This is a genomic window from Pseudomonas sp. FSL R10-0056, assembly GCF_009600105.1.
Lineage (GTDB): Bacteria > Pseudomonadota > Gammaproteobacteria > Pseudomonadales > Pseudomonadaceae > Aquipseudomonas > Aquipseudomonas bubulae.
The window spans coordinates 1-49,531 of sequence record NZ_WIWL01000186.1 but is presented as its reverse complement, the minus strand read 5'-3'; the positions used below and the strand labels follow the sequence as shown (position 1 = coordinate 49,531).

Genomic DNA, 49,531 nt, shown 5'->3' with positions numbered 1-49,531 from the left:
GCCAGAATCAGCGGGTGTTTGGCCTGGGCCAGAAGCTGGCCCATCTGTTCAATGGCAGCAGGCGCGGCGCCGGGGCGGGCAATGCTCACCGGTTGGCTGGCGAGCAGGGCGTCGGCATTCTCCACCAGCACGTCCAGAGGTATTTCAATATGCACCGGCCGCGGTCGGCCGGCCTGAAACAGGGCAAAGGCCCGGGCCAGTACGCCTGGTAGTTCCGTCGCCGACATCAGCGTATGGGAAAACGCCGCCACCCCGGCCACCAGCGCGCTCTGGTTCGGTAGCTCGTGCAGCTTGCCGCGCCCGCCGCCCAGTTGGCTGCGCGACTGCACACTGGAAATCACCAGCATCGGGATCGAGTCGCCATAGGCCTGGCCCATTGCGGTGGTGATATTGGTCATTCCCGGCCCGGTGATGATAAAACACACCCCCGGTTTGCCGCTGGTGCGGGCATAGCCGTCGGCCATAAAGCCAGCACCCTGCTCATGACGCGGGGTGATGTGGTTGATCGTCGAACCGGCCAGCCCTCGATACAGCTCAACGGTATGCACTCCCGGAATGCCGAACACCTGTTCGACCCCGTACGCCTCCAGCAACTTGACCAATACTTCGCCGCACGTCGCCATGTGTCCTGTTCCTTTTTTGTTCTGGAAAAGACCATTGAAACGGCCGGCTGTGGTACGCACAACGCAAACGTGCTCATACTAGCCATGTCCTGGACTCATGGCTGACCATTGATGAAACGCCTTCCACCACTTCCTGCGCTGCATACGTTTTTGATCACGGCCCAGTGCTGCAACTTCACCCGTGCCGGCGAACAGTTGCATATCACCCAAGGGGCGGTGAGCCGACAAATTGCCGGGCTGGAAGAGCATCTGGGTTACCCGCTGTTCCACCGCCAGGCCCGTGGCCTGAGCCTGACCGAGCAGGGCCAGGCGCTGTACCCGCGTATCGAACAGGTATTCGACCTGATTGGCGAGGCCGTGGAGTACGCCAGCATTCGCCGTACCCCGCTGCAGATCAAGGCACCCACCTGCATGCTGCGCTGGCTGCTACCCAAATTGCTGCATTGGCAAACATTGCGCCCGGATGTGCCGGTGGAACTGACCAGTAGTGTGCAGCACGGGGTGGATTTTCGCCGTGAGGCGTTTGATGCGGCAGTGGTGTACAGCCCGCAGCCAGGGCCCAAGCGACAGGGCAGGCACCTGTTTGACGAACAACTGACCCCGGTGTGTGCCCCGCAGCTGCTGGAGGGTCGCGATGCCATCAACCAGCTGGGCGATCTGACGCAGCACACCCTGCTACATCCCAGCCGAGACCAGCAGGACTGGACCCAGTGGCTGAATGCGGCGGGGGGCGATGTGTCGGCGATCCGCAAGAGCCAGTACTTCGACACCCTGGACCTGGCCATGACCGTTGCCGCCCAGGGCAACGGTGTTGCGATAGGCGACTGGTCATTGATTGGCGACGACCTCAAGGCAGGCCGACTGGCCATGCCTTTCGATTTCAAAGTGCGTACCGGCGCCGCCTACCTGCTGGTGTGCTCACCACGCCACGAGGCGTCTGCGCCGTTGCGCGAGTTGCTGGACTGGCTGGTGGAGCAGACGCGCTGCACGGATTAACCCTGTATCGATACAGCCCATTCTCCTGGTGCGGAAAAAATCGCTGTAACAGTTTAAAGGGGGTATTTCTTGAGTAAATGGGGTAAAAACAGTCAATAAAGCCCCATTTAATCCTTTGGATTACCCTATTTAAGGACGTTTATGCACTCGCTCACCGTCGAACATCTGACCTAACTTCGCTTTGACGGCCTGCAGCTTTCAACCCTGAGGGCGCTGGGCGAGTACAGGGGCAAGCAAAAGCTGTTTGTCGCCCAATCGGCAGAAGCGCTCGCAGATCTCAAGCAGCAGGCAGTAATTGAGTCCGCAGAATCATCCAGCCGTCTGGAGGGCGTAATCGTTTCGCCCGCCGCCTGAAATCCTTGATGATCAAAAATGCCCAGCCTAAAAGTCGCTCCGAGCAGGAAGTTGCCGGCTATCGGGATGCGCTGTCGCTGATACACGAAGCCTGCGATGCCATGCCTTTCTCGGAAGGCACGGTACGCCAGTTACATACGATTCTTTATCGATACTTGCCACAAGAGGGAGGCAGCTGGAAATCAACCAACAACGACATCATCGAGCGTCATCCTGATGGCAGTCTCAGGGTGAGATTCACACCCACTCCCGCTCATCTGACGCCGATGGCCATGAGTGATCTGCTAAGCCGCTATTACAGCGCAAATCAGCAAAAACTTGCCGATCCACTGGTTTTGGTTCCGTTGTGTGTTTTGGACTTTTTGTGTATCCACCCCTTTGCAGATGGCAACGGTCGCGTTGCACGCCTGCTGACTCTCTTGCTGCTCTATCAGTTTGATTACGTCGTAGGCCGTTTCATCAGCCTTGAGCGGATTTTTGAAGACAGCAAGGAGAGCTATTACGAAACCCTGGAGGCCAGCTCTGTTAATTGGCATTTAGGCACTCACGATGCAGGGCCTTGGCTCAATTACTTTTGGGGCGCGCTGATCAAAGCCTATAAAGAGTTTGAAGCGCGGGTTGGAACCATCGAGAAAAAGTACGGTAACAAGAGCAGCCGCGTTCGCATAGCCGTACTGAACCGTTCACTGCCTTTTTCAATCAGCGAGATTGAGCAGGCATGCCCCGGTACGAGCCGAGACACGGTGCGCCTGGTGTTACGCGCTTTGAAATCCGAAGGTTTGATTGAGTCCACCGGCAAGGGGCGAAGCGCGAAATGGCGCAATCGCCCCGTACCCTGAAACTTAATACCCCACCGTAAAGCGCTGGCGGGAATGCTTGGGCTGTTCGACCTCATCGAGCATGGCGATGGCAAAGTCGGCGAAGCTGATCCAGCTTTTGCCTTCGCTGTTGATCAGCAGGCGGTCGGTGCCCAGACGGAACTTGCCCGTGCGTTCGCCTTCGACAAATTCGGCCGAGGGTGACAGGAAGCTCCAGTCCAGGTCTTTTTCGGCGCGCAAGGTGTCGAGGTAGACGCCGCCCGCCGTGGCTTCAGGCCGGTATTCGTCGGGGAAGCCCGGGCTGTCGATGACTTTGGTGTCACCCGGCAGCAACAGTGAGCCTGCACCGCCCACAAACAGCAGGCGTTTGACCCCGGCTTTTTTTACCGGCTCGATAATGGCCGAGGCCGGCAGGGTCGAGAAATGCGCGGCGCTGAGCACCACATCATGGCCAGCAACGGCGTCCTGCAAGGCCTGGGCGTTGTTGACATCGACATCCTTGACCACCACTCCCGTACGCTCACCCAGTTTTTTCGAGGCATTGCGGGCAATGGCCGTGACGCTGTGACCACGACGCAGGGCTTCTTCCAGCAGTTGGCTGCCGGCACGACCGGTAGCCCCGATGATTGCGATTTTGCTCATGATATTCTCCAGTGAGTAGGTAGTAGCGTTCACCACTTCATTTCGCCTTTGGCCACCTTGGCACTCAGTTCCAGCGAAGATTCTTCGCCCAGGTCCGGGTAGCGTTTTTTCATGGCCGCTATCAATTCGCCCGAGTTGCGGGCCTTGAGCGCCTCTTCGTCAAACGCCTTGATGTAGTCGCGGGTGAAGTACACCGCTTTCAACGAGCGGTCGCTGTCACCCAGGTAATGGCCCGGTACCACGATTTTCGGTTGCAGGCTGTCGATACGTTTAAGGGTGGCCAGCCATTGCTTGTGCGATTGCGGTGTCTGGGTGTCGGCCATCCATACGTGCAGGTTGTCGGCCACTACCACTCCGCCCACCACCGCCTTGATGGAAGGGATCCACACAAAGGTGCGGTCCGGTTGACGTCCGCTCAGGCCGACGATATCCAGTTCACGCCCTTCAAGGTCCAGGGTGTTGCCCTTGAGCACCTGCGGCACGATCAACTGTTGCGGCATATCGGCCCCCATCTGCGGGCCCCAGAACGCCAGCTTGGCGTCTTTGGTCTGGTTGATATGCTCAACCACCGGCCCCGGGGCCACCACCTTGGCGTCAGGGAACGCCTGGGTCAGGGTCTCCAGGCCGAAGTAGTAGTCCGGGTCGCCGTGGCTGATATAGATGGTGGTCAGGTGTTTGCCGCTGGCGCGAATCTTGTCGACCACCTGGCGGGCCTGGGCCTTGCCAAACTGGGCATCGACCAGGATGGCGTCCTTGTCACCACTGATCAGCACCGAAGAAACCGGGAAAATCGCCGCTGCACCGGGGTTGTACACGTCAAGGGTCAAAGGCGCCGGGGCCGCCGCCGCATGGGCTGCAAAACCCAGCATTGCAGCGCTGAGGGCAAAACGGCGAAGGGTGGAAAATCCGTTCATGGGTGATTCCTGAATCAGTGGCCAGGGTTGGCGATGGACAGAGCTTAGTTGCCCGATCGCGAACTAAAAATGCGATGCTTGAACATAGTTTGTTTCAGATATCGGGCAGATCATGGATCGTCTTATTGCAATGCGGGTGTTTGTCACCGTCGTCGACCTCGGTAGCCAGTCTGCGGCAGCCGACCACCTGGATCTGTCGCGCCCCGTGGTGTCGCGTTACCTGGCCGAACTGGAAGAGTGGGTGGGCGCACGCCTGATGCACCGCACCACGCGCAAGCTGAGTCTGACGGCAGCGGGCAATGAAACCCTGCCGCGCTGCCGGCAGTTGCTGGAACTGGCCGACGACATGCAGGCCGCGGTGGAGGTGCCCAGTGATGCGCCGCGGGGGCTGTTGCGGATCAGCGTCAGCACCTCGTTCGGCCAGGCGCAATTGGCGGCGGCAGTCACCGACTACGTACGGCTTTACCCCCAGGTCAGCATCGACCTGCAGATGCTCGATCGTACCGTGAACCTGGTGGATGAACGCATCGACCTGGCAATTCGTACCAGCAATGACCTGGATCCGAGCCTGATTGCCCGCAAGCTGACCGTTTGTCGCTCGGTGCTGTGCGCATCCCCGGCCTATTTACGCCAACACTCGGCGCCGCAGCAGGTCGATGACCTTAGTGGGCACAACTGCCTGACCCATTCCTACTACGGCAAGAGCATGTGGCATTTCACCTGCGAGGGTGAGGAGGTGTCGGTACCGGTGCAGGGCAATATCAGCGCCAATGAAGCCAGCACCCTGTTGAGTGCCACACTGGCTGGCGCGGGAATTTCGCTGCTGCCCAGCTATCAGGCCGGGGTGTTTGTACAGCGCGGTGAGCTGGTGCGCCTGTTGCCCGAAGCAGAACCGCGCCTGATGAACATCTACGCGGTGTACGCCTCACGTAAACATATGCCGGCCACGCTGCGCAGCATGCTCGACTTCCTCGCCGAGCGCTTTACCGACGAACCGGTGTGGGATAAATATCTATAGATACGCTGTTGCAGATCAAGCCCTATTGTGGGAGCGAGCCTGCTCGCTCCCACAAGTGCAGTTTTCCCTCGCTGCAGCGGCTACAGGAATCACATGTCTAGTCCATTTGAAGGATGAAATCGGGCACGACCACTCGTACAACTGGCATGGCAAGAACCTGTGTCTGAACTAGCCTCAAAGCTGTGACGTCAAGGGAGCCAATGCCATGACTACCAAAACAAAAACAACATGTATGACTGTTTTTATCGTTTTCGCTGCCGCTGTCCTGTTTGCTAGCGCTTGCTACCGCGCCGAGCAAACCCGCCAGGCAGCCGGATTGATCGCCAGTTGCAATGGCGCGCACTGCAATGCCATGTTCAGCGCTCTGAGGTAGGATGCCCCGGAGTGTCAGGGCGGGCTGATTATGTCAGTCCGCCCGGTTCGAAAAGTACTGGGTGATGTCCCACTCAGGCGTCGGAAAAACCGCGCAAAGTACGCCGGATCTGCAAAACCCAGGCTATCAGCCACTTCGCTGATGGTCATCGGTGTATAAATCAAATGACGCTTGGCCTCCAATAACAACCGCTGGTGAATGATCTGCAACGCCGACTGTCCCGCCAGCTCGCGGCAGATGCTGTTCAAGTGCGCCACTGAAATCCCCACCTGATGTGCCAACTGCTCAACACTGGGCTGCTGGCGAAACTGCGCCTCGACCCGTTGATTGAACAGGCCCAGATACTCGTGCCCCCGTGGTAGCAACTGTCGCGCCTCACGCCGCTGGAGCACCTGGCGTGCCACCCACACCAACAGCACGCTGACCAGCGACTGCAGCAGCATTTCGCGGGCAGGGCGTACGCTGTCGTATTCGCTTTGCAGCTCACTGAACAGGTTGTTGAGGTAATCACTGTCCTTGCCTGCGGGGTAACTGGCGACCCGCTGCAACAGACTGATGTTGTCGCCCAGCTGGGCTTGCAACTGCGCCACCAACGGCGCGGCCAGGGTCAGGACAAAGCCTTCTACGTTGGGCGAAAACTCAAACCCGTGTACGCACAAAGGCGGGATAACCTGAACCGCCGATTGCTCCAGGATATGGCGCTGCCCCTCGACCTCAACCTGCGCCCGACCCTGGTGGACATAGAGCAACTGGCACAGGTCGGCGTGCCTGTGCGGGCGGATCTCCCAATCGTGGACGCGGCTGCGCAGCGATATGGTTTCGCAGTGCAGCAGATCGGGGCCGAGCCGGTCTTGCTGCTCGCCATAAAGCTTGAACACCGGGACTGAAGGAATCATTGGCGTCGTACCTGTTGTTGTATCGTCGGCCGATAATCGCACTGATTGGCGAAAAGTACCGGTAATCCCAGGGTTAACACCTTCAATTGCTGCTCTCGCAAGCGAAAAATACAGGCACTAACCTATAAGAATCTACTCACCCCTTGGGGTCGAGTCTGCGAGAGACAACAATAATGAGAACTCAAGTCGCTATTATCGGTGCCGGTCCTTCAGGGCTGCTGCTTGGCCAACTGCTGCACAACGCCGGGATTGATAACGTCATCATCGAGCGCCAGACCGGCGAATATGTCCTCGGGCGGATTCGCGCCGGGGTGCTGGAGCAGGGCATGGTCGACCTGTTGCGCCAGGCCGGTGTCAGCCAGCGCATGGACGCCGAAGGGTTGGTGCATGCGGGCTTTGAGCTGGCGCTGGATGATCGCCAGGTGCATATCGACCTCAAGGGCCTGACCGGCGGCAAGACCGTGATGGTCTATGGCCAGACCGAAGTCACCCGCGACCTGATGGACGCTCGCGAGGCCGTCGGCGCACAAACCCATTACAGCGCCAGCAACGTCCAGCCCCACGATATGAAAACCGATACACCTTATGTCACCTTCGATAAAGAGGGCGAAAGCTGGCGCCTGGACTGCGATTACATTGCGGGCTGCGATGGTTTTCACGGGGTGGCGCGCCAGTCGATTCCGAGTGATGTACTGAAAATTTTCGAACGGGTGTATCCCTTCGGCTGGCTCGGTGTATTGGCCGACACTCCACCGGTCAATGACGAACTGGTGTATGCCCGCCACGAGCGCGGTTTTGCCCTGTGCAGTCAGCGCTCGGCCAGCCGTAGCCGTTATTACCTGCAGGTTCCTGCTGGGGAGAAGGTCGAGGACTGGTCCGACCAGCGCTTCTGGGACGAGCTGAAAACCCGCCTGCCCACGGCTCTGGCCGAACGCCTGGTGACCGGGCCTTCCCTCGAGAAAAGTATCGCGCCGCTACGCAGTTTTGTCGTTGAGCCGATGCAGTACGGGCGCCTGTTTCTGCTGGGGGATGCCGCTCATATCGTGCCGCCGACCGGGGCCAAGGGTTTGAACCTGGCGGCCAGCGATGTCAGCACCCTGTTCACTATGTTGTGCAAGGTCTACACCGAGGGCCGCACCGACTTGCTGGAGCGCTATTCCGAGGTGTGCCTGCGGCGTATCTGGAAGGCCGAGCGCTTCTCGTGGTGGATGACCTCGATGTTGCACCGTTTTCCGGACAGCGACGGCTTCAGCCAGCGCATTACTGACAGCGAGCTGGCGTATTTCGTCGACTCCGAGGCAGGCCGCACCACCATTGCAGAAAATTACGTCGGGCTCCCTTACGAAGCTATCGAATAGGATCCTATCGAGTACACTGAGGGCCATCCGATACAAGCTTCGCCTACAGGTGTTCACGTGACCAGTCTGAACCAGCCTCCCCAGGCCAAACCGGCCATTCGCAGCATTTTGATTGCCCTGATGCTGGCGATTTTTCTGGGGGCGCTGGATCAGACCATCGTCGCCGTCTCCATGCCCGCCATTTCCGCCCAGTTCAAGGATGTCAGCCAGCTGGCGTGGGTGATTTCCGGCTATATGGTGGCCATGACCGTGGCGGTGCCGATCTACGGCAAGCTCGGTGACCTGTACGGGCGCCGCCGCCTGATGCTGTTCGGCATGGGCCTGTTTACCCTGGCTTCGCTGTTTTGCGGGCTGGCACAGAACATGGAGCAGTTGGTGCTGGCGCGGATCATTCAGGGCATTGGCGCCGGCGGGATGATTTCTGTCAGCCAGGCGATCATCGGCGATATCGTCCCGCCCCGTGAACGCGGCCGCTACCAGGGGTACTTCAGCAGCATGTATGCCCTGGCCAGCGTTGCCGGGCCGGTGCTGGGCGGTTATATGACCGAGTACCTGTCATGGCGCTGGGTATTCCTGATCAACCTGCCGCTGGGGCTGGCGGCCTGGTGGATCTCCCACCGTACCCTGGTCGGCCTGCCGGTGCCGCAGCGCAAACCCGTGATTGACTACCTGGGCACTATGTTGATGATCCTGGGCCTGACTTCACTGCTGCTGAGCATCACCTTTATCGGTCAGGGCCAAAGCTGGCATGACCAACAGGTCGCAGGCTTTCTGGTGGTGGCGCTGATCGCCCTGGCGCTGTTTGTCTGGCATGAACGGCGCACGCCAGAGCCGTTGCTGCCCATGCACCTGTTTGCCAACCGCCATGCGGTGCTGTGCTGGTGCACGGTATTTTTCACCAGTTTTCAGGCTATTTCGCTGATTGTGTTGATGCCGCTGCGCTATCAGAGCATCACTGGCGCCGGTGCCGACGGCGCGGCCCTGCACCTGTTGCCGCTGGCCATCGGGTTGCCGATGGGGGCTTATTTTGCCGGTCGCATGACTTCGGTAACCGGGCGCTACAAACCGATGATCTTGAGCGGGGCGGCGCTGATGCCCCTGTCCATTTTGGGCATGGCATTCAGCCCGCCCGGCGCCGAGTTGTTGAGCGGGGTGTTTATGCTGTTCAGCGGGATAGCTTCCGGCATGCAGTTCCCGACGTCGCTGGTGGGCGCGCAGAACTCGGTGCAACAGCATGATATTGGCGTGGCGACCAGCACCACCAACCTGTTTCGTGCCCTGGGCGGGGCGATGGGGGTGGCCTTGATGTCGGCCCTGCTGCTGGCATTGCTGCATGACTCGTTACCGGTACCGGTCATGGGCCAGCCGCTGATTGGCGAAGGCAGCTCGGGCAATGTACTGCTCGACAGTCTGAGCGCGGTTCAGGGGCCGGCGCTGCAAAGCCTTAGAGCAGAGCTGCTGCTGACCTTCCGTCATCTGTTGAGCATCAGTGCGGCAGTGTCATTGCTGGGGCTGGCGGCGGCGCTGGCGATGCCCGACCAGGTACTGCGCGGGCGTGAGGACAAGGCGCGCTAGGGCTGAACAAAAGCCCCGCGGCCCTCTCCCGAAAGGCCAGGGGGGTGTGGTTTATTCGGCACTTAAAAATGCCTCACGCGCCAACCCGTGGCGTTGCATTTTCTCATTCAGGGTACGTCGCGGCAGCTGCAGCTCATTGAGCACTGCCTTGATATCACCTTTATGCCGGGTCAGCGCCGCGCGCAGGCACTGCGCCTCGAAGGCTTCCTGTTGCGCCACCAGTGATTGCCCCGCGTCGGTGTCGGGCAATTGCGGCTCGCCCAAACCCAGCACATCCCGCTCGGCTACGTTGGCCAGCTCGCGCACATTGCCTGGCCAGGCATGGCTGAGCAGACGTGACAGCTGCGGGCCGCTCAGCACTTGTGCGCTGCGCCCCAGGCGTTCAGCGGCATTGCGTGAAAAGGCGTCGTACAACAAGGGAATATCCTCGCGCCGCTCACGCAGCGGCGCCAGGCGTAATTCGGCCACGGTCAGGCGATAGGCCAGGTCTTCACGAAAGCGTCCGGCGCGGGCTTCGTCGAGCAGGTCGGGTTTGGTGGCGGCAACCACCCGCAAGTTCACGTTGATGCTCTGGTTGGAGCCCAGACGCTCGAGTTTTTGCTCCTGCAGCACTCGCAGCAGTTTGGCTTGCTGGGCCAGTGGCATGCTTTCGATTTCATCCAGAAACAAGGTGCCACCATCGGCGTACTCCAGCTTGCCGATACGCTTGCCCTGGGCGCCGGTAAAGGCGCCGCTTTCATGGCCGAACAATTCGGCTTCAAACAGTTGCTCGGGGATTGCCGAGCAGTTGAGGGCCACAAAGGGCTTGTCGGCACGTGGGCCAAAATCATGCAGGCAGCGGGCGACCAGCTCCTTGCCGCTGCCGGTCTCGCCGCGAATCAACACATTGACGGGCAGAGGCGCCAGTTCCAGGACCTGACGGCGCAAGGTCTGCAAGCTGCGCGATACCCCAAGCAGGCGCCCGTCGATCTGCTCACGCAGGCCCGCCTGCTCATGCAAGCGGCGGTTTTCCAGTACCAGTTGGCGCTTTTCCAGCGCGCGGCGCAGGCTGCTGAGCAGGGCTTCGGGGCTGAAGGGCTTTTCCAGAAAGTCGTAGGCACCATCACGCATGGCTTCTACTGCCATGGGTACATCGCCATGGCCGGTCAGCAAGATCACCGGCAAATCCGCGTCCAGTTGCTGCAACCGGGTCAGCAGGGCCAGGCCGCCCATGCCCGGCATGCGCACATCGCTGACAATCACTCCGGCAAAATGCGCAGGCAACCGGTGCAGACAGTCTTCGGCGTTGTTGAAAAGCTGCACGTCAAAGCCGCTCAAGCTCAGCCACTGTTCGACGGCATTGCGAATACTGGCCTCATCATCGACCACGATCACCGAGTTGAGCATGTCTCAAGATTCCTGTGCGATGGGCAGTGTCAGCGTGAATTGCGCGCCATCAACGTGATTGCAAGCAGTCAGGCGACCACCGATTTCATGAACAATGGCGTATGACACCGCCAGGCCCAAGCCTAATCCATCGCCCACGGGTTTGGTGGTGAAGAACGGGTCGAAAATTTTACCCAAATATTCATCGGCAATTCCGCCGCCGCTGTCAGTGACGGTCAGGCGCCACAGTTGCTGGTCGGCTTCGATACGGATCTCAAGGTGTTTACGCGGTTTGTCGCCCATGGCGTCCAGGGCATTGCGCAGCAGGTTGATCAGTACCTGCTCCAGGCGAATTGCGTCGCCACGCACCCAGGCCGGACGCTGCAGATTGACGTGCAAGTCGATCTGTTCGTCCTTCAGGCGTGGCTCCAGCAGTTGCAGGGACTGATCCACCACATTAGCCAGATCCAGTTTTTCACGCAGGCCGCTGGGGCTTTGCCTGGCGTAGGTTTTCAGGTGGCCGGTGAGGGCGGCCATACGTGTGAGCATCTGCTCCAGGGGTTCCAGGGCTTTGTAGGCGTCATCGATACGACCGTGATCGAGCAACAGGCGCAAGGTCGCCAGCTGCATGCGCTGGGCGGTGAGGGGCTGGTTGATTTCATGGGCCAGCGCCGCTGACATTTGCCCCAGCGCCGCCAGTTTGGCGGATTGCACCAGGCCATCCTGGGCGGTGCGCAGATCCCGGGTACGGGCCTCGACCAGTTGTTCAAGTTCTGCCCGATTGCGCTGGCGCAAACGGGCGAGCCGCCAGCGCTGGAGTAAAAACAGCCCCAGAAATACCAGCGTCAGCCACAGGCCGATTGCCGCCAGGGCGGCATTGCGGCTGTCTTCGGCCGGTATTGCCGGGCGACGCAGCAAGTGCAGCGTCCAGCCCTCGATGTTCAGGGGTTGCGAGCCCCACAGGTAGTCAGCCTGGCCCTGCGGGCCATTGACGCGGCTCAGGTAGCTGTTGTCACCAAAACTGTGCAAGGTCTGCGAGGTCATCAGCGTTAGCGGTTGCTTGTCGTATTGTCGCGTCACGCTGATGGCGCTGCGGTCGCGGTCGTTCAGCTCGCGCAGGTGGCGATAGCGCCAGCCGGGCTGATTGGCAATAAATACAATGCCCCGGTTGTCACTGACCAGCAGCGTGTCGCTGCCGTGGCTCCACTCGCGCTCCAGTTCCGGAAACTCCAGTTTGACCACCATGGCGCCCAGAAACCGGCCGTCGGCACCCTGTACCGCGCTGGACATAAAGTAACCCGGTATGCCGCTGGTTACGCCCACGGCATAAAAGCTGCCGGTACCCTGGCTGCGTGTCTGGCTGAAATACGGGCGGAACGCGTAGTTGTGACCGACGTAACTATTGGACGTGTTCCAGTTGCTGGCGGCTACTGCCAGGCCGGTGCTGTCGAGCAACTCCAGTGTCGAAGATTGTGCTGCACCGTTGATACGTTCCAGCTTGCGGTTGAGCAGCGCCTGCACCTGCGGCGTCATGGGGTGCGCCAGTGCGTCCGACAACTCCGGGTCCAGTGCCAGTACGGCTGGCAGGGCGCGATAGCGTTCGATCACCGTGTACAGCGAATTGGCATACAGGCTCAATTGTTCAGGCCCGCGCCTGGCGCTCTCTTCCAGTGCGTGCTGTTTGGCCTGACGCATCGCCCAGCCGCCAGCCAGAATGGCTCCGGCCAGGATCAACAGGCAATACAGCGCCAGACGCAGGGCGCGAGACGTCACAGGCATGGTGGCAAACCGTTCGAACAGGGGCGCGCACGATAGCATGGCGGGCGTATCCCGCGGCCACAGGGCAACTGGGTCAGGCTTTTATCGCCACCACGCTGAGCAGTTGCCCGTCCAGCAGGCAAAACTGCGCATCCAGCTCACTGCCATGTTGCCACTCAGGTGACAAGTCGGTGAGCAGGCGCAGGCGTACATGCCCTTGGGGGGTCCAGTTCAACACTTCGGCGTGTTCAAAGTAGAAGCGTTTTTGCACCAGCGGGTATAGCGCCTTGAACAGGCTTTCCTTGACCGAAAACGTCAAGGTGACCAGCAGCGCAATCTGATCTGCAGGCCCGGCGGCCATACGCACAAGCTCATCGGGAGTAAGGATTTCCTTGGCCAGGCGCCTGGCGCGTTCGAGACTGAGCAGGGTTTCCAGGTCGATGCCCAGGGCCTGCCAGTCACGTTTAAAGGCTACCAGTGCCCCGGCGCGGCCGTTACTGTGGGTGATGGCGCCGCAGATATGGTCTGGCCACACGGGCGCGCGGTCTTCACCCAGGCCGGGAGCCACGCAAGTGCCATCCAGTTGCCGCAGCGCTGCGCGGGCGCACAGGCGCCCGGCCAGAAATTCGGCTTGGCGTTTGGCCACTGAGCGTTGAATACTCGCAGGCATATCGATTGCACTGCGGGCAAAGTCGTCGTCTTCAAGCTGTGCCGGGATAAAGTCTGTGCTCAGCCACACACTGGCGGGCAGGACCTCTGGCAAGGGCCAGTCGTCACGCAATGGCGTGCAGCAGGCAGGCAGGGCGGGGAGTCGGTTCATGCCGGGCATTGTGCCGGGGCTTGGCCCGGCTGTGCAATTGTTCAGAGTATGTTCAGGGCACACAACTTACTGTGTGGCTAGGCTGTATGGGACACACGTCCTTCGAGACGCGGATTGGCTTGGGAGAGCGCGATGAAATTGCTGGTGGTTGAAGATGAGGCGTTGCTGCGCCATCACTTGCAAACCCGTCTGACAGAAAGTGGCCATGTGGTCGAAGCGGTGGCCAATGCCGAAGAGGCGCTGTACCAGACCGAACAGTTCAATCATGACCTGGCGATGATTGACCTGGGTTTGCCGGGGCTCGGTGGCCTGGAACTGATTCGCCAGTTGCGTGCCCGGGGCAAGACGTTTCCGATCCTGATTCTCACCGCCCGTGGCAATTGGCAGGACAAGGTCGAAGGGCTGGCAGCGGGCGCTGACGACTATGTGGTCAAGCCCTTTCAGTTCGAAGAGCTGGATGCGCGGCTCAATGCCTTGCTGCGCCGCTCCAGTGGCTTTACCCAGCCGACGATAGTGGCGGGGGCGCTGGTGCTGGACATCAACCGCAAGCAGGCGGTGCTCGACGGCGAGCCGCTGGCGCTGACCGCTTATGAATACCGGATTCTTGAATACCTTATGCGCCATCACCAGCAAGTGGTGGCCAAGGACCGACTGATGGAACAGCTGTACCCGGATGACGAGGAGCGTGATCCGAATGTGATCGAGGTGCTGGTCGGGCGCCTGCGACGCAAGCTGGAGGGGGCAAACGGCTTTAAGCCAATCGATACGGTGCGCGGCCTGGGGTACTTGTTTACTGAGCGCTGCCGATGATTCGTTCGCTTCGCGTTCGATTGATGCTGGCGGCAACCCTGTTGGCCGTGTTGTTTATGCTGGCGCTGTTGCCGGCGATGCAGGGAGCGTTCAGTCTGGCGCTCAAGGACGCCATAGAGCAGCGCCTGGCGTCAGATGTCACCACGCTGATTTCAGCGGCAAAGATGGAAAAGAACCGCCTCAAGATGCCGGCGTTGCTGCCCGATGAGCAGTTCGATCTGCCGGACAGTCGCCTGCTGGGTTATATCTATGACCGCGACGGGCACCTGGTGTGGCGCTCGCGGGCCACTCAGGAAGAAACCATCAATTACCGGCCGCGCTATGACGGGCGCGGCAACGAGTTTGCAAGTATTCGCGAAGATAACGGCGAAGAGTTTTTTGTCTACGACGTAGAGGTCAAGTTGCTCGGTGGCAAAAGTGCTGCCTTCAGCTTTGTCGCCCTGCAACCGATGCGCGAATACAACCGCACACTGGAAGGCCTGCGGGAAAATCTTTATCTGGGGTTCGGCGCAGCTTTGATTGTGCTGCTGGCATTGCTATGGATTGGTCTGACGTGGGGGTTACGTGCCTTGCGACGTTTGAGTCAGGAACTGGATGAAATCGAAACCGGCGAGCGCGACAGCCTCAGCGAGCAGCACCCGCGTGAGCTGCTGCGCCTGACCGGCTCGTTGAACCGCTTGCTGCAAAGCGAGCGCGAACAGCGCTCACGTTATCGCGATTCTCTTGATGACCTGGCCCACAGCCTGAAAACCCCGCTGGCGGTATTGCAGGGCGTGAGCGAAAGCATGGCCCAGCGCCCGGCTGACCGTGAACAGGCCTGGGTCCTGCAAAGCCAGATCGAGCGCATGAACCAGCAAATCGGCTATCAGTTGCAGCGTGCCAGCTTGCGCAAGAGTGGTCTGGTACGTCACCAGGTCGAGCTGCTGCCGGTGGTACAGAGCTTGTGCAATACGCTGGACAAGGTCTATCGCGACAAGGGGGTCAAGGTCAGCTACGACATCCCTGAGCTGAGCCATGTGCCGATCGAGCAGAATGCCTTGTTGGAATTACTGGGCAACTTGCTGGAAAACGCCTACAGGCTGTGCTTGAGCCAGGTACGTATCAGCCTGCACCGTAACGTTCACGGCATTGAGGTCTGCGTCGAAGATGACGGTCCTGGAGTGCCGCCGGATCAGCGTGCGCGCATCCTGCAGCGCGGCGAACGGCTTGACCGCCAGCATCCGGGGCAGGGCATTGGCCTGGCGGTGGTCAAGGACATCATTGAAAGCTATGACGCCACCTTGACCCTGGAAGATTCCTCGTTGGGCGGCGCGGCGTTCAGGATTTATTTCCCGGCGGGGTAATCGACGAACCCTGGCAGCTGCTACGGGAGTACGTGGGGTTCAGGCGGATATCCGCCACCTTCTGCGTTTCAACACGCCCAATGGGCGGAATCCCGCCAAACCCTGACCTGCAAAATATATAAGAATTTTCCTTCAAACTCAGGCGCCATGGGCTATTGCGCGGCATTTGCGCAATGTGGCCCACGGCTTGCAATAAGTGCGAGAGGGCTGCCGTAAGAGCAGCCCCAAAAACAAATCCCTCCAAGTACAGGAGGGTTCGCGCTTTAGGTGTCACCAGTCTCAGACGGAATGATGATTGAGTGATGCACTTGAGGAACTTTGCAATGACGACTCGTCAGCCACTGTACAAATCCCTGTATGTGCAAGTAATCGTAGCGATCGCTATCGGTATCTTGTTGGGCCATTACTACCCGGAAACCGGTGTTGCCCTCAAGCCGTTGGGTGATGGCTTTATCAAACTGATCAAGATGGTCATCGCGCCCATTATTTTCTGTACGGTGGTGAGCGGTATTGCCGGCATGCAGAGCATGAAATCGGTCGGCAAAACCGGCGGCTATGCCTTGCTCTACTTCGAAGTCGTGTCGACTATCGCGCTGCTGATCGGCCTGGTTGTGGTTAACGTGGTTCAGCCTGGCGCAGGCATGCATATTGACGTGTCGACCCTGGATGCCAGCAAAATTGCCGGTTACGTGTCGGCAGGTGCAGACCAGAGCATCGTAGGCTTTATCCTCAACGTGATCCCGTCGACCATTGTTGGCGCCTTCGCCAATGGCGATATCCTGCAAGTGCTGATGTTCTCGGTGATTTTCGGTTTCGCCCTGCATCGCCTGGGTGCCTACGGCAAGCCGGTACTGGACTTTATCGATCGCTTCGCTCACGTGATGTTCAATATCATCAACATGATCATGAAGCTGGCACCCCTCGGTGCGCTGGGCGCGATGGCCTTCACCATCGGCGCTTACGGCGTAGGCTCGCTGGTTCAGCTGGGTCAGTTGATGATCTGCTTCTACATCACTTGCGTGCTGTTCGTGCTGATCGTGCTGGGCGGGATTGCCCGCGCTCACGGTTTCAGCGTTTTGAAGCTGATCCGCTACATCCGTGAAGAGCTGCTGATCGTACTGGGTACGTCCTCGTCGGAATCGGCCCTGCCACGCATGCTGGTGAAAATGGAGCGCCTGGGCGCGAAGAAATCGGTAGTGGGTCTGGTGATCCCGACCGGTTACTCGTTCAACCTCGACGGTACTTCGATCTACCTGACCATGGCGGCCGTGTTTATCGCCCAGGCGACTGACACCCATATGGATATCACCCATCAGATCACTCTGTTGCTGGTGCTGTTGCTGTCGTCCAAAGGTGCTGCTGGCGTCACCGGTAGTGGTTTTATCGTACTGGCGGCAACCCTGTCGGCTGTAGGGCACTTGCCGGTAGCCGGTCTGGCGCTGATCCTGGGTATCGACCGCTTCATGTCCGAAGCCCGCGCCCTGACCAACCTGATCGGTAACGCGGTAGCAACCCTGGTGGTGGCCAAGTGGGTCAAGGAACTGGACACCGACACCCTGCAAACCGAGCTGAACTCTGGCGGCCGTCCGCTGGAGGATACCCGTCCGCAAGATGATCTGGGTGTGGCTGAAGGCCCGGCCCCGGTGTTGCTCAAGTAAGTTTGAGTGCATAAAAAAACCCGTCTTCGGACGGGTTTTTTTATGCCTGCTCATTCGACCCGGGTCAGGCCGCTGAACACCAGGGGGTTACGGCAGCGTCGACACAGGTAGCCGCGGCCTTGTTTGACCAAAGCGTGACGCTGGGCCGAGAACGGGAAGTCGCTGTCAGGGCAGGGGCAACGGTAGATATAGCGGGTGGCGCTGCGACGCTTGATGGCGTAGGTATGACAGCGATTGGGCGGCAGTTCGTACACCCCGCGCATGATCAGTTGCCATTCTTCGCCGTGGGGCGAGATGCGCTCGCCAAACAGTTGATGGGCAACCAGGTGCGCCACTTCATGGGGGACGGTCTGCTTGAGGAAGTCTTCGCTGTTTTCACGGTACAGCTGCGGGTTGAAGCGCAGCAGGTTTTCATGCAAATGGGCGACCCCGGCTTTTTGCCCGCGCAGTTTGAAACTGACGACGGGGCGTTTGAAGGGGCGTTTGAAAAACACTTCGGCCTGTTGGAAACAGTCTTCGACGCGGGTATTGAGCAGCTCGGGCATGCGGTTCGGTTCTCCAGAGCCGGCGATTATGCCGCAAGCGCTGGGGTTGCGAACCTGTTGGCGCCCAATGGTCTTCATGAGCCCGTGGAAGCGAGCCTGATCGCGAACAGCAATCACGAGCAGGTTCGCTTCCACGGGTTGTGGCCTAGTTGGTGTAGATCGGCCCGACGCCCAGGCCCCAGACGATCACGGTGAAGGCCATGATCGCCACCAGCACCACCAGGCCCACCGCCAGCACCGAGCTGGAAAACAGGAAGCCTTCGTCCGGGTCGATGCTCATAAAGGTAGGCAGGCCCACGTACAGCAGGTACACCGTGTAGCAAATGGCAGCGGTGCCCACCATCATGCCCAGCCACATATGCGGATACAGCGCCGCCAGCCCGCCGATAAACAACGGTGTGGCCGTGTAGGTGGCAAAGGCCACGCATCGCGGCAGGCTGGGTTGTGCATCGTAGGTACGGGCCATCCAGTGAATGAATGCGCCCATCACGGCCACGCCTACCAGCATGGCGGCGTAGGACAGCAGGGTCATCCACAGGGCGCTGTCCAGAGTCAGCATCACCGGCGCGCGGTTACCGATTACCCAGCCCACCTGGGTAGTGCCAATAAATGCAGAAATGGCCGGAATCGCTGCCAGAATTAACGTGTGCGTGAAATACATATGGCCGATGCTTTCTTCGGCATCACCACGGATTTCGCGCCACTCTTTATCGGGGTGGGTGAAAAGGCCCACAACGTGATGGATCATGGCTGTCGCTCCTGTATAAGACGCATCGCCCCCAGTGGGACGCGTGCCGGTCGCGCAGCCAGAACGTATTGAGAAGCAGACAGGCGTGCGGCCTTGATGACAAGTATAGGAAACCTGCCGCCCCATAACCTCGGCTCCTTAGAGCTTATTGTGCTGTCAGAGGCGGTCTTATCGCATTGGCGTCTTTAGGCAGGCAAGGGGTTCGTTGACCGGGTATTTTTCGGTAAAATCCCCGGCTTTTGGTCTTAACTCGCGGAATTGAAGCGCTATGGGCACTCACTCGGTCTCTCAAATCAAACTCCAGAAACGCCTGCGTCGATTGACCGGTGAGGCAATTGCCGATTTCAACATGATCGAGCATGGCGACAAGGTGATGGTCTGCCTGTCGGGCGGCAAGGACAGCTACACCCTGCTTGATGTGTTGCTGCACCTGCAGAAAGTCGCGCCGATCCAGTTCGAGATCGTGGCCGTGAACATGGACCAGAAGCAGCCGGGTTTCCCCGAGGACGTGCTGCCGGCTTATCTAAAGTCGCTGGGTGTGGAATACCACATTGTTGAAAAAGACACTTATTCGGTGGTCAAGGAGCTGATCCCCGAAGGCAAGACCACCTGCTCGCTGTGTTCGCGCCTGCGTCGCGGCACCCTGTACACCTTTGCCGATGAAATCGGTGCGACCAAGATGGCACTTGGGCATCATCGCGATGATATCGTCGAAACCTTCTTCCTCAACATGTTCTTCAATGGCAGCCTCAAGGCGATGCCGCCCAAGCTGCGCTCCGATGACGGGCGCAATGTGGTGATTCGTCCGCTGGCGTACTGCAACGAGAAGGATATCCAGGCCTATTCCGACTGGCAGCAGTTCCCGATCATCCCGTGCAACCTCTGTGGCTCCCAGGAGAACCTGCAGCGCCAGGTGGTCAAGGACATGCTCCAAGAGTGGGACCGCAAGACGCCGGGCCGCACCGAGAGTATCTTTCGCAGCCTGCAGAACGTGATCCCGTCGCAGTTGGCGGACCGTAACCTGTTTGATTTCGCGAGCCTGAAGATCGACGAAAGCGCAACGCCGCGTTTCGTCAACCTGCTCAATCTGTAAATTGCCGAGAGGAGAGGGCATGCGCGACTACAAATGGCTGCACGAATACTGTCTGAACCGCTTTGGTTCGTCAGCCGCACTTGAAGCCCAATTGCCTGTCCCGAGAACTGCGGAACAGTTGCGCCATATCAGCGATGATCGCTACCTGTCGACCCTGGCCCTGCGGGTGTTCCGTGCCGGGCTCAAACACAGTGTGGTTGATGCCAAGTGGCCGGTATTTGAAGAGGTTTTTTTCGGTTTCGACCCGGAGAAAGTCGTGCTGATGGGCGCCGAGCATCTGGAGCGGTTGATGCAGGATGCGCGGATCATTCGCCATCTGGGCAAGCTTAAAAGCGTGCCACGCAATGCCCAGATGGTGCTCGACATTGCCCACGAGCACGGCAGTTTTGGCGCGTTTATCGCCCAGTGGCCAGTGACTGATATCGTCGGTTTGTGGAAGTACCTGGCCAAGCATGGGCATCAGTTGGGTGGTTTGTCGGCTCCACGCTTTTTACGCATGGTTGGCAAGGACACCTTTGTGCCAAGTTATGACGTGGTGGCCGCGTTGAACGCGCAGAAGCTGGTGGACAAGGCACCCACCAGCCTGCGTGACCTGGCGATTGTGCAGAACGCCTTCAACCAGTGGCACACCGAAAGTGGCCGGCCGATGTGCCAGCTGTCACAGATGCTGGCGTTTACGGTGAATCACTAAGCCGCCGAGCAACTTCAATTGTGGGAGCGAGCCTGCTCGCGAAGGCCGTTCGCGAGCAAGCCCGCTCCCACAACAGCTGCATCACTCGCCGCTCAGGCGTCGATCCAGCTGGTAGCGCCAGCGCACAAACAGCAATGCACTGACAAATACCGCCACGCTGGCGGCGATCTCCAGCAGGCCGAACACCTGGCGGTTCGGGTCGAATGCCGCCAGCGCGCCCTTGATCAGGTACAGGTTGACCACATAGCAGGTGAACGAGTGCCCACGGGGGCTGCCCATCAGCATGCCGGGTACCACAAACATCAAGGGCACCAGCTCGATCAGCAGGATCACCCACGGGCGCGCGCCGTGCAGGTTGGCAAACATCAGGTAATAAACACACAGCAGGGCGATCAGGCCAAAGAAGCACGCCAGGCTCACTACCCGCATCAGCCTTACCCGCGGCTGCAGCCACTCGATGGACGGCAGCACTTTTGGCTTTTTAGCCACGGCTGCTCTCCAGTTTGCGGGCAATGGTGGCCAAACGCTGACCCAAGGCCCGGCACAGGGCGATTTCGTGCTCGTCCAGCCCGCGCTTGCCGTCGGCACCTGCGTGATGGCTCGGGCCATAGGGCGTTCCGCCTGCCGTGGTGTGCAGCAGGGCCGATTCGCTGTAGGGCAGGCCGGTGACCAGCATGCCGTGGTGCATCAGTGGCAGCAGCATCGACAGCAAGGTACTTTCCTGGCCGCCGTGCAGGCTGGCAGTGGAGGTGAACACACCGGCCGGCTTGCCCACCAGCGCGCCGGTCAGCCACAGGTTGCTGGTGCCATCCAGGAAGTACTTGAGCGGTGCGGCCATGTTGCCGAAACGCGTCGGGCTGCCCAGGGCCAGCCCCGAGCAGTTTTTCAGGTCGTCGAGGCTGGCGTACATCGCGCCTTCGTCCGGAATGGCAGGGGCCACGGCTTCACATTCGGCAGAAATGGCCGGCACTGTGCGCAGGCGCGCCTCGAGGCCGCCCTGTTCGATGCCTCGGGCAATTTGCCGGGCCATTTCGCTGGTCGAACCGTTGCGGCTGTAGAACAGAACCAGAATATAAGGCGCACTCACGACAGGATCTCCAGGACTTTTTCCGGTGGGCGACCAATCACGGCTTTGTCGCCTGCGACCAGGATCGGCCGCTCGATCAACTTGGGATGTGCAGCCATGGCGTCGATCAGCTGCGCGTCAGTGAGACCGCTGTCTGCCAGGTTGAGGGCCTTGTACTCGTCTTCGCCGCTGCGCAGCAATTGCCGTGCGCTGATGTTCAGCTTGGCCAGCAGGTCGCGCAGTTGGGCGGCGCTCAGCGGCGTTTCGAGGTAGCGCACCACGGTAGGGGTCAGGCCGCGGGCTTCGAGGAGTTCGAGCGCACCGCGGGATTTCGAGCAGCGCGGGTTGTGATAAAGCGTCAGATCGGTCATGTGCGGGTCGCATCTTGCGTAAGGTGGCGGCTATTCTACCTGCCTGACGGGCGCGCCTGAACCGTATGCGGTAAATGGCCGCTCGCTGATGTATTTTTGTATGTATTTACCGGGAAGGATCAACGCATGTTTAAGCGACTCATGGCAGCAGTTACCGTCTGCGCCACATTATTGCTGGCCGGCTGCGGAAATGATTATGGGGTCGATCAGCACGGACAGAAGATCGCCTCGGAGCGTCTGGACAAGCAATGGAAGGTCATCAACTACTGGGCCGAGTGGTGTGGCCCGTGTCGTATCGAGATTCCTGAACTCAACTCGCTGGAAAAACAGCTGCAGGGGCAGTCGGTGGGAGTGTTCGGGGTCAACTACGATGGTTTGCAGGGCAAGGAGCTGAGCGACGCGAGTACCGCGCTGGGCATCACCTTTACCGTGCTGGCGCAGGATCCGGCGGAGGTGTTCGATTTGCCACGCAGCGAAGCCTTGCCGGTGACTTATATCCTGGATGAGAAAGGCAAGGTGCGGGCAACGTTGATGGGCGAGCAGACCGCGGCCGGTGTGTTGGCGAAGATCAAGGAATTGAGAGGGGCCTGAGTCGAAGCCATCGCGAACAAACCCGCTCCCACAGGCTGGCACCAGTCTGTGGGAGCGGGCTTGCTCGTGATTCAAGCGCCGCGGTATCAGCCTTCTTCAGGCCAAAGCCGCAGCGGCTTGCCCTGTTCAGGCCAGAATCGCACCTGCTCGATCGGCGATATGTCCCAGCGCTGTACGGTCTGCAAGGCCTCGAAGAATCGCTGCTCCTGCTCCATCAACGCCGGCGCACAGGCCTTGCGGGTACTGCCTACGCCACCAAAGGTCAGCTTGTCGCCGTCGAGGGTGTAAGGTGCGAACCAATGGTTGCAACCGCCACTGCCATAGGCCCGGCCAGCATCGTCCAGGGTGACGGTCAGGTGGCTGTTGTCGATCAGCGGTCGTTCGCCGATCCACTCCAGCACGTAGGTGTGGTTTTGCTGCAACTTCACCGGATCACCCGCACACCCCGTCAGGCTTGCGCCCAGCACGGCCAGCAGGATCAAGCGTTTCATTGCGCGGCCTTTTGGCATTGCGGGCACAGGTGCTTGCTGCCTTCAGTGCTCCAGCCCAGCTCGGCAATCCGCGCCGTGGCTGCGGGCTTTTGCGCCTTGGTGCCGAGTTTGGCGTCGACTGCGAACTCGAACTTCAGCTCTTTGGCGCAAGCATCGCAGTTGACCTGCCATTCATGAATCGCCAATTCGCCGAACACCGGCCCTTTGGTGACTGCAACCCACTGGCCACGCGGGTTGATCAGGTGGCGCACCTTGTCGACGCTCAAACGCATGGACAAGGTCTTGCTGCCCTTGAGGGACACAATCAGCACGTCACCGGCTTGAATCGAGCCGCCGTTGCCGGTGACTTGATACAGGCCCGGCGCCAGAGCGCGGCATTCAATCAGGGTGTGCTGCGGGTTAAGCAGGCTGTAGCGGAAATCGTGTTCGACCATGGGTCCTCCAAGTAAGTCGCTATGCTAGCACGCAGGCATCAAAGTCCAGACTCAACCTTCGATCAGGTTTTGCGCCGTACCGTTTCTCCAGGCTGCGATATTGCTCAAGGTCGTGCTGGCAATTGCATTCAACGCCTCGCGGGTCAGAAACGCCTGATGGGCCGTGATGATCACATTGGGGAAGGTCAGCAGCCGGGCCAGCACGTCATCCTGCAAGGGCAGGTCGGAGCGGTCCTCGAAGAACAGTTGGGCCTCTTCTTCGTACACATCCAGCCCAAGATAGCCCAATTGGCCACTTTTCAGCGCCTCAATCAGCGCCGGCGTGTCGACCAGCGCCCCCCGTCCGGTGTTGATCAGCATGGCGCCGTGCATGAGGGTGGCCAGGCTGGTGGCGTTGATCAGGTGCTTGTTGTCTGCGGTCAACGGGCAGTGCAGGGAAATGATATGCGAACCGGCCAGCAGTTCGGGCAGGCTGACGTAGCGAGCGCCCAGCGCCAGCAGTTCGGCGTTTGGATAAGGGTCGAAGCACAGCAGCTTGCAGCCGAAACCGGCCATGATCTTGCCGAATGTGGCGCCGATCTGGCCGGTGCCCACCACGCCCACGGTCTTGCCCACCAGATCGAAACCGGTCAGCCCGTGCAGAGTGAAGTCGCCTTCGCGGGTGCGGTTGTAGGCGCGGTGCAAGCGGCGGTTGAGCGCCAGGATAAGGGCCACGGCATGTTCGGCGACGGCGTGGGGGGAGTACGCGGGGACGCGCACCACACTCAGGCCCAGGCGTTTGGCGGCGGGCAGATCCACATGGTTGTAGCCGGCCGAGCGCAGGGCGATCAGGCGGGTGCGGCCAGCAGCCAGTTGCTCCAGTACCGGAGCGCTGAGGTCGTCGTTGATAAACGGACAGATCACTTCGTAGTCATGGGCCAGTGCTACGGTGTCCAGGGTCAGGCGCGCGGGCTGGAAATGCAGCTCGTTACCGTCGTCTTGTGCGGCCGCGATGAAACTGTCGCGGTCGTAGGTCTGGCTGCTGAAAAGAATCGTGCGCATGGGGTCTTCCTTGGTCTGTAACTACAAATCGGCTTTTGTGGGAGCGGGCTTGCTCGCGATGGCATCACGGCGGTTTACCTGACATACCGCGCCGCCCGAATCGCGAGCAAGCCCGCTCCCACACGATGATTTTGCTATGCCGTACTGCGTGCTTCTTTGGCCAGGCGTGTGATGGCCTGATCCAGCTCGTCCAGGGCGGCGACGGCGTTGGGGCTTGCCTGCTTGAGCAGGGTCTCGCTGCGCTGGCAGGCCGCACGCAATTGCGGTACGCCGCAGTAACGGGTTGCGCCGTGCAAGCGGTGGACGCGCTCGATCAATGCGTTGTTGTCTCTGGCCTCACGGGCCTGGCGGATAGCGTCGCGGTCGGCTTCCAGCGAAGCCAGCAGCATGGCCAGCATGTCGATGGCCAGGTCCGCCTTGCCTGCCGCCAGTCGCAGCCCCTCATCGTGGTCGAGGACGAGCAGTTGCGTGGTGTGACGGGCCGGTTCGTGCGAATTGTCGCTGGCCTGATTGCGCAAGGCCAAGCCCGTCCACTTCAACACCACTTGGGCCAACTGCCGTTCGCTGATCGGTTTGGTCAGGTAGTCGTCCATGCCGCTTTGCAGCAAGGCGCGTTTTTCGTTGGCCATGGCGTGGGCTGTGAGCGCAACGATCGGCAGCGGCGTACAGTGGCGCTCGCTTTCCCACTGGCGCAGGACTTCGGTGGTCTCGCGCCCGTCCATGCCGGGCATTTGCACATCCATCAGCACCAGATCGAAATCGTGTGCCTTGACCGCATCAATGGCGGCATAACCGCTGTCCGCTGCAGTCACCTTGGCGCCCATGCCTTCAAGCAGGGTTTGCACCAGCAGCAGATTGGCCGGGTTGTCATCCACACACAGAATGCGCGGCGCGCGGCTGGCCAGCGGTTCGCCGGGTTCGCTGCGGGTTTGTCGCGGGCTGACCAGGTCGGCCAGGGCCCGACGCAGTTTGCGGGTGCAGGCGGGTTTGGCCTGGAGCTGGCTGTGGGGGTTGTCCACCACCGCGTTGAACAGGCCCTGCTCGGTGGTCGGGCACAGAACCAGTACCTTGCAACCCAGGTGCTCGAGATCCCAGATGTGCTGGTTGAGACGCTCTGGCGGGGTGTCATTGGCCGTTACGCCCAGAACTGCCAGATCAATAGCTTGGGCGGTCTGGTGAGCGCCGGTCACACAATTGGTGAGGTTTTCCAGGGTAGTGCAGGGCGTGACTTCCAGGCCGCAGTCTTCCAGTTGATGGTGCAGGGCCTGGCGGGCCAGGTCGTGTTTTTCCAGGATGGCTACGCGCCGGCCCAGCAGCGGCGCGCCGGGCAAGTCTTCGACATCATCGCGAGCCTTGGGCAGCCTGACGCTGATCCAGAACACCGAGCCTTCGCCAGGGGTGCTTTCAACGCCGATTTCGCCGCCCATCTGTTCGACCAGTCGCTTGGAAATCACCAGCCCCAACCCGGTGCCGCCGGGCTGGCGAGACAGTGAGTTGTCAGCCTGGCTGAAAGCCTGGAACAGGGCGCGGATATCCTGGGCGGTCAGGCCGATGCCGGTGTCCTGCACGCTGATGCGCAGTTGCACACTGCCGTCGGTTTCATTTTCGTCCTGGTCTTCAAGCATGGCCCGCACCGCGATGGTGCCCTCGCGGGTGAACTTGATGGCGTTGTTGATCAGGTTGGTGAGGATTTGCTTGAGCCGCAGCGGGTCGCCGATCAGCGACAGCGGGGTGTCGCGATACACCAGGCTGACCAGTTCCAGGCCCTTGTCGTGGGCCGAAGGGGCGAGGATGGTCAGGGTGTCCTGCAGCAGGTCGCGCAAATTGAACGGAATGCTGTCGAGCACCAGCTTGCCGGCTTCGATTTTCGAAAAATCGAGAATCTCGTTGATGATGCCCAGCAGGTTGTCGGCCGATTTTTCGATGGTGTTCAGGTAGTCGAACTGGCGCGGGGTCAACTCGCTTTTTTGCAGCAGGTGGGTAAAACCGAGGATACCGTTGAGCGGGGTGCGGATTTCGTGGCTCATGTTGGCCAGAAACTCGGACTTTATACGGCTGGCCTCCAGGGCTTCCTTGCGGGCCAGATCGAGTTCAAGGTTCTGGATTTCGATGGTTTCGAGATTCTGGCGCACGTCTTCGGTGGCCTGGTCGACGCTGTGCTGCAGTTCTTCCTGGGCATTGTGCAGGGTTTCGGCCATGCGGTTGATGCCCGAGGCCAGTTCGTCAAGTTCGTGGCTGCCCAGTGGCGGCAGGCGGGTTTCCAGATGCCCGTCCTTGAGCTGGGCCACGGCTTGTTTGATTTGCCCCAGCGGTGCGTTGATGGTGCGGCTCATGCGCAAGGCCAGCAGGGTGGTCAGCACCAGCCCGGTGACGATCAGCAGCAGGCTGGCAAACAGGTTGCGATAGCTGCGCAGCAGCATGCCGTTATGGGACAGCTCCAGTTCGACCCAGCCCAGCAGGCGATGGGCTTCGTTAGGGATCACATCCCCGGCCAGGTTGCGATGGCGGCCAAATACGGGCAATAAATAGCGCGTGGCATCGTTGTCGGTGCGCTGTTGCAGATGGGTACTGCTGCCCAGTGGAGCCTGATTGAGCATGATCGGCCCGGCATGGGCCAGCGGTTCGTGGTTGGCGTTGAGGAACGCCACGGCGCGCACATCCTGTTGTTCCAGAGATTCGGTGGCGATACGGGCCAGCAATGCGGTGTCGTGGCGCCCCATGGCTGGGGCGACCAGGGGGGCGAGTTGTTCGGCGATCATTTCCCCGCGCTGCAACAGTTGCGATTGCAGTTCGGACTGTTGCAGCCAGGTGAAATAGCCGCCGAGCACGCTTGCCATCAAACTGACGGGCAATAGCGTTAACAGCAATACGCGGCCTTTGATACCGAGGTTTTTAAGCACACAACTCTCCAGCCCTGCATTCTTTTAAGAGTGATCCGGGCTTCCCGCCCGGATCAGGTGGCAGTGTAGCCATATGGTGCCCGGCAAATCTTTGAAAATTTGCCATCAATTTCGGTTTATCAGACGGGGTAAAGCCCGTGCCGGTTGCCCGCAGGGGCTCAATCTTGAATAATCGCCGATTGAGAATTACTTGCAGACGCTAATGAATCCCGTAGCTGTTAGCCCCTCGCGCCTACTGACCATTGAAGACGACCCCGTACTGGGCGCCTATCTGCACGAGCAGCTGGGGCGTTGCGGGTTTGACGTTATCTGGTGCCAGAATGGCCTGGAAGGTCTGGCCCGTGCCCGCCAGGAGCACTTTGACGTGGTGCTGATGGATATCCTGCTGCCCGGCATGAATGGCTTGCAGGTGCTGACGCAACTGCGCCAGACCCACGCCTTGCCGGTGATCCTGATGTCGGCGCTGGGTGCCGAGGCCGACCGTATCAGCGGTTTCCAGCTGGGCGCCGATGATTATTTGCCCAAGCCGTTCAGCATGGCCGAACTGCGGGTGCGCATCCAGGCCATCTTGCGTCGAGTGGCCCTGGATCGCATGCCTGGCGCCCCAACGGTGCTGGAACTGCCACCGGCCGAGAGCGGTTTGCTGTTCGACGACGAGGCGTGCGATGTGCGCCGGGGCGAGCAATGGGCCGGGTTGACCCGCAGCGAGTTCCGTCTGCTCGATACCCTGCAGCGCAATGCCGACGAAGTGTTGAGCAAGGCCTTTCTCTATCAGCAGGTCTTGCAGCGCGGCTATGCAGCCCATGACCGCAGCCTGGACATGCATATCAGCCAGATCCGGCGAAAGCTCAAAACTATCGGCTATTACCAGCATGAAGTACGCACGGTGTGGGGCAAGGGCTATGTCCTTAGTGCCAGCGATGCCCCGTAAGGTGCCCGGCAAGAATTCGGTGTTCTGGAAGCTGGCGTGTTTGCTGGTGGTTTTCTGCTTGCTGATGATCTGGCTCAGTTGGTCCTGGGGTCGCTATATGGACAAGCGCACCGGCTTTTTGTCCGAGCAGGCCCACGGCACCCTGGTGCGCTATGCCGGTGAGGCCGAGCGCGCCTGGGAGAGCGCTCAGCAAGCCGGCGTCGACCAGTGGTTGCAGGGCATGGGGCACAGGGAACCGGGCTGGGTCGGGGTGATTGGTCAGGACCTGCAGTCGCTGAGCAGCTACCCGCTGAGTGATCGAGAAAGTGAGCGGCTGACCTTTTTGCGCGGCCTGGACTGGCCCATCAGCCATATCAAGACGGCGCGGCCATGGATAAAGGTGCCCTTTCCCCGCGACCCGTCGGCGGGCAGCCTGGTGATCGAGTTGCCGCAACGCTTTATGCCCGGGCGCTCCCAGGTGATCTGGCGGATTGTCACCAACGGCGTAATTCCTGGCTTGCTGACCCTGTTGCTGTGCGTGGGCCTGTACCGCGTGCTGATCGTGCCGCTTAACCATCTTCGCGAACAGGCCAATGCCTGGCGGGCTGATCAACTGGGGGCGCGGCTATCGAGCCAGATCACCAGCCGCCAGGACGAACTGGGTGAGCTGGCGCGGGCGTTCGATCAGATGTCCGAGCGCTTGCAGAGTACGGTCTCGCAACAGCAGCAATTGCTCCGCGACTTGTCCCATGAGCTGCGCACGCCCTTGAGCCGTTTGCGGGTAGCCTGTGACAGCGAGCAGGGGGGCGAGGCCTTGCGTGAGCGCCTGGGCCGTGAAGTCGACGGCATGCAACGGCTGGTCGAAGACACCTTGCAACTGGCCTGGCTGGATGCCGAGCGCGGGCCGCTGCCGGTGGAAGACATTCAGGTGCAGGCGCTGTGGGAGATGCTCACCGAAAACGCCCGCTTTGAAAGTGGCTGGCCGCAATCGCGACTGCCTTGTCTGGTGGATGAGCATTGCTGGGTGCGCGGGCATCTCAACAGCCTGGCTCAAGCCATGGAAAATATCCTGCGCAATGCCATTCGCCATTCACCACCCGAGGGTATCGTCAGCCTTGATGGCCGGCGCGAAGGCAATATGTGGCACCTGTGGCTCGATGACCAGGGCGCAGGTGTGGCACCTGAAGAACTGGAGCGGATCTTTGCGCCTTTTACCCGCCTTGATGGCTCGCGTCCCGGCGATGGCGGCTTTGGTCTGGGCCTGAGTATTGCGCGCAATGCCCTGCGGCTGCAGGGTGGCAGTTTGTGGGCAGAGAACCACGGCGGCGGGTTGCGGGTGCATGTTCGTTTGCTTGCCGGACATGCCGCGTAAACGCTCAGGCCGCGGCTGTATAGACATCCCTGTGGGAGCGGGCTTGCCCGCGATGGTATCAGTCCGTTTTACCTGACAGATCGCGGCGTCAGAATCGCGGGCAAGCCCGGCTCCCACAGGAATAATTGTGATGGGTTTGCGGCGCTTATAGCCTTTAACCATAAGCACCGTACTTTGCGTGATATGGGCTGTCGGCGTTTGTCGGTATGATGTGCGGCCCCGCGGTCTGGATTGCGAATACGCCATGACATTGCAGTACCCAACTATCGCCGATTGCGTCGGCAACACTCCTCTGGTGCGCTTGCAGCGCCTGGCTGGAAACACCACCAACACCTTGTTGCTCAAGCTCGAAGGGAACAACCCTGCAGGCTCGGTCAAGGACCGTCCGGCTCTGTCGATGATTGCCCGCGCCGAAGCGCGCGGCCAGATCCAGGCTGGCGATACCTTGATTGAAGCCACCTCGGGCAATACCGGGATTGCCCTGGCCATGGCCGCGGCGATCAAGGGCTACAAGATGATCCTGATCATGCCCGACAATTCCAGCGCCGAGCGCAAGGCTGCCATGACCGCCTACGGTGCCGAGCTGATCCTGGTCAGTCAGGAAGAGGGCATGGAAGGCGCCCGCGACCTGGCCGACAAGATGCAGGCCCAGGGCCTGGGCAAGGTGCTCGACCAGTTTGCCAACGGTGACAACCCCGAGGCTCACTACACCGGTACGGGCCCGGAAATCTGGCGTCAGACCAACGGTACCATCACCCACTTCATCAGTTCGATGGGTACTACCGGTACCATCATGGGCGTGTCGCGCTACCTCAAGGAGCAAAACCCGGGCGTGCAGATCGTCGGTTTGCAGCCGATGGAAGGCGCTGCCATTCCGGGCATCCGCCGCTGGCCGACCGAGTACTTGCCCAAGATCTACCAGGCCGACCGCGTAGACCGCATCGTCGACATGGCCCAGCGCGAAGCCGAAGACGTCACCCGCCGACTGGCCCGTGAAGAAGGCATTTTCTGTGGTGTGTCCTCGGGCGGGGCGGTGGCAGCGATGCTGCGCCTGAACCAGGAAGTCGAAAACGCGGTGATGGTCGCGATCATTTGTGACCGAGGCGACCGTTATCTGTCGACCGGCATTTACGATGCGCCCAACTGATGGCCAAGCAAGAGAGAGGCCTGCGCTTCCAGCCTGCTGGCGGCACCAAGGCTGCGCAAGTGCCTGCGGGCAAGAAACAGCGTTTGAATATCGAGCGCCTGGCCAACGACGGCCGCGGTATTGCCTTTATTGAAGGGCGTACCTGGTTTGTTTCGGGGGCTCTGGCCGGTGAAGAAGTCGAAGCCCGGGTGCTGGGTGCCCATGGCAAGGTCGTTGAAGCCCGTACCGAGCGTGTTTTCAAGGCCAGCGAGATCCGTCGCCAGGCACCCTGTGCCCATGCGGGCAAGTGCGGCGGCTGCAGCGTGCAGCATTTGCCCCATGAAGAGCAGCTTGCACTGAAACAGCGCATGCTCGCCGAGCAACTGTCCCGCGTGGCCGGTGTCGAACCTCAAGAGTGGGCAGCGCCGCTGACCGGTCCCGAGTTTGGCTACCGCCGCCGGGCACGTATCGCCGTGCGCTGGGATGCGCGGGCCAAGCACCTGGACGTGGGTTTCCGTGCTGCTGGCAGCCAGGACATCGTCGCCATCGATCACTGTTTGGTTCTGGTACAGGCTTTGCAACCTATCATGACCGGGCTGCCCGCCATGTTGCGTCAACTGGGCAACCCCAAGGCACTGGGCCACGTGGAGTTGTTCAGTGGTTCGGCGATTGCGGTTTTGCTGCGCCATATGGCGCCGCTGAGCGCTGCCGACATGCAGGTTCTTGAGGCATTTTGCATTACCCATAACGCCCAATTGTGGCTGCATGGCGAAGGCGAGCCACAGCCGGTCGATTTGACCCGGGCCTTGGGCTATCGTCTGGAAACATGGGATTTGCAGCTGGCGTATCGCCCCGGGGATTTTGTCCAGGTCAATGCCGGCGTCAACGAAGCCATGGTGGCTCAAGCCATAAAGTGGCTTGCGCCACAAGCTGACGAACGGATTCTTGACTTGTTCTGTGGGCTGGGTAACTTCGCATTACCACTGGCACAAAAAGCGCGTGAAGTCGTGGCTGTTGAAGGTGTTGCGACCATGGTCGAACGCGCCGCGCAAAACGCGGTCAGTAACAGCCTGCATAATGCAGTGTTTTTTCAGGCCGACCTGTCACAGCCGCTGGTGGATGCAGCCTGGGCCAAAGCCGGCTTCAGTGCCGTACTGCTTGATCCGCCTCGCGACGGCGCTTATGAAGTGGTACGAAAGTTGTCTGGCCTGGGTGCCAAACGTTTGGTGTATGTGTCGTGCAACCCGGCCACCCTGGCGCGCGACACGGTTGAACTGATTAAACAGGGTTACCGGTTAAAACGTGCCGCAATCCTCGACATGTTCCCGCAAACAGCGCATGTCGAGGCGATGGCGTTATTTGAAGCAGACTAGGATGTCTGTCTATTTCAACGGGCCCGCAACCCGCGACGCTATGCCCTGTAGCGCGCGGTTGGGATCAGGGCCTGTGATTTCGGCGCATTGAACCTGCGCTGTAGGGAAGGTAAGCAAGATGGTACAGGTCAGAGCACACCAGCCGATCAACACCGACGGCAGTCTCAACCTCGAGGCATGGCTGGATCATGCGGTGAGTGTCGATGTGGCGCTGGACCGTGAAGCCTTGAAAGAAGCGTGTGAGTTTGCACGCGAGGCCGAGCAGCAAGCCAATGCGGCGAAAAACCTGTGGGCCGAGGGCACCTCAAGCTTTCGTACCGGGTTGGAAATCGCCGAGATATTGGCCGATCTGAAACTGGATCAGGACTCCCTGGTTGCCGCGATTCTCTATCGTTGCGTGCGCGAAGGGCAGGTGCTGTTGCCTGCCGTCAGCCAGCGCTTCGGTCCGGTAGTGGCCAAACTGATTGATGGCGTATTGCGCATGGCGGCCATCAGTGCCAGCCTCAGCCCCCGTCAATCGATGGTACTGGGCACCCAGGGCCAGGTCGAAAACCTGCGCAAGATGCTGGTTGCCATGGTTGATGACGTGCGCGTGGCACTGATCAAACTGGCTGAGCGTACCTGCGCGATTCGCGCGGTCAAAAACGCCCCGGACGAGAAGCGCAACCGCGTCGCCCGCGAGGTGTTCGATATTTATGCGCCATTGGCGCACCGCCTGGGCATCGGCCACATCAAGTGGGAGCTGGAGGACCTGTCCTTCCGCTATCTGGAGCCCGAGCAGTACAAGCAAATCGCCACCTTGCTGCATGAGCGCCGCCTCGACCGCGAGCGCTTTATCAGCGATGTGATGAACCAGTTGCGTACCGAGCTGGAAGCCACCGGCGTGACCGACGCCGACATCAGCGGCCGGGCCAAGCACATCTACTCGATCTGGCGCAAAATGCAGCGCAAGGGCCTGGCCTTCAGCCAGATCTATGACGTGCGTGCCGTACGGGTACTGGTGCCGGAAATGCGCGACTGCTATACCGCGCTGGGCATCGTCCATACCCTGTGGCGGCATATCCCGAAGGAATTCGACGACTATATCGCCAACCCCAAGGAGAACGGCTACCGCTCGCTGCATACTGCCGTGATCGGGCCTGAAGGCAAGGTCCTGGAAGTGCAGATTCGCACCCATGCCATGCACGAAGAGGCCGAGCTGGGGGTTTGCGCGCACTGGCGCTACAAGGGCACTGACGTCAAGGCCGGGTCCAACCAGTACGAAGAGAAAATCTCGTGGCTGCGCCAGGTGCTGGAGTGGCACGAAGAACTGGGCGATATCGGTGGCCTGGCCGATCAGCTGCGCGTCGATATCGAGCCGGACCGGGTGTATATCTTCACCCCTGACGGGCATGCCATCGACCTGCCCAAGGGGGCGACGCCGCTGGACTTTGCCTACCGGGTTCACACCGAGATTGGCCACAACTGCCGTGGTGCCAAGATCAACGGGCGCATCGTGCCGCTCAACTACAGCCTGCAGACCGGTGAGCAGGTCGAGATCATCACCAGCAAGCACGGTACGCCGAGCCGCGACTGGCTGAACCCGAACCTGGGCTATGTCACCACCTCGCGGGCGCGGGCGAAAATCGTCCACTGGTTCAAGTTGCAGGCGCGCGATCAGAACGTCGCTGCCGGCAAAACCATGCTCGAGCGCGAACTCGGCCGTTTGGGCCTGCCGGCGGTGGATTACGAGAAGCTCGCCGACAAGGCCAACATGCGAACCGCCGAGGACATGTACGCGGCGCTCGGGGCTGGCGACTTGCGCCTGGCGCAGTTGATCAACCTGGCCCAGCAACAGGTCGAGCCTGAGCGCGGCAGCGAGCAGATGGAGCTGATCCCGCGTAAGGCCACGGGCTACAAGCCGGGCAAGCGTGGAGACATCCAGATCGAAGGCGTCGGCAACCTGCTGACCCAGATGGCCGGGTGCTGTCAGCCGCTGCCGGGGGATGCGATTGTCGGTTACATCACCCAGGGCCGTGGCGTCAGCATTCACCGCCAGGACTGCGCCTCGGTGCTGCAACTGGGCAGTCGTGAGCCGGAGCGAATGATTCAGGTCAACTGGGGGCCGATCCCGGTCTCGACCTATCCGGTGGATATCGAAATCCGCGCCTACGATCGTTCGGGCTTGTTGCGTGATGTGTCGCAGGTGTTGCTCAACGAACGGATCAACGTGCTGGCGGTCAACACCCGCTCGAACAAGGAAAACAACACCGCGTTGATGACCTTGACCATCGAGATCCCGGGGCTGGATGCGCTGGGGCGTTTACTGGGGCGGATCTCGCAACTGCCGAACATCATCGAAACCCGCCGGATCGGGCGTAGTGAGCCGCGCTAATCCTTTGTGGTAGCGGGCTTGCTCGCGATTGCATCTCCTCGGTGAGTCAGCTGTACCGGGGTGTTCATATCGCGAGCAAACCCGCTCCCACAGGGTGTGGTTAGCGTGTGCCAAAGGATTACAGATGTACAACCTCGACGACCTGCTGCACCTCATGGCCCGCCTGCGTGACCCGCAGTACGGCTGCCCGTGGGATATCAAGCAAACGTACGCCACTATCGTGCCTTATACCCTCGAAGAGGCTTACGAGGTCGCTGACGCCATTGAGCAGGGTGACTTCGAGCACCTGCAGGGCGAACTCGGCGATTTGCTGTTTCAAGTGGTGTATTACAGCCAGCTGGCCCGGGAAGAAGGCCGTTTCGAGTTTGCCGGGGTGATCGACAGCATTACCCGCAAGCTGATCCGCCGTCACCCCCATGTCTTTCCCACCGGTGACCTGTATGCGCCGCTGGATGTGCCGCGCTTGAGCGAAGAACAGGTCAAGGTACGCTGGGATGAGATCAAGGCCGAGGAGCGCGCAGAAAAGTCTACCGCCCCCGAGCAGTTGTCCTTGCTTGACGATGTGCCCGTCGCCTTGCCTGCCCTGTCCCGCGCCGCCAAGCTGCAAAAGCGCGCCGCCCAGGTCGGTTTTGACTGGCCAGCGGCATTGCCGGTGCTGGACAAGGTGCGTGAAGAGCTGGATGAAGTGCTGGAGGCCATGGCCGACAACGATTCGGCGGCCATTCATGACGAAATCGGCGACCTGCTGTTTTCCGTGGTCAACCTGGCCCGTCATCTTAAAGTGGACCCGGAAACCGCCTTGCGTGGTGCCAATGCAAAATTTGATCGACGTTTCCGGTTTATCGAGCAGGCATTGCGCGATACCCTGCGTCCCATTGAAAGTTGCACCCTTGAAGACCTGGACGCCCTGTGGGGTGAAGCCAAGCGCCAGGAAAAGAATTTGCCCAGCTGCGGCTGAGTTTGCCTAAGTGAGTAAGTAGATGAGCATTTCCCTACGCGACCAGTTGCTCAAAGCCGGACTGGTCAACGAGAAGCAGGCCAAGCAGGCCGGCAAAGAAAAACAGAAACAACAGCGTCTGGCCCACAAAGGCCAGATCGAACTGGACGACACCCAGCAGCGTCTGGCTGCCGAAGCCAAGGCCGAGAAGGTCAAGCGCGACCAGGAACTGAACCGCCAGCAGCAGGAGAAGGTCGAGCAAAAAGCCCGTGCTGCGCAGATCAAGCAATTGATCGAAGTATCACGTCTGCCCAAGCTGACCACTGAGGACTACTACAACTTCGTTGATGACAAAAAGGTCAAGCGCCTGTCGGTCAACACCCTGATGCGCAACAAGCTGGCCAATGGCTCGCTGGCGATCGTGCAGCACCAGGGCGGCTACGAAGTCATCCCCCGTGAAGCTGCACTGAAGATCCAGGAGCGCGATCCGCGCCGGATCGTGCAGCTGAATATCCTGGTTGAGCCGAAAACCCCGGAAGAAGACGATCCGTACGCGGCCTATCAGATCCCTGATGACCTGATGTGGTAGTGCTGGCATAACCTGTGGGAGCGAGCCTGCTCGCGAAAGCGTTCGCTGCTCTTCGCGAGCAGGCTCGCTCCCACAGAGTGTTGCGTTGGCGCATAACAAAACAAACCCCGCTTCGGCGGGGTTTGTGTTTTTCAAGACAGTAGTTTCTTCTGCTCAGGCCTGGCGTTTCTGCGCTTCCAGCTTTTCCAGCTCAGCCTTGTAGCTGTGAGCGTCGCTTTCGCGGTGGAACATGCCTACCAGTATGTCTTCTTGATGCACATCCCATAGGTGTACACCGTGGGCTACCAGTTGGTGGAACATACGTGAATCGTCGCGCTCAGTTACTTTGATAGTCATCTGCTTGCTCCAAATTCTGATGAGGGCCTGCGGCAAGGCGTCGCAGGACTTCTTTATAGAATCTGTTAGCTTCCTAAGTAAATAGCTGATTGTCGCGCTGTCATCTTGCAGAAAATCCTTAAACCCTGCAGCCCTTTAAGCACGGGGTGTTTACGGATTTGTTTAATAGTTTTATGAAAAATGTTTCATGTTTTTGGTGTGTTACAGACCAAAAAAACCTCGCCGAAGCGAGGTTTTTTTGAGGCTTGCAGCTAAAGGCTTGTCGCTTAGTTGCCCTTGACCGTTTTGCCATCCACCGTGCCGTCCAGCAGCATGATGTTGTATTCCTTGCCGTCTTTTTCGACCTGGCGCAGTTTGACCAGCAGCGAACCCCAGTTCTTGGCGAACCACATTTCAGTGATGCGCTTGTTCTGTGTCGGGTCGCGTACGCGCTCAACCTTGATTGCGTCGACCTTGCCAGCCTTGGTTTCAACCACTTCAGGGCCGATCACGCGAAAGTCATAGGTGTCGACGTCATTGCCATCAACCACCTGGTAGCTCATGGACTTTTTGCCGGCTTCTACGTCACGCTGCAGTGCCAGCTGGTAGGTGGACTTGTCGAGCATGCCGCTGAGCAAGGGTACTTTGACAGCGTCGCCCTGATCGGTGCCGGTGACCATCTTGGCCGCCCAGTCGAAATCCAGATCGATCTTCTTGGCTTTTCCCAGGCCGCCACGTTCAAAGTGGTAGGTCAGCGGGATCAGCGTGTTTTTCTCGATTTTGAGGGTGCTTTCTTCGTTCAGGCTGGCTACCAGCATTGAAGCCTTGAAATTCAAGGTCCAGATACCATTGTCACCCTTGGTCAGGCTGCGCTCGGCAGAACCGCTCATGGGCAGCTGTTTCCAGTCTGCGGTGTAGCTGGCCTTGAAAGGCTGAAGATCGGCCGCTTGGACTGCTGGAATAGCCAGCAGGCTAAGGGCGAGAAGCAGGGCACGACGCATAAGTTCTCCTAGGTTCGTATCAAGTGGCCGCTGGCCGCAAGTAATTGACCGTCCAATAATGCGCCTCGCTCGTCAAGTGACAAGCGACCTTCGGCAAACCAGCGCACTGCAAGCGGATAAATCCGGTGTTCCTGGGCGTGAACCCGTTGCGCCAGGCTATGTGGCGAGTCATCGGACTCTACCGGTATCACTGCCTGTACGACCAGAGGTCCGCCGTCGAGTTCCTCGGTCACAAAGTGCACGCTGCAGCCGTGCTCACCGTCTCCTGCTTCCAGCGCCCGCTGGTGCGTGTGCAAACCCTTGTATTTGGGGAGCAGGGAAGGGTGGATATTCAGCAGGCGACCCTGATAGTGACGCACGAATTCTGCGCTGAGAATGCGCATGAACCCGGCCAGAACCACCAGTTTCGGTTTGAATTCGTCGATGACTTTGATCAATGCAGCATCGAAGGCCTCGCGGCCCTCGAATGCCTTGTGATCCAGTACGCGGGTATCGATACCCGCGTCTTTGGCGCGTTGCAGGCCGTAGGCATCTGCGCGGTTGGAGATCACCGCGCGGATTGATGCCGGGCTGGCCTTGACGTCATCGCTGTCGATCAAGGCCTGCAAGTTGCTGCCGGTGCCGGAAAGCAGCACCACTACATCACAGGTATCAGGCATTAGTGCGCCTTGATGTTTTGCAGCTCAACTTGCGCAGCGCCTTCAGCGGCGGTTGCGATCTGACCGATGACCCAAGGCTGCTCGCCCGCTTCACGCAGTACGTTCAGCGCAGTTTCAACGTCAGCCTGAGCTACGCAGATGACCATGCCAACGCCGCAGTTCAGCACGCGGTGCATTTCGTGCTCGTCCACGTTGCCTTTTTCCTGCAGCCAGTCGAAGACGGCAGGGCGCTGCCAGCTGGCAACGTCAACCACCGCTTGTGCACCTTTTGGCAGTACGCGCGGGATGTTGTCGAGCAGGCCGCCACCGGTGATGTGGGCCATGGCCTTGACCACGCCGGTTTCCTTGATCAGTTTGAGCAGCGGCTTGACGTAGATGCGGGTCGGCGCCATCAGCAGGTCGGTCAGTGGCTTGCCGTCGAGCTGGATGTTTTCGATGTCGGCACCCGACACTTCGATGATCTTGCGGATCAGCGAGTAGCCGTTGGAGTGCGGGCCCGAGGACGGCAAGGCGAGCAGGGCGTCGCCGGCAGCGACCTTGGAACCGTCGATGATCTCGGATTTTTCTACAACGCCAACGCAGAAGCCGGCCAGGTCGTAGTCTTCGCCTTCGTACATGCCTGGCATTTCAGCGGTTTCGCCGCCAACCAGCGAGCAACCGGACAGTTCGCAGCCAGCGCCGATACCGGTTACCACCTGGGTCGCGGTTTCAACGTTGAGCTTGCCGGTGGCGTAGTAATCAAGGAAGAACAGAGGCTCGGCGCCGCATACGATCAGGTCGTTGACGCACATGGCAACCAGGTCGATACCGATGCTGTCGTGCTTGTTCAGGTTCAGGGCCAGGCGCAGCTTGGTGCCGACGCCGTCAGTGCCGGAAACCAGAACAGGCTGCTTGTAGCCAGCCGGAATTTCGCAGAGGGCGCCAAAACCGCCGAGGCCGCCCATCACTTCCGGGCGTGCAGTGCGCTTGGCCACGCTCTTGATGCGTTCGACCAATGCTTCACCGGCGTCGATGTCTACACCGGCGTCTTTGTAGCTCAGGGATGGTTGCTTGCTCATAATCCAGGCCTTTAGGGGGGATTCGGGGGTATGGACCGAGTTCAGGGGGCAGGCTTGCAAGTGCTCAAGGATTGCACCAGAGCATTTGCAGGGTGCCCGGCTGTTGGCGGTCTGCGAAGGCGCGCGATTTTATCAGGCTTGAAGGGCAGCGGCCATCCTCGGGCCGACAGGCAGGGTTATATCTGGCGAAAAAAACCTTTTTTAGTCGTACTTGGGTCTGCGCACAGGCCTGTATAAGGTATAGAGAGGTTGTGTGACCGCGTGAAAACGCGAAACGGGCGTGAATGATTTGGCCGTGGCCGTGTCAGAAGTCTGTTCGAGTGTTTTTATGGCGTCCTTAATAGGCTGCTTTTTGTCATCGGGAATCTTTCATGCGTTTTAGCCAATTTTTAGCCGTGGGCTGTCTGTCTTTTTTCAGCCTGGCCAGTCATGCCGAAATCCTCACCGGTCTTTATCAGGTGCTCGAGCCAGTCACCACCCAGTCACCTGATGAGCGCACCCAGGCTACGCAAAAGGCCCTGGAAACCCTGGTGTTGCGTCTGACCGGAGATGCCGCGGCGATTAAGAGTCCGGCGCTGGAGGCGATTCGCAAAGATCCGCAGCAAATCATCAGTCGCTACGGCTATGACGCCGGCCCGCCGCAAAGCCTGCAAGTGGACTTCGATCCGGTGAGTACCGATCGTGCGTTGCATCAGGCCGGGCTGTCGCTGTGGGGCAGTAATCGCCCTGCGCTGCTGGGCTGGTGGCTGAATGACTCGGTCGAAGGTTCGAGCCTGGTGGGGGACGGTCAGTCAGTGGCCGAGCCGTTGCGTCGTGCCGCGCAGCATCGGGGTTTGCCATTGCGCTTGCCGTTGGCGGATTTGAGTGAACAGCTTGTGGGTACGGCTGAAAATCTTGAGGGCAGCAATCCTGCGCCTTTAAAAGACGCTTCCGAGCGTTATGGTGCGGACGCATTGCTGGCGGTGCATGCTCGTGAAGATGACGGGCAGTGGAGCGCCAAATGGCGTTTGTGGGTAGGTGATCAGCAGGAGCAGGGCAGCGCTCAGGCTCCTGATCAGGCAGCGCTGGCCGATGCCGTGATGCTTGCGGTCAGCCAGCGTCTGGCGCCGCGCTATGCGGTCAAGCCCGGGGTTTCTTCCGAGCAGTTGCTCGAAGTGCAAGGCATGACGTTGCAGCGATATGCGCAGCTGGGGCATTTGCTTGAGCCTTTTGGTGCGCAACTCAAGAGCGTTGACGGTGATCGTGTTGTGTACCTGGTAAACGGCAGCGCCGAGCAGTTGCGTTCGCAATTGGGGCTGGCGCAGTTGCAGGAAGTACCGGCGGGGCAAGTGCCTGTTGCGGCTGATGGGGGGCAGGCGTCAAGTGTTGCCTCAGGCCCTGCGGCGCAGTTGCGGTTTCGCTGGTAGGTTGATGTCTTCTTTATATAAGGATGGGGTGGCTCATGGCTGATTCGCGACGGTGGGTGTGGTGGGGCGTGGCGTTGGGATTCGCCCTGTTCGTGTATTTCCTGCATCCGATACTCACGCCTTTTCTGGTCGCCATCGTCCTGGCCTATATGTTCGACCCGGTGGTCGATCGACTGGAAAGGTTCGGACTTTCAAGAACCTGGGGTGTGGTTGCGGTCTTTACCGTGTTCACTGTCATTTTGATGACATTGCTGCTGGTACTGGTGCCGCTGCTGGCCAAGCAACTGTTGAAGCTCTATCAGTTGGCACCGCAGATCCTCGACTGGCTGCAGCACACGGCAATGCCGTGGGTGCAAGCCAAGTTCGGCTTGAGTGACAGTTTCTGGAAGTTCGACAAGATCAAGGCGGCGATCACCGAGCATATGGGGCAGGCGACTGACATTGTCGGAATCGTCCTGTCCAAGGCCACGGCTTCCAGTCTGGCGCTGATCGGCTTTTTGGCCAATCTGGTGTTGATTCCGGTGGTGGCGTTCTACCTGTTGCGTGATTGGAACATCATGATGGCCAAGATTCGCGGTCTGTTGCCGCGGGCTCGGGCAGATCAGATCGTGTCACTGGCCAAAGAGTGCCACGACGTGCTCGGCGCGTTTGTGCGCGGTCAGTTGCTGGTGATGCTGGCGCTGGGGGTGATCTACTCGGCGGGCCTGATGCTGGTCGGCCTCGAGCTGGGGTTGTTGATCGGCTTGATGGCGGGTATAGCGGCCATCGTGCCGTATATGGGCTTTATTGTCGGCATCGGTGCGGCGTTGGTTGCCGGGTTATTCCAGTTTGGCGGGGATCTGTACCCGATGCTCGGCATCGTGGCGGTGTTTATGATCGGCCAAGCCCTGGAGGGCACCGTGCTTACCCCGCTGCTGGTGGGTGACAAAATCGGTATGCACCCGGTGGCGGTGATCTTTGCGATTCTGGCTGGCGGTGAGCTGTTCGGTTTTACCGGTGTATTGCTGGCCTTGCCGGTAGCGGCCGTGATCATGGTGCTGGTGCGCCATGTGCAGGATTTGTATAAGGATTCCCAGGTCTATAAAGGCAGTGAGGATCCGCAGTTGTAGAGGGTGGGTTGTGAAGGGGCGGGGTTGTCGCGAGGCGGCCCGGCCTTCTTTGTGCGTTCGAGGCGGCTCGCAGGCGCCAGAAAAAGCCCAATCAATCCAAGACCTTAACGCAAACCTTTGATTTTGCTCGTGGTCTGTTACATTGTGTGCCCGGCGACACGGGTATAAACTTTTCAAACCTTACACAGAGGCCACTAACGGTTCGCTTGAACTGTTCAGTCAGCATGAAACCGATTCAGCTGCCCCTAGGTGTGCGTCTGCGTGATGACGCTACCTTCATAAACTACTATCCAGGCGCCAATGCCGCTGCACTCGGCTATGTCGAACGTCTGTGCGAAGCCGACGCCGGCTGGACAGAAAGCCTGATTTACCTGTGGGGCAAACATGGCGTAGGGCGTACGCACCTGCTGCAGGCCGCTTGCCTGCGCTTTGAGCAGATGGGCGAACCGGCGGTTTACCTGCCGCTGGCCGAGTTGCTGGATCGCGGCATAGAAATCCTCGATAACCTTGAGCAGTACGAGCTGGTTTGCCTGGATGACCTGCAGGCGGTGGCCGGGCGTGCTGATTGGGAAGAGGCGCTGTTCCATCTGTTCAACCGGCTGCGTGACAGCGGCCGGCGCCTGTTGATTGCAGCCTCCACCTCGCCTCGAGAATTGCCGATCAAACTGGCAGACCTCAAGTCCCGCCTGACCATGGCGCTGGTTTTCCAGATGCGCCCCCTGTCCGATGAGGACAAGCTGCGGGCTTTGCAGTTGCGTGCTTCACGCCGTGGCCTGCACCTGACTGACGAAGTCGGGCATTTCATTCTCACGCGCGGTACCCGCAGCATGAGTGCCTTGTTTGATTTGCTCGAGCGGCTCGATCAAGCGTCCTTGCAGGCGCAGCGCAAGCTGACCATTCCCTTCCTGAAAGAAACCCTTGGCTGGTAGCTCAGCCCTTCAAACATAAGGGTTGTAGCCGGTTTTGACAGTTTCCAGGCGCCAAAAATCCTGCGCGGCCAAAGGGCTGTGGGCGCAAAATCTGTCGTCAGGGGTGTAAAGCCTTAGATGTCACGACGAAACCATCAAGTCACATTTAGATCGATTGAATTTGCAAATGAGGATCATAGAAGGCATAGTCGCGGCTACTTTTTCTAATAAGCCACGGTCGTGCCCATGCTAAAGCGCTTCGCACCCCTCGTGCCCCTCGCACTCGTTACCCTGTTGTTTGGTTGTGCTGCTCACACGCCAGTGTCGCAGCAAGTCGTCCAGGCTCAGGTTCAAAAGTCATCTTCGGTCTCGCAAACTTCCGCTCTTTATCAGGAAGAACTGGCAACCGAAAAAGAACTGGCTGAGTTTTCTGCCAACAGCAAGCCTTATGAATTGCCAGCTCTGGCTGACAGCATTCTAGAGCGCGGCATGTCCTTGATCGGTACCCGTTACCGTTTTGGTGGCACCTCCGAGGCAGGCTTCGATTGCAGCGGCTTTATCGGTTATCTGTTCAAGGAAGAGGCGGGCATGCAATTGCCGCGCTCAACCCGCGAAATGATCAACGTAAAAGCACCGCTGGTCGCACGGAATAATTTGAAACCGGGTGATTTGCTGTTCTTCAGCACCAATGGTCGTGGCCGTGTGAGCCATGCCGGGATTTACCTGGGTGATGACCAGTTTATTCACTCCAGCAGCCGCCGCAGCGGTGGTGTACGGATTGATAACCTGGGTGACAGCTACTGGAGCAAGACCTTTATTGAGGCCAAGCGCGCCCTGGCGATGGCCCCTGCGAGCGTCGTAGCCCGCAAGTAAAGTTAATGTGTTACTTGAAGTTCTGCAGCTAAGAGCTAGAATTAAGTCGCAATGTTAAATTTCTGAAGCCGCGAAGGTGCCCCCTCTCGCGGCTTTGGGGTTCGCGGCCTGAGTTGCCGTATCCAGAATCAGGAACATTCTGTTTATGTCGATCATGGCCCGCGTTGCTCTCCTCACTTTAGCAGCACTGCTCAGTGCCTGCGCCAGCCGCACCCCGCCAGCCCCCGTTGCACAAAAGCCGGTTGTGTTTATCACTCACCCCGAAGAAACCTCGCCGGTTGCCGCAGACGTGCTTTTTCGCGCCCTTGGCCTGGTAGGCACGCCTTATCGCTGGGGCGGCAATACCCCGGATTCGGGGTTTGATTGCAGTGGCCTGATCAAGTACGTATACAACGACGCCGCGGGTATTTCGTTGCCGCGCACCACGCGCGAGATGATCGTGATGCGTGCGCAGAGCATCGGCCAGGACAAGCTGCAAACCGGTGACCTGCTGTTCTTTGCAACCAATGGTGGCTCCCAGGTCAGTCACGCCGGGATCTACGTAGGCGAAGGGCGCTTTGTCCATGCGCCGGCCACGGGCGGTACGGTCAAGCTGGACAGCCTGAACAAGGCCTACTGGCAGAAGGCTTATCTGAATGCCAAGCGCGTGTTGCCGACCGAGCAGCATTTGGCACGTTTGCCCTAAAGCCCCTCACCCCAACCCTCTCCCGAAGGGAGAGGGAGCTTGACCGAGTTGAATCTGGATTCAGCGCAAGGTTTCCAGGCTGCCAAATATCTGAAGCAAACCCCATTCAGTCCCCTCTCCCTCCGGGGGAGGGCTAGGGTGAGGGCGGCTCTTGATTAGAAAGCCTATTTTCCCGACACCCGCCAAACCTTGTTGCCTACATCATCGGCCACCAACAAGTCACCTTGCTTGTCGATCACCACGCCCACTGGCCGGCCCATGGCTTTTTCGTCGGCGTTAAGAAAGCCGGTCAGCACATCGATCGGCATGCCCTCCGGTTTGCCGCCGGCAAAAGGCACGAAAATCACTTTGTAACCACTGTGGGGTTTGCGGTTCCAGGAGCCGTGCTGGCCGATAAAGGCACCCTGGGTAAAGCCGGGTAAATGGCTGCCTTCGGCAAACGTCAGCCCCAAAGACGCCGTGTGTGGCCCAACGGCGTAATCCGGGGCAATGGCCTTGGCCACCAGTTCAGGGTTTTGCGGGTTGACCCGCACATCCACATGCTGGCCGTAGTAGCTGTAGGGCCAGCCATAGAAGCCGCCATCCTGGACTGATGTGATGTAGTCAGGCACCAGGTCACTGCCGATTTCGTCACGCTCATTAACTGCTGTCCAGAGCTTGCCGGAGGTGGGTTCCCAGTCCATGCCATTAGGGTTGCGCAGGCCCGACGCAAAAATGCGGTGGCTGCCGGTGGCCGGGTCGACTTCCCAGATCGCGGCGCGACCTTGCTCCTTGTCCATGCCATTTTCGCCCACATTGCTGTTGGATCCGACGGTCACATATAACTTGGTGCCGTCCTTGCTGGCGATCACGTTTTTGGTCCAATGGTGGTTCAGAGGCCCGCCGGGTAAGTCCACCACCTTGACCGGTTTGGCGCTGATGCTGTTTTCACCGGCTTGATAGGGGAAGCGCAACAGCTTGTCGGCATCTGCCACATACAGATCGTTACCCACCAGCGTCATGCCAAAGGGAGAGTTCAGGTTCTCGATAAACACGGTGCGGGTTTCGGCGACGCCATCGTGGTCCGCGTCGCGCAGCAGGGTAATCCGGTTTGCACTTGGCACTCCGGCCCCGGCGCGGGACATGACCTTGTCTGCGATCCAGCCCTTGATGCCATTGCTGTCATCCGGCTTGGGCGGCGAATTGGATTCGGCCACCAGCACGTCGCCGTTGGGCAGTACGTAGAGCCAGCGCGGGTGGTCGAGGTTCTGGGCGAAAGCGGCGACGTGCAAGCCGTGGGCAGCCACTGGGGTGGCATTATCGGGCCAGCCGATGGCGGGGGCGATATTGACCGTTGGAATCAGGGTTTTATTGGGTTCGGGAAGCTTGGGTGATGGGCCGGTACCCTCACTGACTTGCAGGGTCGAGCTTTCGCCGCAAGCGACCAATCCTGCGGCAAGAACAATAACAACGGCGTGCTGGCGCTTGAGCATGTGGTTCTCCATAAGATCTTGTCTGGTAGTAGAGAAGCGTAGCTGTTTAAAGGTTCAGCCCGGGCGCCGGATAAAGCCTTTAGGCGCCGGCTTTAATTGACGCTCCACCCCCAACCCTCTAACCTTCGCGGCTTGTTTCAGGTGCTCTGTGGCCATGGGTCGACAGAGTGAAACAGGGAAGCCGGTGAGGGCGTGTTGGACCTACACAACCGCCACGATCCCGGCGCTGCCCCCGCAACGGTAAACGAGTCAAAGCCACGCTCAGTGCCACTGTGTTTTTTGCACGGGAAGGCGCGTGGACAAGGGTGCACCCTACAGGGCCGCCCGCTTGTGAGCCCGGAGACCGGCCTGATCCATCCACCACTCTCGCGGCGGGCGATGCAGTGTGTTTTTTTAATTTCCCCCGCCTCCCGTTTGCATCATCGAACCCAACGGAGAGTTGCCATGAATGAATCCCCCGAACGCGACGAACGCCATCAGGCGCGCATGCTGCGCAAAAAAGCGGTTATGGACGAGCGCATTGCCAGCTCGCCCAATGAATGCGGACTGCTGCTGGTATTGACCGGCAATGGCAAAGGCAAGAGCAGTTCTGCGTTTGGCATGCTGGCCCGCGCCATGGGCCACGGCATGCAGTGCGGCGTGGTGCAGTTCATCAAGGGGCGCAACAGCACCGGTGAGGAGATTTTCTTCCGCCGTTTTCCCGAGCAGGTGCGCTACCACGTGATGGGTGAAGGCTTTACCTGGGAAACCCAGGACCGCCAGCGCGATATCGCCGCCGCCGAAGCCGCGTGGGAAGTGTCCCGCGAGATGCTGCGCGATCCGTCCATTGGGTTGGTGGTGCTCGATGAGCTGAATATCGCGCTCAAGCACGGCTACCTCGATCTGGAACAGGTGCTCGCCGACCTGCAAGCCCGTCCGCCCATGCAGCATGTGCTGGTCACCGGCCGTGGCGCCAAACCTGAACTGATTGATCTGGCTGATACCGTGACTGAGATGGCGGTGGTCAAACACGCTTTCCAGGCCGGGATCAAAGCCCAGAAAGGCATCGAATTGTGAGTGTTGAAGTATGAGAGCGTCACGTCATTGCCCGGCGGTGCTGATCGCCGCGCCGGCTTCCGGTCAGGGCAAGACCACGGTTACAGCGGCTTTGGCCCGGTTGCATCGCAATCAGGGGCGCAAGGTGCGGGTATTCAAGTGCGGCCCGGATTTTCTCGACCCCATGATCCTGGAGCGCGCCAGCGGTGCGCCGGTGTATCAGGTGGATTTGTGGATGGTGGGCGCCGAGGAAAGCCGTCGCCTGCTGTGGGAAGCCGCCGGTGAGGCGGACCTGATTTTGATTGAAGGTGTGATGGGGCTGTTTGACGGCACGCCTTCCAGCGCCGATCTGGCACGGCATTTTGGCGTGCCGGTGTTGGGGGTGATTGATGGCACTGCCATGGCCCAAACCTTTGGTGCGCTGGCCCTTGGTTTGGCGCGCTATCAGCCGGATCTGCCGTTTGCCGGGGTGCTGGCCAATCGAGTTGGCACCGTACGCCATGCACAGTTGCTCGAAGGCAGCCTGACCGAAGGCTTGCGCTGGTACGGCGCGCTGTCCCGCGAAACCGGCATCGAACTGCCAAGCCGTCATCTGGGACTGGTGCAGGCCAGCGAGCTGAATGATCTGGATGCGCGCCTGGATGCGGCGGCCAATGCCCTGGCCAGCACCTGTGAGGTAGCGCTGCCACCGCCGGTTGAATTCGCTGCGCCTGAGCCGGTGGCCGTCGAGCCGCTGCTGGCAGGTGTGCGAATTGCCGTGGCTCGCGACGAAGCTTTTGCCTTCACTTATGGCGCCAGCCTCGCGTTATTACGTGATATGGGCGCCGAGCTGGTGTTTTTCTCACCGATCCGTGACAGTCAGCTGCCTGAAGCAGACAGCCTGTATTTGCCCGGTGGTTACCCTGAACTGCATCACCTTGAGCTGTCGCGCAACGTGCCGATGCTCACGGCGATTCGCGCACACCACAGGGCCGGTAAACCGCTGCTGGCCGAGTGCGGTGGCATGCTTTACCTGCTCGATGCCCTGACCGATGTCGAGGGCCAGCGCGCCGAACTGGTTGGCTTGCTGGCAGGGGAGGCGACGATGCAAAAGCGCCTGGCTGCCCTGGCGCTGCAAGCTGTGGACATGCCTGAAGGGCTGTTGCGCGGCCACACCTACCACCACTCGCTGACCAGCACCGAACTTGAGCCTGTTGCTCGCGGCCTGAGCCCCAATGGCGGGCGCGGCGCCGAAGCGGTGTATCGCGAAGGGCGAATGACCGCTTCTTATGTACACTTTTACTTCCCGTCCAATCCTCAGGCCATCGCCGCGTTGTTTGCGCCATGTGCCGTGAAGGTGCCATGAGCGATAACGCATTCAGCCCGCAAGAACGCGCCGCCGTGTACCGCGCCATCGCCGAGCGTCGTGATATGCGCCACTTCAGTGGTGGCACTGTGGCACCCGAGTTGTTGTCGCGTTTGCTGGAAGCGGCGCATCAAGCCCCGAGCGTGGGCTTGATGCAGCCGTGGCGGTTTATCCGCATCACTGACCGCGAGCTGCGCGGCAAGATCCAGGGTCTGGTGGAAGAAGAGCGGGTACGCACCGCGGATGCCCTGGGCCAGCGCTCCGATGAATTCATGACGCTCAAGGTCGAAGGTATCAACGATTGCGCCGAGGTGCTGGTGGCTGCGTTGATGGATGACCGCGAAAAGCACATTTTTGGTCGCCGTACGCTGCCGGAAATGGACATGGCGTCCTTGTCCTGTGCCATTCAAAACCTGTGGCTGGCGGCCCGGGTCGAAGGGCTGGGCATGGGCTGGGTGTCATTGTTCGAACCGCAGGCACTGGCTGATCTGCTGGGGTTGCCTGCCGGGGCCAAGCCGCTCGCTGTACTGTGCCTGGGCCCGGTCGAGGCGTTTTATCCGGCGCCGATGCTGGTCCTGGAAGGGTGGGCGCAAGCGCGTCCGCTCAGTGAACTGGTGTACGAGAATTATTGGGGAGTGAGTCCATGAGTGTGGCGTTGCTGTGCGTTGCCGGGGTGGCGCTGGATGCGTTGCTCGGCGAGCCCAAACGCTGGCATCCGCTGGTTGCCTTTGGCCGTATGGCCGAGCGTATTGAGCAGCGTTTCAATTCCGGCGGCCGTGGCTGGCGCAGTCATGGTGTTACGGCCTGGGTACTGGCAGTGCTGCCGCTGACGATCCTGGCCACGGCCCTGTCCTGGCTGCCTTATATTGGCTGGCTGGTGGACATTGCGGCGCTGTATTGCGCACTGGGCATGCGCAGCCTCGGTGAGCACGTACAACCAGTAGCCGAGGCATTGCGCGCCAATAACCTGGATGAGGCGCGTACGCGGGTGGGTTATCTGGTCAGCCGTCAGACCAGTGAGCTGGATTCTACCGAAGTGGCCCGCGCCGCCACCGAGTCGGTGCTGGAAAACGGCAGCGATGCGGTATTTGCCGCGATTTTCTGGTTTGTGGTCGCGGGTGCGCCAGGGGTGGTGCTCTATCGTTTGAGTAATACCCTGGATGCCATGTGGGGCTATCGCAACGAACGCTTTGAGCGTTTTGGCTGGGCTGCGGCGCGGATCGACGATGTTCTTAACTATATTCCTGCAAGGTTGGTTGCGTTGACCTATGCCGCTTTGGGTAAAACCCGACTGGCCCTGAAGAGCTGGCGCAAGCAGGCACCGCTGTGGGACAGCCCCAATGCCGGCCCGGTCATGGCTGCTGGTGCCGGAGCGCTGGGTGTTGAGTTGGGTGGCCCGGCGATTTATCACGGCGAACTGCATGAGCGCCCGCAATTGGGCGAAGGTGCACCGGCAGACGCCGAGTCGATCGGCCGTGGCTGGCAACTGGTGCAGCGTGGCGTATGGCTGTGGCTGCTGATCCTGTGTGTCTGGAGTGAATTCTATGCTTGAGCACGGTGGGCGTTTGCGCAAGGCGGCGTTGCACTACGGCATTGCCGAGGCGGACTGGCTGGACCTGTCCACCGGCCTGGCGCCCTGGCCCTTTGCTATCCCCCAGGTGCCCGAACGCGCCTGGGGGATAGCAAAGGGCC

47 protein-coding genes, 2 pseudogenes and 1 riboswitch are annotated in these 49,531 nt (G+C 59.9%); of the genes and pseudogenes, 28 read left to right on the top strand and 21 right to left on the bottom strand.

Annotated elements, in window-relative coordinates; translation table 11 throughout:
* On the bottom strand, nucleotides 1-623 hold a 623-nt coding region (locus GHO42_RS15310), incomplete at its 3' end, for a thiamine pyrophosphate-binding protein (protein WP_256671111.1).
* A gap of 111 nt (nucleotides 624-734) precedes the next feature.
* Between GHO42_RS15310 and GHO42_RS15305 the strand changes: the two genes are divergently transcribed.
* Nucleotides 735-1,619 (top strand): LysR substrate-binding domain-containing protein, encoded by an 885-nt coding sequence (locus GHO42_RS15305; RefSeq protein WP_153327336.1) that lies wholly within the window; start codon nucleotides 735-737, stop codon nucleotides 1,617-1,619.
* A 189-nt stretch (nucleotides 1,620-1,808) separates the two neighbouring features.
* Nucleotides 1,809-2,812: pseudogene (locus tag GHO42_RS15300) on the top strand (Fic family protein).
* Between the two features lie 3 nt (nucleotides 2,813-2,815).
* Here the strand turns inward: GHO42_RS15300 and GHO42_RS15295 are convergent.
* Entirely contained in the window at nucleotides 2,816-3,433 is a 618-nt protein-coding gene (locus tag GHO42_RS15295) for an NAD(P)-dependent oxidoreductase (protein WP_153327338.1), read from the bottom strand.
* A gap of 29 nt (nucleotides 3,434-3,462) precedes the next feature.
* The gene (locus GHO42_RS15290; protein WP_153327340.1) at nucleotides 3,463-4,347 is read right to left on the bottom strand and encodes an MBL fold metallo-hydrolase; all 885 of its coding nucleotides are present in this window, start codon (nucleotides 4,345-4,347) and stop codon (nucleotides 3,463-3,465) included.
* A 112-nt stretch (nucleotides 4,348-4,459) separates the two neighbouring features.
* On the opposite strand from GHO42_RS15290, the gene GHO42_RS15285 reads away from it, so the two are divergent.
* Complete coding sequence (locus GHO42_RS15285; protein WP_095024300.1) at nucleotides 4,460-5,365, top strand: LysR family transcriptional regulator; 906 nt, start codon at nucleotides 4,460-4,462, stop codon at nucleotides 5,363-5,365.
* Between the two features lie 387 nt (nucleotides 5,366-5,752).
* Here GHO42_RS15285 and GHO42_RS15280 read toward each other — a convergent pair whose 3' ends face one another.
* Entirely contained in the window at nucleotides 5,753-6,634 is an 882-nt protein-coding gene (locus tag GHO42_RS15280; protein ID WP_095019411.1) for a helix-turn-helix domain-containing protein, read from the bottom strand.
* Between the two features lie 173 nt (nucleotides 6,635-6,807).
* On the opposite strand from GHO42_RS15280, the gene pobA reads away from it, so the two are divergent.
* Both pobA and GHO42_RS15270 read left to right on the top strand, forming a co-directional pair.
* Nucleotides 6,808-7,992, top strand: a complete 1,185-nt coding sequence (gene pobA, locus GHO42_RS15275; protein ID WP_095025570.1) for a 4-hydroxybenzoate 3-monooxygenase — start codon at nucleotides 6,808-6,810, stop codon at nucleotides 7,990-7,992.
* Between the two features lie 57 nt (nucleotides 7,993-8,049).
* A complete protein-coding gene (locus GHO42_RS15270) occupies nucleotides 8,050-9,567 on the top strand; it encodes an MDR family MFS transporter (RefSeq protein WP_178126960.1) in 1,518 nt (505 codons plus the stop codon).
* Nucleotides 9,568-9,618: 51 nt separating this feature from the next.
* Here GHO42_RS15270 and GHO42_RS15265 read toward each other — a convergent pair whose 3' ends face one another.
* The 3 genes from GHO42_RS15265 to GHO42_RS15255 all read right to left on the bottom strand — a co-directional run bounded on the left by GHO42_RS15265 (nucleotide 9,619) and on the right by GHO42_RS15255 (nucleotide 13,510).
* Nucleotides 9,619-10,953: a sigma-54 dependent transcriptional regulator gene (locus tag GHO42_RS15265; RefSeq protein WP_095024302.1), complete on the bottom strand. Its 1,335-nt coding sequence runs from the start codon at nucleotides 10,951-10,953 to the stop codon at nucleotides 9,619-9,621.
* A gap of 3 nt (nucleotides 10,954-10,956) precedes the next feature.
* Nucleotides 10,957-12,711 (bottom strand): ATP-binding protein, encoded by a 1,755-nt coding sequence (locus GHO42_RS15260; RefSeq protein WP_095024318.1) that lies wholly within the window; start codon nucleotides 12,709-12,711, stop codon nucleotides 10,957-10,959.
* A 73-nt stretch (nucleotides 12,712-12,784) separates the two neighbouring features.
* Nucleotides 12,785-13,510, bottom strand: a complete 726-nt coding sequence (locus tag GHO42_RS15255) for a 4'-phosphopantetheinyl transferase (RefSeq protein WP_153327342.1) — start codon at nucleotides 13,508-13,510, stop codon at nucleotides 12,785-12,787.
* A 132-nt stretch (nucleotides 13,511-13,642) separates the two neighbouring features.
* Here GHO42_RS15255 and GHO42_RS15250 point away from each other — a divergent pair, with 132 nt between their 5' ends.
* The 3 genes from GHO42_RS15250 to GHO42_RS15240 all read left to right on the top strand — a co-directional run bounded on the left by GHO42_RS15250 (nucleotide 13,643) and on the right by GHO42_RS15240 (nucleotide 17,321).
* Nucleotides 13,643-14,320 carry a response regulator gene (locus GHO42_RS15250; RefSeq protein WP_016779832.1) on the top strand — a complete coding sequence of 226 codons (678 nt, stop codon included), beginning with the start codon at nucleotides 13,643-13,645 and terminating at the stop codon, nucleotides 14,318-14,320.
* Nucleotides 14,317-15,663 (top strand): ATP-binding protein, encoded by a 1,347-nt coding sequence (locus tag GHO42_RS15245; protein WP_095019415.1) that lies wholly within the window; start codon nucleotides 14,317-14,319, stop codon nucleotides 15,661-15,663. Before GHO42_RS15250 ends, GHO42_RS15245 begins: the two co-directional genes overlap by 4 nt.
* 323 nt (nucleotides 15,664-15,986) lie before the next feature.
* Nucleotides 15,987-17,321 carry a dicarboxylate/amino acid:cation symporter gene (locus GHO42_RS15240; RefSeq protein ID WP_095003057.1) on the top strand — a complete coding sequence of 445 codons (1,335 nt, stop codon included), beginning with the start codon at nucleotides 15,987-15,989 and terminating at the stop codon, nucleotides 17,319-17,321.
* A gap of 50 nt (nucleotides 17,322-17,371) precedes the next feature.
* Here the strand turns inward: GHO42_RS15240 and GHO42_RS15235 are convergent, their stop codons facing one another.
* Both GHO42_RS15235 and GHO42_RS15230 read right to left on the bottom strand, forming a co-directional pair.
* Nucleotides 17,372-17,866, bottom strand: coding sequence for a SprT family zinc-dependent metalloprotease (locus tag GHO42_RS15235; protein ID WP_095019416.1), 495 nt, complete (start codon nucleotides 17,864-17,866; stop codon nucleotides 17,372-17,374).
* A 145-nt stretch (nucleotides 17,867-18,011) separates the two neighbouring features.
* Entirely contained in the window at nucleotides 18,012-18,614 is a 603-nt protein-coding gene (locus tag GHO42_RS15230; RefSeq protein WP_095003059.1) for a Yip1 family protein, read from the bottom strand.
* Between the two features lie 268 nt (nucleotides 18,615-18,882).
* Here GHO42_RS15230 and ttcA point away from each other — a divergent pair, with 268 nt between their 5' ends.
* Complete coding sequence (gene ttcA / locus GHO42_RS15225; RefSeq protein WP_095003060.1) at nucleotides 18,883-19,707, top strand: tRNA 2-thiocytidine(32) synthetase TtcA; 825 nt, start codon at nucleotides 18,883-18,885, stop codon at nucleotides 19,705-19,707.
* 19 nt (nucleotides 19,708-19,726) lie between these two features.
* On the top strand, nucleotides 19,727-20,398 hold the full coding sequence (locus GHO42_RS15220) for a DNA-3-methyladenine glycosylase I (protein WP_095024304.1): 672 nt from the start codon (nucleotides 19,727-19,729) through the stop codon (nucleotides 20,396-20,398).
* An 81-nt stretch (nucleotides 20,399-20,479) separates the two neighbouring features.
* Here GHO42_RS15220 and GHO42_RS15215 read toward each other — a convergent pair whose 3' ends face one another.
* From GHO42_RS15215 to arsC, 3 genes are read right to left on the bottom strand one after another with little or no spacing between them, the layout of a single operon-like run.
* On the bottom strand, nucleotides 20,480-20,887 hold the full coding sequence (locus GHO42_RS15215) for a DUF2069 domain-containing protein (protein ID WP_095032153.1): 408 nt from the start codon (nucleotides 20,885-20,887) through the stop codon (nucleotides 20,480-20,482).
* Nucleotides 20,880-21,485 (bottom strand): NAD(P)H:quinone oxidoreductase, encoded by a 606-nt coding sequence (gene wrbA, locus GHO42_RS15210; RefSeq protein WP_178126961.1) that lies wholly within the window; start codon nucleotides 21,483-21,485, stop codon nucleotides 20,880-20,882. The genes GHO42_RS15215 and wrbA overlap by 8 nt, the downstream gene beginning before the upstream one ends.
* Complete coding sequence (gene arsC, locus GHO42_RS15205) at nucleotides 21,482-21,835, bottom strand: arsenate reductase (glutaredoxin) (RefSeq protein WP_095019417.1); 354 nt, start codon at nucleotides 21,833-21,835, stop codon at nucleotides 21,482-21,484. The genes wrbA and arsC overlap by 4 nt, the downstream gene beginning before the upstream one ends.
* A gap of 126 nt (nucleotides 21,836-21,961) precedes the next feature.
* On the opposite strand from arsC, the gene GHO42_RS15200 reads away from it, so the two are divergent.
* Nucleotides 21,962-22,426: a TlpA disulfide reductase family protein gene (locus GHO42_RS15200; RefSeq protein WP_095003065.1), complete on the top strand. Its 465-nt coding sequence runs from the start codon at nucleotides 21,962-21,964 to the stop codon at nucleotides 22,424-22,426.
* Nucleotides 22,427-22,512: 86 nt separating this feature from the next.
* Here GHO42_RS15200 and GHO42_RS15195 read toward each other — a convergent pair whose 3' ends face one another.
* From GHO42_RS15195 to GHO42_RS15180, 4 genes are all read right to left on the bottom strand, one after another.
* Nucleotides 22,513-22,917: an META domain-containing protein gene (locus GHO42_RS15195; RefSeq protein ID WP_095003066.1), complete on the bottom strand. Its 405-nt coding sequence runs from the start codon at nucleotides 22,915-22,917 to the stop codon at nucleotides 22,513-22,515.
* Nucleotides 22,914-23,351: a hypothetical protein gene (locus tag GHO42_RS15190; protein ID WP_095003067.1), complete on the bottom strand. Its 438-nt coding sequence runs from the start codon at nucleotides 23,349-23,351 to the stop codon at nucleotides 22,914-22,916. Before GHO42_RS15190 ends, GHO42_RS15195 begins: the two co-directional genes overlap by 4 nt.
* A gap of 51 nt (nucleotides 23,352-23,402) precedes the next feature.
* The gene (locus GHO42_RS15185; RefSeq protein ID WP_095003068.1) at nucleotides 23,403-24,392 is read right to left on the bottom strand and encodes a 2-hydroxyacid dehydrogenase; all 990 of its coding nucleotides are present in this window, start codon (nucleotides 24,390-24,392) and stop codon (nucleotides 23,403-23,405) included.
* Between the two features lie 134 nt (nucleotides 24,393-24,526).
* The gene (locus tag GHO42_RS15180) at nucleotides 24,527-27,292 is read right to left on the bottom strand and encodes a response regulator (RefSeq protein WP_169916885.1); all 2,766 of its coding nucleotides are present in this window, start codon (nucleotides 27,290-27,292) and stop codon (nucleotides 24,527-24,529) included.
* 202 nt (nucleotides 27,293-27,494) lie between these two features.
* Between GHO42_RS15180 and GHO42_RS15175 the strand changes: the two genes are divergently transcribed.
* The 7 genes from GHO42_RS15175 (at nucleotide 27,495) to GHO42_RS15145 (ending at nucleotide 35,973) form a co-directional block, all read left to right on the top strand.
* The gene (locus GHO42_RS15175) at nucleotides 27,495-28,223 is read left to right on the top strand and encodes a response regulator transcription factor (protein ID WP_095003070.1); all 729 of its coding nucleotides are present in this window, start codon (nucleotides 27,495-27,497) and stop codon (nucleotides 28,221-28,223) included.
* Nucleotides 28,213-29,574, top strand: coding sequence for a sensor histidine kinase (locus tag GHO42_RS15170; RefSeq protein ID WP_095003071.1), 1,362 nt, complete (start codon nucleotides 28,213-28,215; stop codon nucleotides 29,572-29,574). The genes GHO42_RS15175 and GHO42_RS15170 overlap by 11 nt, the downstream gene beginning before the upstream one ends.
* 244 nt (nucleotides 29,575-29,818) lie before the next feature.
* Complete coding sequence (gene cysM / locus GHO42_RS15165) at nucleotides 29,819-30,721, top strand: cysteine synthase CysM (RefSeq protein WP_095003072.1); 903 nt, start codon at nucleotides 29,819-29,821, stop codon at nucleotides 30,719-30,721.
* Nucleotides 30,721-32,073, top strand: coding sequence for a 23S rRNA (uracil(1939)-C(5))-methyltransferase RlmD (gene rlmD / locus GHO42_RS15160; protein ID WP_095003073.1), 1,353 nt, complete (start codon nucleotides 30,721-30,723; stop codon nucleotides 32,071-32,073). The genes cysM and rlmD overlap by 1 nt, the downstream gene beginning before the upstream one ends.
* A gap of 118 nt (nucleotides 32,074-32,191) precedes the next feature.
* Nucleotides 32,192-34,447 carry a GTP diphosphokinase gene (gene relA, locus GHO42_RS15155; RefSeq protein ID WP_095003074.1) on the top strand — a complete coding sequence of 752 codons (2,256 nt, stop codon included), beginning with the start codon at nucleotides 32,192-32,194 and terminating at the stop codon, nucleotides 34,445-34,447.
* A 124-nt stretch (nucleotides 34,448-34,571) separates the two neighbouring features.
* On the top strand, nucleotides 34,572-35,405 hold the full coding sequence (gene mazG, locus GHO42_RS15150) for a nucleoside triphosphate pyrophosphohydrolase (RefSeq protein ID WP_095003075.1): 834 nt from the start codon (nucleotides 34,572-34,574) through the stop codon (nucleotides 35,403-35,405).
* A gap of 22 nt (nucleotides 35,406-35,427) precedes the next feature.
* Nucleotides 35,428-35,973, top strand: coding sequence for a DUF2058 domain-containing protein (locus GHO42_RS15145; protein ID WP_019827734.1), 546 nt, complete (start codon nucleotides 35,428-35,430; stop codon nucleotides 35,971-35,973).
* Between the two features lie 153 nt (nucleotides 35,974-36,126).
* Here GHO42_RS15145 and GHO42_RS15140 read toward each other — a convergent pair whose 3' ends face one another.
* From GHO42_RS15140 to purM, 4 genes are all read right to left on the bottom strand, one after another.
* A complete protein-coding gene (locus tag GHO42_RS15140) occupies nucleotides 36,127-36,309 on the bottom strand; it encodes a hypothetical protein (RefSeq protein ID WP_016779856.1) in 183 nt (60 codons plus the stop codon).
* 266 nt (nucleotides 36,310-36,575) lie between these two features.
* Nucleotides 36,576-37,289, bottom strand: coding sequence for a DUF3108 domain-containing protein (locus GHO42_RS15135; RefSeq protein ID WP_095019423.1), 714 nt, complete (start codon nucleotides 37,287-37,289; stop codon nucleotides 36,576-36,578).
* Between the two features lie 8 nt (nucleotides 37,290-37,297).
* On the bottom strand, nucleotides 37,298-37,948 hold the full coding sequence (gene purN, locus GHO42_RS15130; protein WP_095019424.1) for a phosphoribosylglycinamide formyltransferase: 651 nt from the start codon (nucleotides 37,946-37,948) through the stop codon (nucleotides 37,298-37,300).
* Nucleotides 37,948-39,006, bottom strand: coding sequence for a phosphoribosylformylglycinamidine cyclo-ligase (purM, locus tag GHO42_RS15125; protein ID WP_016779859.1), 1,059 nt, complete (start codon nucleotides 39,004-39,006; stop codon nucleotides 37,948-37,950). Before purM ends, purN begins: the two co-directional genes overlap by 1 nt.
* A gap of 371 nt (nucleotides 39,007-39,377) precedes the next feature.
* Between purM and GHO42_RS15120 the strand changes: the two genes are divergently transcribed.
* The 5 genes from GHO42_RS15120 (at nucleotide 39,378) to GHO42_RS15100 (ending at nucleotide 43,987) form a co-directional block, all read left to right on the top strand.
* Complete coding sequence (locus GHO42_RS15120) at nucleotides 39,378-40,412, top strand: DUF2066 domain-containing protein (RefSeq protein ID WP_095003078.1); 1,035 nt, start codon at nucleotides 39,378-39,380, stop codon at nucleotides 40,410-40,412.
* 35 nt (nucleotides 40,413-40,447) lie between these two features.
* Complete coding sequence (locus tag GHO42_RS15115) at nucleotides 40,448-41,521, top strand: AI-2E family transporter (RefSeq protein ID WP_095003079.1); 1,074 nt, start codon at nucleotides 40,448-40,450, stop codon at nucleotides 41,519-41,521.
* A gap of 224 nt (nucleotides 41,522-41,745) precedes the next feature.
* Nucleotides 41,746-42,450: a DnaA regulatory inactivator Hda gene (gene hda, locus GHO42_RS15110; protein WP_016779862.1), complete on the top strand. Its 705-nt coding sequence runs from the start codon at nucleotides 41,746-41,748 to the stop codon at nucleotides 42,448-42,450.
* A 225-nt stretch (nucleotides 42,451-42,675) separates the two neighbouring features.
* Complete coding sequence (locus GHO42_RS15105) at nucleotides 42,676-43,302, top strand: C40 family peptidase (RefSeq protein ID WP_095003080.1); 627 nt, start codon at nucleotides 42,676-42,678, stop codon at nucleotides 43,300-43,302.
* Nucleotides 43,303-43,447: 145 nt separating this feature from the next.
* Nucleotides 43,448-43,987 (top strand): C40 family peptidase, encoded by a 540-nt coding sequence (locus GHO42_RS15100; protein ID WP_095003081.1) that lies wholly within the window; start codon nucleotides 43,448-43,450, stop codon nucleotides 43,985-43,987.
* 164 nt (nucleotides 43,988-44,151) lie between these two features.
* Here GHO42_RS15100 and GHO42_RS15095 read toward each other — a convergent pair whose 3' ends face one another.
* Nucleotides 44,152-45,459 (bottom strand): sorbosone dehydrogenase family protein, encoded by a 1,308-nt coding sequence (locus tag GHO42_RS15095; protein ID WP_153327346.1) that lies wholly within the window; start codon nucleotides 45,457-45,459, stop codon nucleotides 44,152-44,154.
* A gap of 122 nt (nucleotides 45,460-45,581) precedes the next feature.
* Nucleotides 45,582-45,826: riboswitch (cobalamin riboswitch) on the top strand.
* A 77-nt stretch (nucleotides 45,827-45,903) separates the two neighbouring features.
* On the opposite strand from GHO42_RS15095, the gene cobO reads away from it, so the two are divergent.
* From cobO to GHO42_RS26435, 5 genes and pseudogenes are all read left to right on the top strand, one after another.
* Nucleotides 45,904-46,515, top strand: a complete 612-nt coding sequence (cobO, locus tag GHO42_RS15090; RefSeq protein ID WP_095003083.1) for a cob(I)yrinic acid a,c-diamide adenosyltransferase — start codon at nucleotides 45,904-45,906, stop codon at nucleotides 46,513-46,515.
* A 10-nt stretch (nucleotides 46,516-46,525) separates the two neighbouring features.
* Nucleotides 46,526-47,839, top strand: coding sequence for a cobyrinate a,c-diamide synthase (locus GHO42_RS15085; RefSeq protein ID WP_095024308.1), 1,314 nt, complete (start codon nucleotides 46,526-46,528; stop codon nucleotides 47,837-47,839).
* Nucleotides 47,836-48,486 (top strand): 5,6-dimethylbenzimidazole synthase, encoded by a 651-nt coding sequence (bluB, locus tag GHO42_RS15080; protein ID WP_095003085.1) that lies wholly within the window; start codon nucleotides 47,836-47,838, stop codon nucleotides 48,484-48,486. Before GHO42_RS15085 ends, bluB begins: the two co-directional genes overlap by 4 nt.
* Nucleotides 48,483-49,391, top strand: a complete 909-nt coding sequence (cbiB, locus tag GHO42_RS15075) for an adenosylcobinamide-phosphate synthase CbiB (RefSeq protein WP_095019427.1) — start codon at nucleotides 48,483-48,485, stop codon at nucleotides 49,389-49,391. Before bluB ends, cbiB begins: the two co-directional genes overlap by 4 nt.
* Nucleotides 49,384-49,531: pseudogene (locus tag GHO42_RS26435) on the top strand (hypothetical protein); the annotation flags it as partial. The gene cbiB and the pseudogene GHO42_RS26435, both read left to right, overlap by 8 nt.

What these genes read in the sequence shown, in the direction of transcription:
- GHO42_RS15305 (WP_153327336.1), top strand. Translation starts at nt 735, where the DNA reads ATGAAACGCCTTCCACCACTTCCTGCGCTGCATACGTTTTTGATCACG.
- GHO42_RS15295 (WP_153327338.1), bottom strand. Translation starts at nt 3,433, where the DNA reads ATGAGCAAAATCGCAATCATCGGGGCTACCGGTCGTGCCGGCAGCCAA.
- GHO42_RS15290 (WP_153327340.1), bottom strand. Translation starts at nt 4,347, where the DNA reads ATGAACGGATTTTCCACCCTTCGCCGTTTTGCCCTCAGCGCTGCAATG.
- GHO42_RS15285 (WP_095024300.1), top strand. Translation starts at nt 4,460, where the DNA reads ATGGATCGTCTTATTGCAATGCGGGTGTTTGTCACCGTCGTCGACCTC.
- GHO42_RS15280 (WP_095019411.1), bottom strand. Translation starts at nt 6,634, where the DNA reads ATGATTCCTTCAGTCCCGGTGTTCAAGCTTTATGGCGAGCAGCAAGAC.
- pobA (WP_095025570.1), top strand. Translation starts at nt 6,808, where the DNA reads ATGAGAACTCAAGTCGCTATTATCGGTGCCGGTCCTTCAGGGCTGCTG.
- GHO42_RS15265 (WP_095024302.1), bottom strand. Translation starts at nt 10,953, where the DNA reads ATGCTCAACTCGGTGATCGTGGTCGATGATGAGGCCAGTATTCGCAAT.
- GHO42_RS15260 (WP_095024318.1), bottom strand. Translation starts at nt 12,711, where the DNA reads ATGCCTGTGACGTCTCGCGCCCTGCGTCTGGCGCTGTATTGCCTGTTG.
- GHO42_RS15255 (WP_153327342.1), bottom strand. Translation starts at nt 13,510, where the DNA reads ATGAACCGACTCCCCGCCCTGCCTGCCTGCTGCACGCCATTGCGTGAC.
- GHO42_RS15250 (WP_016779832.1), top strand. Translation starts at nt 13,643, where the DNA reads ATGAAATTGCTGGTGGTTGAAGATGAGGCGTTGCTGCGCCATCACTTG.
- GHO42_RS15245 (WP_095019415.1), top strand. Translation starts at nt 14,317, where the DNA reads ATGATTCGTTCGCTTCGCGTTCGATTGATGCTGGCGGCAACCCTGTTG.
- GHO42_RS15240 (WP_095003057.1), top strand. Translation starts at nt 15,987, where the DNA reads ATGACGACTCGTCAGCCACTGTACAAATCCCTGTATGTGCAAGTAATC.
- GHO42_RS15235 (WP_095019416.1), bottom strand. Translation starts at nt 17,866, where the DNA reads ATGCCCGAGCTGCTCAATACCCGCGTCGAAGACTGTTTCCAACAGGCC.
- GHO42_RS15230 (WP_095003059.1), bottom strand. Translation starts at nt 18,614, where the DNA reads ATGATCCATCACGTTGTGGGCCTTTTCACCCACCCCGATAAAGAGTGG.
- ttcA (WP_095003060.1), top strand. Translation starts at nt 18,883, where the DNA reads ATGGGCACTCACTCGGTCTCTCAAATCAAACTCCAGAAACGCCTGCGT.
- GHO42_RS15220 (WP_095024304.1), top strand. Translation starts at nt 19,727, where the DNA reads ATGCGCGACTACAAATGGCTGCACGAATACTGTCTGAACCGCTTTGGT.
- arsC (WP_095019417.1), bottom strand. Translation starts at nt 21,835, where the DNA reads ATGACCGATCTGACGCTTTATCACAACCCGCGCTGCTCGAAATCCCGC.
- GHO42_RS15200 (WP_095003065.1), top strand. Translation starts at nt 21,962, where the DNA reads ATGTTTAAGCGACTCATGGCAGCAGTTACCGTCTGCGCCACATTATTG.
- GHO42_RS15195 (WP_095003066.1), bottom strand. Translation starts at nt 22,917, where the DNA reads ATGAAACGCTTGATCCTGCTGGCCGTGCTGGGCGCAAGCCTGACGGGG.
- GHO42_RS15190 (WP_095003067.1), bottom strand. Translation starts at nt 23,351, where the DNA reads ATGGTCGAACACGATTTCCGCTACAGCCTGCTTAACCCGCAGCACACC.
- GHO42_RS15185 (WP_095003068.1), bottom strand. Translation starts at nt 24,392, where the DNA reads ATGCGCACGATTCTTTTCAGCAGCCAGACCTACGACCGCGACAGTTTC.
- GHO42_RS15175 (WP_095003070.1), top strand. Translation starts at nt 27,495, where the DNA reads ATGAATCCCGTAGCTGTTAGCCCCTCGCGCCTACTGACCATTGAAGAC.
- GHO42_RS15170 (WP_095003071.1), top strand. Translation starts at nt 28,213, where the DNA reads ATGCCCCGTAAGGTGCCCGGCAAGAATTCGGTGTTCTGGAAGCTGGCG.
- cysM (WP_095003072.1), top strand. Translation starts at nt 29,819, where the DNA reads ATGACATTGCAGTACCCAACTATCGCCGATTGCGTCGGCAACACTCCT.
- rlmD (WP_095003073.1), top strand. Translation starts at nt 30,721, where the DNA reads ATGGCCAAGCAAGAGAGAGGCCTGCGCTTCCAGCCTGCTGGCGGCACC.
- relA (WP_095003074.1), top strand. Translation starts at nt 32,192, where the DNA reads ATGGTACAGGTCAGAGCACACCAGCCGATCAACACCGACGGCAGTCTC.
- mazG (WP_095003075.1), top strand. Translation starts at nt 34,572, where the DNA reads ATGTACAACCTCGACGACCTGCTGCACCTCATGGCCCGCCTGCGTGAC.
- GHO42_RS15145 (WP_019827734.1), top strand. Translation starts at nt 35,428, where the DNA reads ATGAGCATTTCCCTACGCGACCAGTTGCTCAAAGCCGGACTGGTCAAC.
- GHO42_RS15140 (WP_016779856.1), bottom strand. Translation starts at nt 36,309, where the DNA reads ATGACTATCAAAGTAACTGAGCGCGACGATTCACGTATGTTCCACCAA.
- GHO42_RS15135 (WP_095019423.1), bottom strand. Translation starts at nt 37,289, where the DNA reads ATGCGTCGTGCCCTGCTTCTCGCCCTTAGCCTGCTGGCTATTCCAGCA.
- purN (WP_095019424.1), bottom strand. Translation starts at nt 37,948, where the DNA reads ATGCCTGATACCTGTGATGTAGTGGTGCTGCTTTCCGGCACCGGCAGC.
- purM (WP_016779859.1), bottom strand. Translation starts at nt 39,006, where the DNA reads ATGAGCAAGCAACCATCCCTGAGCTACAAAGACGCCGGTGTAGACATC.
- GHO42_RS15120 (WP_095003078.1), top strand. Translation starts at nt 39,378, where the DNA reads ATGCGTTTTAGCCAATTTTTAGCCGTGGGCTGTCTGTCTTTTTTCAGC.
- GHO42_RS15115 (WP_095003079.1), top strand. Translation starts at nt 40,448, where the DNA reads ATGGCTGATTCGCGACGGTGGGTGTGGTGGGGCGTGGCGTTGGGATTC.
- hda (WP_016779862.1), top strand. Translation starts at nt 41,746, where the DNA reads ATGAAACCGATTCAGCTGCCCCTAGGTGTGCGTCTGCGTGATGACGCT.
- GHO42_RS15105 (WP_095003080.1), top strand. Translation starts at nt 42,676, where the DNA reads ATGCTAAAGCGCTTCGCACCCCTCGTGCCCCTCGCACTCGTTACCCTG.
- GHO42_RS15100 (WP_095003081.1), top strand. Translation starts at nt 43,448, where the DNA reads ATGTCGATCATGGCCCGCGTTGCTCTCCTCACTTTAGCAGCACTGCTC.
- GHO42_RS15095 (WP_153327346.1), bottom strand. Translation starts at nt 45,459, where the DNA reads ATGCTCAAGCGCCAGCACGCCGTTGTTATTGTTCTTGCCGCAGGATTG.
- cobO (WP_095003083.1), top strand. Translation starts at nt 45,904, where the DNA reads ATGAATGAATCCCCCGAACGCGACGAACGCCATCAGGCGCGCATGCTG.
- GHO42_RS15085 (WP_095024308.1), top strand. Translation starts at nt 46,526, where the DNA reads ATGAGAGCGTCACGTCATTGCCCGGCGGTGCTGATCGCCGCGCCGGCT.
- bluB (WP_095003085.1), top strand. Translation starts at nt 47,836, where the DNA reads ATGAGCGATAACGCATTCAGCCCGCAAGAACGCGCCGCCGTGTACCGC.
- cbiB (WP_095019427.1), top strand. Translation starts at nt 48,483, where the DNA reads ATGAGTGTGGCGTTGCTGTGCGTTGCCGGGGTGGCGCTGGATGCGTTG.